Source organism: Nonomuraea turcica (genome assembly GCF_030718205.1).
Taxonomy (GTDB): domain Bacteria; phylum Actinomycetota; class Actinomycetes; order Streptosporangiales; family Streptosporangiaceae; genus Nonomuraea.
The window spans coordinates 340247-396784 of sequence record NZ_JAUZQF010000007.1 but is presented as its reverse complement, the minus strand read 5'-3'; the positions used below and the strand labels follow the sequence as shown (position 1 = coordinate 396784).

Annotated in this window: 55 protein-coding genes and 1 pseudogene (2 of these 56 only partly in view); 29 read left to right on the top strand and 27 right to left on the bottom strand. The window is 71.2% G+C overall.

All coding sequences use genetic code 11. The features are described 5' to 3' along the window. A protein-coding gene (locus tag Q9G87_RS20895) for a carbohydrate ABC transporter permease (RefSeq protein WP_305918087.1) crosses the window boundary here: on the top strand, positions 1 to 127 show its final stretch. Its footprint begins 737 nt before the window's first position; 127 of the gene's 864 nt are visible here — the last part of the coding sequence; its start codon lies off the left edge, out of view; the stop codon is at positions 125 to 127. A gap of 70 nt (positions 128 to 197) precedes the next feature. Beyond that, positions 198 to 1343, top strand: coding sequence for a dihydrodipicolinate synthase family protein (locus tag Q9G87_RS20890; protein ID WP_305918086.1), 1146 nt, complete (start codon positions 198 to 200; stop codon positions 1341 to 1343). Between the two features lie 3 nt (positions 1344 to 1346). On the opposite strand, the gene Q9G87_RS20885 is transcribed toward Q9G87_RS20890, so the two are convergent. Genes Q9G87_RS20885 through Q9G87_RS20875 form a run of 3 tightly spaced genes read right to left on the bottom strand, consistent with a single transcriptional unit; the run spans position 1347 to position 4811 of the window. Further along, positions 1347 to 3299 (bottom strand): Kelch repeat-containing protein, encoded by a 1953-nt coding sequence (locus Q9G87_RS20885; RefSeq protein WP_305918085.1) that lies wholly within the window; start codon positions 3297 to 3299, stop codon positions 1347 to 1349. A gap of 43 nt (positions 3300 to 3342) precedes the next feature. Next, complete coding sequence (locus Q9G87_RS20880; protein ID WP_305918084.1) at positions 3343 to 4071, bottom strand: amidohydrolase family protein; 729 nt, start codon at positions 4069 to 4071, stop codon at positions 3343 to 3345. Further along, a complete protein-coding gene (locus tag Q9G87_RS20875; protein ID WP_305918083.1) occupies positions 4068 to 4811 on the bottom strand; it encodes an amidohydrolase family protein in 744 nt (247 codons plus the stop codon). The genes Q9G87_RS20880 and Q9G87_RS20875 overlap by 4 nt, the downstream gene beginning before the upstream one ends. 79 nt (positions 4812 to 4890) lie before the next feature. Between Q9G87_RS20875 and Q9G87_RS20870 the strand changes: the two genes are divergently transcribed. Genes Q9G87_RS20870 through Q9G87_RS20855 form a run of 4 tightly spaced genes read left to right on the top strand, consistent with a single transcriptional unit; the run spans position 4891 to position 9465 of the window. Beyond that, positions 4891 to 6870: an NHL repeat-containing protein gene (locus Q9G87_RS20870; protein ID WP_305918082.1), complete on the top strand. Its 1980-nt coding sequence runs from the start codon at positions 4891 to 4893 to the stop codon at positions 6868 to 6870. Beyond that, positions 6870 to 7538, top strand: a complete 669-nt coding sequence (locus Q9G87_RS20865; protein WP_305918081.1) for an amidohydrolase family protein — start codon at positions 6870 to 6872, stop codon at positions 7536 to 7538. Before Q9G87_RS20870 ends, Q9G87_RS20865 begins: the two co-directional genes overlap by 1 nt. Beyond that, on the top strand, positions 7535 to 8254 hold the full coding sequence (locus Q9G87_RS20860) for an amidohydrolase family protein (protein ID WP_305918080.1): 720 nt from the start codon (positions 7535 to 7537) through the stop codon (positions 8252 to 8254). The genes Q9G87_RS20865 and Q9G87_RS20860 overlap by 4 nt, the downstream gene beginning before the upstream one ends. Further along, positions 8251 to 9465, top strand: a complete 1215-nt coding sequence (locus Q9G87_RS20855; RefSeq protein WP_305918079.1) for a DegT/DnrJ/EryC1/StrS family aminotransferase — start codon at positions 8251 to 8253, stop codon at positions 9463 to 9465. Before Q9G87_RS20860 ends, Q9G87_RS20855 begins: the two co-directional genes overlap by 4 nt. Before the next feature lie 4 nt (positions 9466 to 9469). Here the strand turns inward: Q9G87_RS20855 and Q9G87_RS20850 are convergent, their stop codons facing one another. Continuing rightward, entirely contained in the window at positions 9470 to 10648 is a 1179-nt protein-coding gene (locus Q9G87_RS20850; RefSeq protein ID WP_305918078.1) for a hypothetical protein, read from the bottom strand. 73 nt (positions 10649 to 10721) lie between these two features. Here Q9G87_RS20850 and Q9G87_RS20845 point away from each other — a divergent pair, with 73 nt between their 5' ends. Continuing rightward, a complete protein-coding gene (locus Q9G87_RS20845; RefSeq protein WP_305918077.1) occupies positions 10722 to 11453 on the top strand; it encodes a hypothetical protein in 732 nt (243 codons plus the stop codon). Next, complete coding sequence (locus Q9G87_RS20840) at positions 11444 to 12037, top strand: hypothetical protein (RefSeq protein ID WP_305918076.1); 594 nt, start codon at positions 11444 to 11446, stop codon at positions 12035 to 12037. The genes Q9G87_RS20845 and Q9G87_RS20840 overlap by 10 nt, the downstream gene beginning before the upstream one ends. Before the next feature lie 20 nt (positions 12038 to 12057). Here the strand turns inward: Q9G87_RS20840 and Q9G87_RS20835 are convergent, their stop codons facing one another. The 3 genes from Q9G87_RS20835 to Q9G87_RS20825 form a co-directional block, all read right to left on the bottom strand. Beyond that, complete coding sequence (locus Q9G87_RS20835) at positions 12058 to 12222, bottom strand: alpha-hydroxy-acid oxidizing protein (RefSeq protein WP_305918075.1); 165 nt, start codon at positions 12220 to 12222, stop codon at positions 12058 to 12060. Beyond that, positions 12186 to 12347, bottom strand: coding sequence for a hypothetical protein (locus Q9G87_RS20830; protein WP_305918074.1), 162 nt, complete (start codon positions 12345 to 12347; stop codon positions 12186 to 12188). Before Q9G87_RS20830 ends, Q9G87_RS20835 begins: the two co-directional genes overlap by 37 nt. Before the next feature lie 103 nt (positions 12348 to 12450). Continuing rightward, a complete protein-coding gene (locus tag Q9G87_RS20825) occupies positions 12451 to 12918 on the bottom strand; it encodes an adenylyltransferase/cytidyltransferase family protein (protein ID WP_305918073.1) in 468 nt (155 codons plus the stop codon). Positions 12919 to 13129: 211 nt separating this feature from the next. Here Q9G87_RS20825 and Q9G87_RS20820 point away from each other — a divergent pair, with 211 nt between their 5' ends. Continuing rightward, entirely contained in the window at positions 13130 to 13579 is a 450-nt protein-coding gene (locus Q9G87_RS20820) for an ATP-binding protein (RefSeq protein ID WP_305918072.1), read from the top strand. Here the strand turns inward: Q9G87_RS20820 and Q9G87_RS20815 are convergent. Next, a complete protein-coding gene (locus Q9G87_RS20815; protein WP_305918071.1) occupies positions 13576 to 14547 on the bottom strand; it encodes a helix-turn-helix transcriptional regulator in 972 nt (323 codons plus the stop codon). The genes Q9G87_RS20820 and Q9G87_RS20815 overlap by 4 nt on opposite strands. A gap of 143 nt (positions 14548 to 14690) precedes the next feature. Between Q9G87_RS20815 and thrS the strand changes: the two genes are divergently transcribed. From thrS to Q9G87_RS20795, 4 genes are all read left to right on the top strand, one after another. Then, positions 14691 to 15926, top strand: coding sequence for a threonine--tRNA ligase (thrS, locus tag Q9G87_RS20810; RefSeq protein WP_305918070.1), 1236 nt, complete (start codon positions 14691 to 14693; stop codon positions 15924 to 15926). 87 nt (positions 15927 to 16013) lie between these two features. Beyond that, positions 16014 to 18002, top strand: a complete 1989-nt coding sequence (locus Q9G87_RS20805) for a TRAP transporter permease (RefSeq protein ID WP_305918069.1) — start codon at positions 16014 to 16016, stop codon at positions 18000 to 18002. Continuing rightward, positions 17999 to 18946: a TAXI family TRAP transporter solute-binding subunit gene (locus Q9G87_RS20800; protein ID WP_305918068.1), complete on the top strand. Its 948-nt coding sequence runs from the start codon at positions 17999 to 18001 to the stop codon at positions 18944 to 18946. Before Q9G87_RS20805 ends, Q9G87_RS20800 begins: the two co-directional genes overlap by 4 nt. A 29-nt stretch (positions 18947 to 18975) precedes the next feature. After that, positions 18976 to 19452: a DUF1850 domain-containing protein gene (locus Q9G87_RS20795; protein WP_305918067.1), complete on the top strand. Its 477-nt coding sequence runs from the start codon at positions 18976 to 18978 to the stop codon at positions 19450 to 19452. On the opposite strand, the gene Q9G87_RS20790 is transcribed toward Q9G87_RS20795, so the two are convergent. After that, positions 19419 to 20387, bottom strand: a complete 969-nt coding sequence (locus Q9G87_RS20790; protein ID WP_305918066.1) for a magnesium transporter CorA family protein — start codon at positions 20385 to 20387, stop codon at positions 19419 to 19421. The two genes, Q9G87_RS20795 and Q9G87_RS20790, sit on opposite strands and share 34 nt — an antisense overlap. Then, positions 20387 to 21094: a DUF72 domain-containing protein gene (locus Q9G87_RS20785; protein WP_305918065.1), complete on the bottom strand. Its 708-nt coding sequence runs from the start codon at positions 21092 to 21094 to the stop codon at positions 20387 to 20389. The genes Q9G87_RS20790 and Q9G87_RS20785 overlap by 1 nt, the downstream gene beginning before the upstream one ends. Before the next feature lie 71 nt (positions 21095 to 21165). Here Q9G87_RS20785 and Q9G87_RS20780 point away from each other — a divergent pair, with 71 nt between their 5' ends. Further along, a complete protein-coding gene (locus tag Q9G87_RS20780) occupies positions 21166 to 22731 on the top strand; it encodes a YibE/F family protein (protein WP_305918064.1) in 1566 nt (521 codons plus the stop codon). Positions 22732 to 22792: 61 nt separating this feature from the next. On the opposite strand, the gene Q9G87_RS20775 is transcribed toward Q9G87_RS20780, so the two are convergent. Continuing rightward, complete coding sequence (locus tag Q9G87_RS20775) at positions 22793 to 23653, bottom strand: NAD(+)/NADH kinase (protein ID WP_305918063.1); 861 nt, start codon at positions 23651 to 23653, stop codon at positions 22793 to 22795. 64 nt (positions 23654 to 23717) lie between these two features. Here Q9G87_RS20775 and Q9G87_RS20770 point away from each other — a divergent pair, with 64 nt between their 5' ends. From Q9G87_RS20770 to Q9G87_RS20760, 3 genes are all read left to right on the top strand, one after another. Beyond that, the gene (locus tag Q9G87_RS20770) at positions 23718 to 24572 is read left to right on the top strand and encodes a DUF72 domain-containing protein (protein WP_305918062.1); all 855 of its coding nucleotides are present in this window, start codon (positions 23718 to 23720) and stop codon (positions 24570 to 24572) included. 20 nt (positions 24573 to 24592) lie between these two features. Continuing rightward, a complete protein-coding gene (locus tag Q9G87_RS20765) occupies positions 24593 to 25180 on the top strand; it encodes a phosphatase PAP2 family protein (protein WP_305918061.1) in 588 nt (195 codons plus the stop codon). 68 nt (positions 25181 to 25248) lie between these two features. Next, the gene (locus Q9G87_RS20760; RefSeq protein WP_305918060.1) at positions 25249 to 25992 is read left to right on the top strand and encodes a DUF427 domain-containing protein; all 744 of its coding nucleotides are present in this window, start codon (positions 25249 to 25251) and stop codon (positions 25990 to 25992) included. On the opposite strand, the gene Q9G87_RS20755 is transcribed toward Q9G87_RS20760, so the two are convergent. From Q9G87_RS20755 to Q9G87_RS20735, 5 genes are all read right to left on the bottom strand, one after another. Then, positions 25989 to 26594: a TIGR03086 family metal-binding protein gene (locus tag Q9G87_RS20755; protein ID WP_305918059.1), complete on the bottom strand. Its 606-nt coding sequence runs from the start codon at positions 26592 to 26594 to the stop codon at positions 25989 to 25991. The genes Q9G87_RS20760 and Q9G87_RS20755 overlap by 4 nt on opposite strands. A gap of 37 nt (positions 26595 to 26631) precedes the next feature. Then, positions 26632 to 27918, bottom strand: coding sequence for a M20/M25/M40 family metallo-hydrolase (locus Q9G87_RS20750; protein WP_305918058.1), 1287 nt, complete (start codon positions 27916 to 27918; stop codon positions 26632 to 26634). Continuing rightward, complete coding sequence (locus tag Q9G87_RS20745; RefSeq protein WP_305918057.1) at positions 27915 to 29774, bottom strand: S9 family peptidase; 1860 nt, start codon at positions 29772 to 29774, stop codon at positions 27915 to 27917. Before Q9G87_RS20745 ends, Q9G87_RS20750 begins: the two co-directional genes overlap by 4 nt. 6 nt (positions 29775 to 29780) lie before the next feature. Further along, positions 29781 to 30827 carry a C39 family peptidase gene (locus Q9G87_RS20740; protein WP_305918056.1) on the bottom strand — a complete coding sequence of 349 codons (1047 nt, stop codon included), beginning with the start codon at positions 30825 to 30827 and terminating at the stop codon, positions 29781 to 29783. Positions 30828 to 30913: 86 nt separating this feature from the next. Continuing rightward, complete coding sequence (locus tag Q9G87_RS20735; RefSeq protein WP_305918055.1) at positions 30914 to 32026, bottom strand: DUF5925 domain-containing protein; 1113 nt, start codon at positions 32024 to 32026, stop codon at positions 30914 to 30916. A 195-nt stretch (positions 32027 to 32221) separates the two neighbouring features. On the opposite strand from Q9G87_RS20735, the gene Q9G87_RS20730 reads away from it, so the two are divergent. The 5 genes from Q9G87_RS20730 to scpA are packed head-to-tail and all read left to right on the top strand — an operon-like array spanning position 32222 to position 39859. Next, a complete protein-coding gene (locus tag Q9G87_RS20730; protein ID WP_305918054.1) occupies positions 32222 to 34087 on the top strand; it encodes a CASTOR/POLLUX-related putative ion channel in 1866 nt (621 codons plus the stop codon). 19 nt (positions 34088 to 34106) lie between these two features. Then, entirely contained in the window at positions 34107 to 35045 is a 939-nt protein-coding gene (mtnA, locus tag Q9G87_RS20725; RefSeq protein WP_305918053.1) for an S-methyl-5-thioribose-1-phosphate isomerase, read from the top strand. A 52-nt stretch (positions 35046 to 35097) separates the two neighbouring features. Next, positions 35098 to 35901 carry a peptidoglycan recognition protein family protein gene (locus Q9G87_RS20720; RefSeq protein WP_305918052.1) on the top strand — a complete coding sequence of 268 codons (804 nt, stop codon included), beginning with the start codon at positions 35098 to 35100 and terminating at the stop codon, positions 35899 to 35901. Between the two features lie 53 nt (positions 35902 to 35954). Further along, complete coding sequence (locus tag Q9G87_RS20715) at positions 35955 to 37709, top strand: methylmalonyl-CoA mutase subunit beta (protein ID WP_305918051.1); 1755 nt, start codon at positions 35955 to 35957, stop codon at positions 37707 to 37709. Beyond that, positions 37706 to 39859, top strand: a complete 2154-nt coding sequence (gene scpA / locus Q9G87_RS20710) for a methylmalonyl-CoA mutase (protein ID WP_305918050.1) — start codon at positions 37706 to 37708, stop codon at positions 39857 to 39859. Before Q9G87_RS20715 ends, scpA begins: the two co-directional genes overlap by 4 nt. Here scpA and Q9G87_RS20705 read toward each other — a convergent pair. Beyond that, the gene (locus Q9G87_RS20705; RefSeq protein ID WP_305918049.1) at positions 39837 to 41648 is read right to left on the bottom strand and encodes a serine/threonine-protein kinase; all 1812 of its coding nucleotides are present in this window, start codon (positions 41646 to 41648) and stop codon (positions 39837 to 39839) included. The two genes, scpA and Q9G87_RS20705, sit on opposite strands and share 23 nt — an antisense overlap. Positions 41649 to 41758: 110 nt before the next feature. Between Q9G87_RS20705 and meaB the strand changes: the two genes are divergently transcribed. Both meaB and Q9G87_RS20695 read left to right on the top strand, forming a co-directional pair. Next, on the top strand, positions 41759 to 42718 hold the full coding sequence (meaB, locus tag Q9G87_RS20700; RefSeq protein ID WP_305918048.1) for a methylmalonyl Co-A mutase-associated GTPase MeaB: 960 nt from the start codon (positions 41759 to 41761) through the stop codon (positions 42716 to 42718). 34 nt (positions 42719 to 42752) lie between these two features. Next, positions 42753 to 43694, top strand: a complete 942-nt coding sequence (locus Q9G87_RS20695; protein ID WP_305918047.1) for an acyltransferase domain-containing protein — start codon at positions 42753 to 42755, stop codon at positions 43692 to 43694. A 32-nt stretch (positions 43695 to 43726) separates the two neighbouring features. Here the strand turns inward: Q9G87_RS20695 and Q9G87_RS20690 are convergent, their stop codons facing one another. Next, positions 43727 to 45484 (bottom strand): AMP-dependent synthetase/ligase, encoded by a 1758-nt coding sequence (locus tag Q9G87_RS20690; protein ID WP_305918046.1) that lies wholly within the window; start codon positions 45482 to 45484, stop codon positions 43727 to 43729. Between the two features lie 50 nt (positions 45485 to 45534). Continuing rightward, complete coding sequence (locus Q9G87_RS20685) at positions 45535 to 45708, bottom strand: hypothetical protein (protein WP_305918045.1); 174 nt, start codon at positions 45706 to 45708, stop codon at positions 45535 to 45537. Between the two features lie 26 nt (positions 45709 to 45734). Here Q9G87_RS20685 and Q9G87_RS20680 point away from each other — a divergent pair, with 26 nt between their 5' ends. The 3 genes from Q9G87_RS20680 to Q9G87_RS20670 all read left to right on the top strand — a co-directional run bounded on the left by Q9G87_RS20680 (position 45735) and on the right by Q9G87_RS20670 (position 49125). Beyond that, on the top strand, positions 45735 to 46256 hold the full coding sequence (locus tag Q9G87_RS20680) for a CGNR zinc finger domain-containing protein (RefSeq protein WP_305918044.1): 522 nt from the start codon (positions 45735 to 45737) through the stop codon (positions 46254 to 46256). A gap of 243 nt (positions 46257 to 46499) precedes the next feature. Next, positions 46500 to 48101, top strand: a complete 1602-nt coding sequence (locus Q9G87_RS20675) for an ABC-F family ATP-binding cassette domain-containing protein (protein ID WP_305918043.1) — start codon at positions 46500 to 46502, stop codon at positions 48099 to 48101. 109 nt (positions 48102 to 48210) lie between these two features. After that, positions 48211 to 49125, top strand: a complete 915-nt coding sequence (locus Q9G87_RS20670) for a hypothetical protein (protein WP_305918042.1) — start codon at positions 48211 to 48213, stop codon at positions 49123 to 49125. A 63-nt stretch (positions 49126 to 49188) separates the two neighbouring features. Here the strand turns inward: Q9G87_RS20670 and Q9G87_RS20665 are convergent, their stop codons facing one another. The 5 genes from Q9G87_RS20665 to Q9G87_RS20645 all read right to left on the bottom strand — a co-directional run bounded on the left by Q9G87_RS20665 (position 49189) and on the right by Q9G87_RS20645 (position 53507). Then, entirely contained in the window at positions 49189 to 49446 is a 258-nt protein-coding gene (locus tag Q9G87_RS20665; protein WP_305918041.1) for a TFIIB-type zinc ribbon-containing protein, read from the bottom strand. Between the two features lie 57 nt (positions 49447 to 49503). Beyond that, positions 49504 to 50358, bottom strand: a complete 855-nt coding sequence (locus Q9G87_RS20660) for a phosphotransferase family protein (protein WP_305918040.1) — start codon at positions 50356 to 50358, stop codon at positions 49504 to 49506. A 1078-nt stretch (positions 50359 to 51436) separates the two neighbouring features. Then, positions 51437 to 51973 (bottom strand): hypothetical protein, encoded by a 537-nt coding sequence (locus Q9G87_RS20655; protein ID WP_305918039.1) that lies wholly within the window; start codon positions 51971 to 51973, stop codon positions 51437 to 51439. Between the two features lie 69 nt (positions 51974 to 52042). After that, on the bottom strand, positions 52043 to 52768 hold the full coding sequence (locus tag Q9G87_RS20650) for a helix-turn-helix transcriptional regulator (protein ID WP_305918038.1): 726 nt from the start codon (positions 52766 to 52768) through the stop codon (positions 52043 to 52045). Positions 52769 to 53132: 364 nt separating this feature from the next. Beyond that, positions 53133 to 53507 carry a hypothetical protein gene (locus Q9G87_RS20645; protein ID WP_305918037.1) on the bottom strand — a complete coding sequence of 125 codons (375 nt, stop codon included), beginning with the start codon at positions 53505 to 53507 and terminating at the stop codon, positions 53133 to 53135. Positions 53508 to 53577: 70 nt separating this feature from the next. On the opposite strand from Q9G87_RS20645, the pseudogene Q9G87_RS60710 reads away from it, so the two are divergent. Next, a pseudogene (locus Q9G87_RS60710) lies at positions 53578 to 54030 on the top strand (GntR family transcriptional regulator); the annotation flags it as partial. 31 nt (positions 54031 to 54061) lie between these two features. Further along, positions 54062 to 54946: a TIGR03619 family F420-dependent LLM class oxidoreductase gene (locus tag Q9G87_RS20640; RefSeq protein WP_305918036.1), complete on the top strand. Its 885-nt coding sequence runs from the start codon at positions 54062 to 54064 to the stop codon at positions 54944 to 54946. On the opposite strand, the gene Q9G87_RS20635 is transcribed toward Q9G87_RS20640, so the two are convergent. The 3 genes from Q9G87_RS20635 to murQ form a co-directional block, all read right to left on the bottom strand. Continuing rightward, positions 54943 to 55323, bottom strand: a complete 381-nt coding sequence (locus Q9G87_RS20635) for a VOC family protein (RefSeq protein ID WP_305918035.1) — start codon at positions 55321 to 55323, stop codon at positions 54943 to 54945. The two genes, Q9G87_RS20640 and Q9G87_RS20635, sit on opposite strands and share 4 nt — an antisense overlap. Before the next feature lie 10 nt (positions 55324 to 55333). Next, positions 55334 to 56398 carry a serine hydrolase domain-containing protein gene (locus Q9G87_RS20630; protein ID WP_305918034.1) on the bottom strand — a complete coding sequence of 355 codons (1065 nt, stop codon included), beginning with the start codon at positions 56396 to 56398 and terminating at the stop codon, positions 55334 to 55336. Positions 56399 to 56528: 130 nt separating this feature from the next. Then, positions 56529 to 56538, bottom strand: partial view of an N-acetylmuramic acid 6-phosphate etherase gene (murQ, locus tag Q9G87_RS20625; protein WP_305918033.1) — the final stretch only. Its footprint extends 890 nt past the window's final position; the window shows 10 of its 900 coding nt (coding positions 891-900); the start codon falls outside the window, past its right edge — the gene reads right to left on this strand; its stop codon occupies positions 56529 to 56531.

Below are 56538 nucleotides of genomic sequence, written 5' to 3'. Positions count from 1 at the left end.
GACGGAGGAGCTGCAGTGGTCCATGCTGATGTCCTCCGCGGCCATCTCGGCGGTGCCGTGCCTGCTGGTGTTCTTCCTGCTGCAGCGCTATCTGGTCAATAGCATCGCGATGACCGGCCTGAAGTGACCGGCTCCCCGTCCCGGAGCCGAACGGCCTACGCTGGTCGCCCGGAACGTCCGGCAAGGGGGAGCTTGTGATGAGTACGCCGATCGACCCGCAGGCCGCGCGGCTCCGTGACCGCCTGCGCGGGGCACTGGTGGCCGCCGCGCTGACGCCGATGACGCAGGCGGGGGAGGTGGACCTCGACCTCGCGGAGGCGTACTTCCAGCGGCTGGTCGCCTCGGGCGCCGACGCCCTGGCCGTCCTCGCCCACACCGGCCGCGGCCCCTTCCTGCCTCCGGATGTCCGCGCCGGCGTCATCGCCCGCGCCCGCCGGACCGGCGCCCCGGTCATCGTCGGCATCGGCGGCACCCCACCACCCGCCGCCCCTCCGCCGGCCGCCGCGGCCGGCAGCGCCGCGCGGCCACCCGCCAGGTCCAGCCGTCCCCCCGGGCTGCCCGCTGGGTGCAGCGGTGTCGCCCGCACGTCCGCCGAATCCGGCGGCGTTGACCAGCCGTCCGGCCCCGACACCGCTGACCGGCGCGATGGCGGGCTGCGGGACAGTGGGGGAGAGGTCGCCACCCCCGTCGGCACGGGCGACGGGCCGACACGGGACACCCGAGCCGAGGCTGAGCCGGGGGCGGTGGCCGACGCGCGGATGGCGGCCGAGCTTGGGGCTGACGGGGTGCTGGTGTTCCCGTCGCCGGGGGATCGGGTGGCGCTGCACGAGGCGGTGTGGGCGGCCGCCGGGCTGCCGATGATCGCATTCGACCTGTACACGCAGCCGTGCCCGCCCGCCACACTCCGCCGCATCCTGCACCTGCCCGGCGTCGCCGGGCTCAAGACGGCGCTGTTGTCGGACGCGATGGGATGCCAGGAGACGATCGCCCTCACCCGGGAGGCCGGCAGGCTGGCGATCACCGGCGAGGACCGCATGTTCGGCCCGTCGCTCCTGTGGGGCGCGGAGGCGGCGCTGGTGGGCATCGCGGCCGCGTCGGTGGAGACGACGGCGGCCGTGATGCGCGCGTTCGAGGGCGACGACCTGCGCGGTTTCGAGAAGGCGTCCGCACGGCTGGACCGCCTGGCCGCGGTCACGTTCACCGGCCCCATGGAGGGGTACGTCCAGCGCATGTTCTGGCTGGCCGCCGCGGAGGGCCTGATCCCCGAGTCCCACGCTCACGACCCGTACGGACCGGCCCTCCCGGACGGGGAGCGCGCCGAGGTCCTGGCGGCCGCCTCCTAGGCGTCAGATGGCGATACGGATGAGGTTGCGCCCCTTGAGGCCGTACAGGGCCTTACGGGACGGGTCGATGTTGATCCGGGAGCCGCCGCCGAACCAGTCGCTCGCCAGCCCTTCCACGAGCTTGCGGGACGTGAAGCCGACCAGGTCGATCTTGTAGACGGCGTCCTCGTCGCTGGTGTACGCGTGGAGCCCGGCCAGCACCAGGTCCCCGCCCCGCTCGCACACCCGCAGCGTGCGGGTGATCGCGCGCCGGCGCAGGTTGTACTCGAACAGGACGCCGCCGTCGGTGATCCCGTACAGGGCGAGCGGCGTGTGCTTCAGGCTCGTGACGGCTTTCGCGCCGGCCACCGGCTCGATCTCCCACTGGACCTTCCGCGTGCGCAGGTCGAAGGCCGCCAGCCTGGCCGTGGTCGTGGCCGGCGGGGCGCCGAGACCCTCCTGCGTGCTGGTGCCGAGGTAGACGGTGCCGAGCAGGGCGGTCAGCGAGAACACGGTCTGACGCTCGACGATCGGCCGGTAGGTGTCGAGCTTGCCGGTCCGCGGGTCGTACACGTCGAGGGCGCCGTTCGGGTGTCCCGGCTCCGGCTGGGTGGACATCACGATCAGCCCGGTCAGCTTGTCGTGCACCAGGTCCTTCGGCCGGTCCTGGTTGTGGCCGGTGCGGAAGAGCAGCTTGGCCTCCGGGTCGCCGGCGCGGTGGGAGTAGAGGGCGGCCTGGGTGTAGATGCCGAGGTACGTGGTGTCGTCGACGGTCATGATGGTCTTGGGCTCGCCGGCGATGGCCAGCCGGGTGACCTGGCGGGTGGCCAGGTCGTGGATGTCGCAGCCGCCCTTCCCGCCGACGTAGACGTGCTCGCCGTCGCAGTGCACCGACATCGGCTCCTCGGGGGCGGATCGGTAGCCCTTCTGCACGTGGCTGACATAGTCGATCGTGCCGGTGGCCGGGTCGTAGACGAAGACGCCGGGGTCCTGCATGCCGTAGATCTTTCCCTTGTGTTCCAGGATCCGGACGGTGGCCGCCTCCGGGAACGGCACGCCGAGCACCTCGTACGCGCCGGTCGCGATCTGGTACCGGTAGAGGGTTCCGGAGGGGCGGCCGGCGAAGTAGACCCAGCCGTCGTGGATCAGCACCGACACGATGTACTTCTCGCCCGGGGCCGTGGCCTTGACCACCTTGTACGCCGCCGGGTTCGCCTTCTCCAGCACGATCAGCTCCGCCAGCGAGTTCATGCCACCCGCCACGTGCGTGTCGCTGATCGACATGCTGGACACCCAGTCGCGGTCGGCCACCTCGGCGGGCAGCAACTCGCGCTTCTCCCCGGTCTGCCGGTCGATCGCGACGAGATGGGCGTTGGAGCCGACGCCGGCGTAGACGTGGGTGGCGTCGGCCTGGATGCTGCGGACATACGCCTCGCCCGGCGCGGGCTGGCCGAGATCGCGGCTGACGCCGGTGGCCGGGTCGTACTCCACCACGCGCCCCGGCTGCGACGTACCCAGGTAGACCTTGCCGTCGGGGGAGGCCGCCATGGTCCAGATGTACGGGTCCGGATATTGGGCGAGCCGGGTGGTGGTGCCCGTGATCGTGTCGATCTTGTAGAGGTCCGACCGGGAGTGGGTGCCGACGTAGACGTCGGTGCCCGTCTTGCACATCGCCCAGATGCCGACACCGGTGGGGATCTCGAAGTGGGCCGTGACCTTGTCCTGGGCCAGGTCCCAGGCGCCCACGACGTTGGGCGCCAGGCCGCGCGAGCCCATGTAGAGCACGTCGCCGACGAACTCGGCGTTGCCCAGGGGGCTGGCGACGCTGGCCGGGCCGAGGTCGGTGATCGTGCCTTCCGGCTCGCGGGCGGCGGCCGGCGCCGGCGTGGCCGGGAGGGCCGACGCGGGGCTGGCCGGGAGGGTGGCCGCGGCGGCGGAGGCGGCTGCGGCTTGGAGGAAACGGCGGCGGGGGATCATTCGCGGTCACTCCTCGTTGAGATTGGCCGCACGGTATAACGGCCTAGGCCGTAATGTCTAGATCGAAAAGCTGGGCGGCGTTCCGCCACGCGACCAGTTCGGCCGTCTCCGGGTCGAGACCCGCCGCCGCCACCGCGCCGAACGCCGAGGCCGGGTCGATGAGGGTCGAGTCGGTGCCGAAGAGCAGCCGTGTGCGGTCCACGGCGGCCGCCACCTGCGCGATGCGGCCGGTGGGGGCGTGGGAGTAGCAGGGCTCCAGGTAGAGGCGGTCGCAGGCGTTCGCGGCCTCGATGGCGTGGGCGTAGCCGTCGGCGCCCATGTGTCCCGCGATGACCCGCAGGCCGGGCGTGTCGAGGCAGGTCTGGGCCAGGTCCAGCACCGTGGCGCCCCAGGTGTGGACCAGCGCGGGCACTCCGGCCTCCGCGACCATGGCCAGCGCCTCCCGCGTCTGCGGCGAGGAGGCGGGCGATCGCGTGTAGTCGGTGTGGATCTTGACGCCGACGAACTTGCCGGTGGGCAGGAATGCGCGCAGGTCCCGCTCGGCGTCGGCCGGTCTGCGGGGATTGATGGTGACATATCCGAGATGGCGGTCCTGGGTATCCAGCCAGGCGGCCAGGGCCCGGTTGCCCGCCGGGGCGTCGTAGATCACCGCTTCGGTGGCCGAGACGATGGACAGGTCGATGCCGAAGCGGTCCATGGCGGTCAGGTTGGCTCCGGCGACGTCCATGGTGAAGAACCACGGGCCCCAGTGGGCGTGCACGTCGATGATCATCCGAGCAGCCTCCTCGCGTTGCCGCCCGCCACGGCGGCGATCTCGTCCGGCTTCAGCCCGCTCGTCGCCAGGCGCAGCAGGGGGACGACGGGCTCGTAGTGAGGGGTGCGGGAGCCGTACAGGAGCCGGTCCGGCGGCACGGTCTCCAGCGCGTCGGGGGAGTTGAGTAGGCGGGTCGAGGTGTGGAACCCGGGCTCGTCGGCGGCGACCACGAGGAAGTCGCCCAGGTGGTAGAAGTGCGTGTCGAGGAAGACGACCGTGGCGTCCAGCCCGGAGAACGGCTGCCAGAAGCGCCGCACATCCCCGCCGGTCAGCACGACGAGCCCGAGCCCGGCCGCCTTCCTGGCGACGTGGCGGACCGAGGGAAAGCCCGCCTCGACGCCCTGCTCGTCGGGGAAGAGCCTGATGGCCTTCACGCCCAGCTCGGCGAGCCTGTCGATCTCCTGTACGGCGCCGATGGGGTCGCGCAGATCCACGGCCCCGACCGGCACGACCTCGCCTCTGGTGTCGTCGCTCGCGGCCAGAGCCAGGACCTCGTCATTGCCCGACCGCATGTCGAACAGCGTGGCCCGCAGGGACGCGACCGCGCCCGCCCGGATGCGGTGTGCGGTCAGGGTGTCCAGCACCGACCGGGGCGTGCCGGGCGGGCCGTCGCGGTCGGGGTAGGCGCCGACCAGGACATCCACGTCGAGGGTCACCCCGAGCTCGCCGACCAGCTTGCTTGCGTCGAACGCCGTCACAACCGCCTCCATTGACTTATCAAGTTCAGCACATTACGGTCTGGGCCAAAATAGGGCAACAAGCTGTGGAGGTGCGGCCGTGCCGCGTAGACCCCTCGCGGTGGCCTTGGCCGCCACCCTGCTCGCATCCATGGTCCCGGCCCAGGCCGCCCGAGCCGAATCGGGGGCCTCGTGTGCTGGGCCCCGGGTGGAGACGTTCGGGCCGGCGTCGGTGACCGGGGCCATCGTGGGCGCCGCCGTCCACGAAGGCAAGGCGTACGTCGTCACGCGCGGCCAGAAGCCGCCCGTGCTGGCCGAGATCGACCTGGCCACCCGGAAGGTGGTCAGGAGCGTGCGCCTGCCCGACGGCCCGGCGACCGGGGAGCCCGAGGGCGGCTGGGCCACGGCCGTGTCGGGCGGCAAGGTCTACGTCGGCACGTACCCCGTCCCCGACCTCTACAGCTTCGACCCGGCCACCGGCGACGTGGCGCACCTGGACTCCTTCGGCAGGAACGGCGGCTACATCTGGGCCCTCGCCGCGGCCCCGGACGGGACACTCTACGCGGGCACCTACCCCGACGGCCGGGTCAAGGAGTACGTCCCCGCCACCGGCGCGGTCCGCGACTTCGGGGTGCTGGCCACCGGCGAGCGCTACGTCAGGGCCGTCGCCGCCGACGCCCAGAACGTCTACGCGGGCCTGCTCGACAAGGGCAAGCTCGTCGCGATCAACCGGGCGACCGGCGCCGTCAAGGAGCTGGCCCAGGGGACGACGGGCATCGGGGTCCTCGCCGAGCACGGCGACCGGGTCTTCGCGGTGAGCGGTCCGAGCCTCATCGACGTACGCAAGGACGGCACCGACGCCCGGCACGTCGCCATCCCGTCGGGCAGCAGCCTCGACGCGCTCACCGTGGCCGCCGACGGCACGGTGTACGGCACCACACGCCCCGACGGCGCCGTCCACCGCTACCGCACCGGCGACGGCGCGCTCACCAAGGTCGCCGACTCGCCGTCGCGGGAGGACGAGACCAGGCGGCTCGCCTTGGCCGGCGACGACACCCTGGTCGGTTTCTCCGGCAGCGGCGGCATGTGGTCGCTGGACCTGCGGACCGGCCGGTCGGAGTTCACCGACCTGATCGAGGCCGGTCTGCCGAGCGGCCCCGAACGCCCGCAGAGCATGCTGCTGGTGCCCGGCCGCGCCGTCTACGTCGGCGGCCACTTCTTCATGGACGTACGCGACCTGCGTACCGGAAAGCAGCGCAGGTTCCGCGTCCCCGGCGAGCCGAAGGACCTCGTGCGGCGCGGCAACAAGATCTACGCCGCCATCTACCCCAGCGGGAAAATCATCTCCATCGACCTCCGCACCGACGAGGTCCGCAGCCTCGGCTCTCTGGGGCACGACCAGCAGCGCCCGTGGGACATCGAGTACGACCCGGTGACCGACAAGCTGCTGGTCGCCTCCGCCCCGCTGGGCGCCAAGCTCGAAGGCGCCCTGTCGATCGTGGACCCCGACACCGGCGAGATCGACGTCTACAAGGGCGTCATCCCCGATCAGAGCCTGATGAGCCTGTCGCTGGACGCCCGCAACGGCGTCGTCTACCTGGGCGGCGACGTGCTCGGCGGCGGCGGGGTTCCGCCGGTGAAGACCTCGGCGTCCGTCGCGGCCTTCGACCTGCGCTCCCGCACCGTGCTGTGGCAGGTGGACCCGGTCCCCGGCTTCCGTACCTTCCAGGACATCAAGGTGCACGGCGGCTTGCTCTACGGCGTGTACAAACGCGACTCCGGCGCCTGGATCGCCCTCGACCTGGCCACCAGAACGGTCAAGCACCAGGGCAAGCTGTCCGGGTACGGCGAGCTGACCACGCACCGCGGCAAGGTGTTCGTCAGCACGTTCTTCGGCGGCGGCAACGCCTACGAGCTGAGCGACCAGGCCACGCACCTGGCCGCGGGCCTGGGCGACGAGTGGTACACCAACCCGCAGCTCCACTTCGAGCCCGGCTCCTGGAAAGCGTGGGCCCTGAGCGGCCGGCACCTGGCCAGGATCGACCTCGACCCGAGCTGCCCACTCCTCACCGTCAGCTGATGCCAGATCTCGTCGTGGACGCCCACCGGCTCATCGGCCCCGTCCCCTTCGACGACCTGCCGGAGGACCAGCGGCCGGAGATGGACCGGCTCGGCATCCACCAGGCCTACGTGACCCACACCCTGGCCCTCTACTCCGACGTCCGCGCCGGGAACGAGGCGCTGCTCGGCCTCGACGACCCCCGGCTCGTCCCGGTCCCTGTGCTGCTGCCCGAATCCTTCGAGCCGGTGCCGGACTGGGACGTGCCCATGGTCAGGCTCTGCCCGGCCCGGCATCGCTTCGAGCTGACCGGGCCGACGGCCCTGCGCTGGCTGGCGGCGCTCGGCGTGACGGCGGCCATCGACTTCGAGGAGACCTCGCCAGGGCACCTGTTCGCCCTCGCCAGGGAGCTGCCCGAGCAGCGCATCCTCCTGCTCAACCCCGGCTACCGGCGGCTGCGCGCGATCGCCGAGCTCATGACCGCGATCCCGAACCTGTGGCTGGAGATCGGCACGGTCAACACCCAGCGCGGCGTCGAGTGGCTGGCCGGCCACTTCGGTGCCGGACGGCTGGTGTTCGGCACCGGCGCCCCCGTCATGGACGACTGCGGCCCCCGCTTCCTCCTCGACCACTTGGACCTGCCGGAGGCCGACGTCGCCGTGATCGCGTCGGGAGGGAGCCTGCTGTGATCCTCGACGCGCACGGCCACCTCGGTCCCTGGCCCGACTTCCTCATCCCCGACGAGTCGGCCGACGGCATGGTCGCCCTGATGGACCGCCTGGGCATCGACGCGATCGGCATCAGCCACCTGCTCGCCGTCGGCCCCGACGCCGAGGCGGGCAACCGGCTGGCGTTCGCCGCGGCCGAGCGGCACCCGGGCCGGTTCGGCGTGTGGCAGGTCTACAACCCCCACCAGCGCAACAGGCTCACCGACCAGGGCGTCTGGGGCGTCAAGATCCATCCGGACGTGCACCAGTGCCCCCTGGACGACCGCCGCTACGACCCCGTCTGGGAGCTGGGCCTCCCCGTGCTCGCCCACGGCCAGACCGACTCGCCGTGGAGCGACCCCGGGCGGTTCGTCACGGTGGCGCGGCGGCACCCCGGCGTACCGCTGCTGCTCGGGCACGCCGGGCTCTGGCCGTACGGCTTCGCCCGCGCCGCCGAGCTGATCCGCGAGCACCCGAACGTCTCCCTCGAGATCTGCGGCTCCAAGATGACCGGGCGATGGATCGCCCGCCTCGCCGGCCTGGTCGGCGCCGACCGTGTCGTCTACGGCTCCGACGCCTGCTTCCTCGACCTGCGGATCGGCTTCGGCCGCGTCGCCCTCGCCCCGCTCGACGACGCCGACCGGGCCCTCATCCAGGGCGGCAACCTCGCCCGCGTGCTGGAAGGACGCCTCACATGAGCCTCGCCGTCAACGGTGGCACGCCCGTGCGCACCGCCCCCTGGCCATCGTGGCCGCCGCCGCTGGACGCGGCCCAGCGCGAGCTCGTCACCGCCGTGCTGGAAAGCGGCCGATGGGGCGCCACACAGGGCGGCTCGGCCTGTGCGGACCTGACCGCCGCGTTCGCACGCCGCTCCGGCGTCCCGTACGGCATCGCCGTCGGCAACGCCACCCTCGGCCTGTTCGCCGCGCTACGCGGCCTGGGCGTCGGGCCCGGTGACGAGGTGATCGTCCCGGCGTACACGTTCGTCGCCACCGCCACGGCCGTCCTGCTCGCCGGCGCCACACCGGTGATCGTCGACGTCGACCCGGTCGATCTGCACCTGTCCGCGTCCGCGACGGAGGCGGCCGTTACCCCGCGCACGACCGCGATCATCTCGGTGCACCTGGCCGGCAGCCCCGCGGACATGGACGCGCTGAACGCGGTCGCCGCACGGCACGGCCTGGCCGTGGTGGAGGATGCGGCCCAAGCGCACGGCGCCACGTACCGAGGCCGCCCCGTCGGCGGGCTCGGTGACGCCGGCGTCTACAGCTTCCAATCCAGCAAGGCGATGACGGCGGGGGAGGGCGGCCTGATCGTCTGCCGCGACCAGGCCGTCCACGCGGCCATCTGGTCGGTCTGCAACGTGGGCCGCACGCTGGACGGCGCCTGGTACGGCCACCCCAGCGTCGGCTGGAACCTGCGCCTGACCGAGATCCAGGCGGCGCTCCTGCTGCCCTGGCTGGACCGCCTCGACGAGGAGATCGACCACAGGAACACGTTCGCCGCGGCCGTCGAACGAGAGCTGGCGGCGATCCCGATGCCCGCGAGCCACGACGGCCCGGCGCTGCCGCGATCGCCGGGCACAACGATGGCGCCGGTGACGCTGGTCCCGCAGCCGCTGGGCACCACCCGCGACTCCCGGCACCTGCTCATGCTGCGCCTCCACGTACCGTTCGACCGGTCGTTCCTGCTGGCGGCGATGGAGGCGGAGGGCGTCCCGCTCGACGGCGGCTACCCGCCGCTCGGCACCTTGCCGGCGCTGACCGAGGCCGGCGCCCGGGCAGAACCCTGCCCGGGCGCCGAGGCCGCGTCCCACGAGGTGCTCTGGGTCCGCCAGCCGATGCTCATGGACGGCCCCGCCGGCGCCGCCCACATCGCCGAGGCACTGGCGAAGGTCCTCGCCGCATGAGGGCTCACTTCTTGCGTTTCCAGAGCTTGCCCGTCTCCAGGTCGAGGTAGTAAACACGCTCGCTCGGCCAGCCGCGCACCAGGAACGGGCCCTGTTTCGACCAGCCGAGGGCGACCTCGAGGGAATCCTCGCCGGGGAAGGTGAGGGCGACGCCGGCCAAGAGCTTGCCGGTCGCTGTGTCATACGTCTTGACACGCTCCTGATCGCCTCGGATGACCACGAGGTATCTTCCATCCGGCCGGAGGTGGTAAGCATCCCTGGTCTTCCTGAGGGGCAGGCTCATGCGGGTCTTGCCCCGGTGGTCGAGCACGAGCGCCTGAAACGCCGTCGTGACCACGATTCCACTCCCGTTGAGATCGTGGACCTGGCGCGCACCGGGGACCGACACCGTGGTCCAGTCCTTGGTGTCGAAGATCTGCGCGCCCTCCTTGGCCAGGGCGACATACCTGTTCTGCGTCGCGAACGTGGGCGTGGGCACGGCGGTGTCGGGCAGGCTGCCGGTCAGGTGGTGGACGCCCTTCGCGTCCTGGTACACCATGCGGCGATCGTGCCTGTCCAGGTAAACGACGGCTTTCTTGTCGGGGCTGCGCACGAAGGGCGCCCGCAGCGGGGCTTTGCCTTCCCTGAGGATGTACGGCGCGGCCTGGGGGAACGGCCGTCCGTTCACCAGCCACGACCGGCAGGGGGCGTCGATCTCGTCGACCCACGGACAGGTGGGCGCCAGGTATTTGTTCACCTTGATGAACGTGGCCATTTCCCGCGGAAACGACGTGGGTCTCGAATATTCCGGCAGTTCACGCTGCGGCGGTTGGCCGGGCGTGAGCAGCGCGCCCGACAACACGATTGCGGTGCCCGCGAGGTAGAGATTCCGTCCCGACCATTGACCGATGGCTCGTTCCGCCTGGGCCACGTCATCTAATGCTTCGGACGCCGGGCCCGGTTTCCGGGCGGCGAGTGATACGGCGACCGCCACGACGACGACGATGACGGCATGGGCCAGACGCGCCGGCGTGGCATCCTGACTCGTCAGCAGAAAGCCGCCCGCCACCACGGCCCCGCCCAAACCGAGCAGCCATACCTGTCGATAGACGTTGTTGACTCTCTCGCGGGCATGGGGCGCGAAAACGGAAACGGCGCACCAGCCCATGACCAGATAAAACAGGTCGTCGCTGTAGCCCGCCACGGGAACGGCGAGGGCAAGGGCGATCAGCCGGCGGCGCCGCAGCCTGGTGAAGTGGCCGACGACCAGGCCGGCGTTGGCCGAAGTGACCGAAAGGCTGGTGAACGCGGCGAACCTGTCGAGCCGTTCCCGTGTGATCGGTGCGGCCGCCACCAGCAGGGTGACGGCGGCCACTGTCCACGAGATCATCGGAGGTATCGTCACGAAGGGCAACCATATATGGTTCTGTTTCGTGAATTCAGAGGACGTATGGCAGCAATTCGATATCGCCACGTGGCGTGCCCCGCATGCGCGATTACGCATGGTGATATCCGGCTGCCTGGTGTTAGCGGTTTTTGCGCAGTTGTTGTGGTGGATCGGGGCGATAACGCCCTATATTCGCTGGCAGCCCAACGATTTCTTTCTGCACGCCGACGTGGACAAGAATGGCGTCCTGTCCACCGTCGTCCATATCGACGTGGACAACGAGGGCGTGACCCCCGTCACCATCGGGGAGATCTCGGCGGAAATGCCGGGTCTCCGCCTGCTGCCCGCTGACCGGACGAGAGACGAACGTTCCGAGGTCACCGTCGGGCCCGGTGGCGTGGAAGTCCTGACGAGGCGCATCGTCATCACCGACTGCGCCGCGGTGCCGTACGAGCCCCAGCCGATCCGCTACACGTACCGGACCTGGATAGGCTCCGGGTCGGCGGAGGTGACGTGGGACTCGTGGCGGATGGACGGCCCCGAGGGAAGTCTCGCGGTCGCGTGGCAGCGAGGCATCGCCTCCAAGGTCTGCAATGAGGCGGTGAGCTCGGATTGGTTCTGACCGGCAGCCCCTACGCCGGCAACGGCACGCCGGGAGGCCCGGAGCGCATGGCGCCCGTCACGAAGATCGTCATCGGTTGCGTGTTCGCTTTCGGCGCCCTCCGCTTCAATGGCTTCGATCTGCTGCTCGACCCCGTCGGATGGGCATTGTGCGTGTCCGGCCTCTCCCAACTGCAGCGATCCGCCGACGACTCCTTCGCCCGAGCCCGGTCCGCCGCCATCGTCATGGTCGTCGCCTCGCTGGTGGCCATGGTCCCGTCCGGCGCGCACCCGTCCGACGCCCCGATGGATTTCTCCGTCAAGCACACGATCGGCACGTTCGGCACGGCCGGCGCCTTGATCACGATCTGGCTGGTCGCCGACGCCGTCATCAGGCGGATCCGCCCCCACGGGGAGACCTCCCGTGCCGCCCTCCTCGACGTGCTGCGCTGGGCCGTAGTCGCCCTGGGAGCGCTCGGCCTGCTCACCGCGTATGGCTATGCCGACCTGGGCTTCGTCACGCCCATCGCCTGGTTCACGGCTCTGGTCGCCCTGATCGTCGTGCTTTACCGCTCGGCCCGTCTGCCATGCCTGTCACCGGCATGAGACCGCGGCGCCCGGCCCGGTCAGAGGCGGCGCAGGAAGCCCCGATCGAGGTCTGTGAGGGCGGCGCAGCCGAGAAGTGTCAGGATGTTCGCCATCTCCCCGCTCAGGAGGTCGAGGACTCTCGTCACGCCGGCTTCGCCGTCGGCGATCAGGCCGTAGATGGCCAGGCGGCCGAGCACGACCACGTCCACTCCTCGCCGGCGCCGCCCTCGAGATAGTCGTGCACGTCACGCGGCAACGACTCCAGGGCCACGGCGTGGATGTCGCCGAGGGTCGCGTCATGTGTCGTCGCTGCCAAGGGATGGGTCACCACGTGTGCTCCTTCACGCATGAGGAAAGGTCTCACCGGCTGAGCGGCGTCCCCATGGTCCCCTGGAAGCTTGTTCTGTTCTGTGGACGAATACGGGTAACGCTCAGCCTTTGCCGGCGGCGTTCACGATGCGGGTCGTGGAGCGGCCCGGGATGGCCTCCATCTCCCAGCACTCGGCCCCCAGGATCGCCGCCGCGGCCGCGCGGGCGCCCGCGTGCGGGTCGCCGGCGGTGTGCGCCAGGGCGGCGGGTCGCATCGGGGCGAGGAGATCGATGTAGTCCTCGGGGCCGTGGGCGTCGGACGGACCGGTCACGATGAAGACGCCGGTGACGAAGCGGAGGGCGGCCAGGACCTCGGCGCGCTCCGCCGACGGGTTGAACGGGCGGCTCGGACCCTTCCAGGCGCGCACCCGCGGGTCGTCCTCGACGCCGACGACCAGCGGCAGGCCGCGGGCCGCCACCGCGCCCAGGTAACGCACGTGTCCCACGTGCAGGATGTCGAAGACTCCGGTCACGACCGCCGCCCCCGGCCGGTCATACGGCTGCACCCAGACGGCCTCCAGGCTGCTCACGCGACCTCCTCCGCTTCCCCACGGGCCTCGACGACGGCTCCCCACGGGCCTAGACGACTCGTCGATCGCAGCGTACTCGGTCGGCGCAGGCGGTCGTGCAGGCGACCTTGGGAAAGGGCATTCCTACCTTTTCGCAATGACCTCCCGGCCGCCACCAGCGCGTCCCATGACGCAGCCTGAGGTTAGGGGCCCGACTAAGGGGGAGGTCGCCGTGGCACCGGACTTGCACCGTGCCAACGGGGGTGATCCGCTCGGCTCGCGCGATCTCACGGTCCGGTTGCCGGGGATGCCGTCCCAGGTGTCCCGGGCCAGGGGGATCGTGACGGCCGCGCTCGGGCGCGATCATCCGCTCTATGACGATGTGGTGCTGCTCACCAGTGAGCTGGCCACGAATGCGATTCTGCACACCAGGTCCGGCGCGGGCGGCTCGTTCACGGTGGCCGTGACCCACTCGGACTCGGCGGTGCGGGTCTGCGTGTCGGACGCGGGCTCGGACGGGCCGCCGTGCGTGTGCCGTACCAGCACGCAGGCCACCAGCGGGCGCGGCCTGCCGCTGATCGAGGCGCTCAGCCACCGCTGGGGGTTCACGCGGGAGGCCGGGTCGACGACGGTGTGGTTCGAACTGCTGCAGGCCAGGATGCCCGCCGGGGTGCCCGCTTAGACGTCCAGGCGGCACAGGCCCTCGGCGAGGGCCTTGGTGGTGAGGCGGGTGCGGCTGTCGCAGCCCAGCTTGGCGAAGATGTGCTCCAGATGGGTGGTGACCGTGCGGACGCTGAGCACGAGCGCGGCGGCGATCTGGGGGTTGGAGTCGCCGGCCGCGACCCGTGTGAGGACGTCCACCTCCCGGCCGGTCAGCTCGTACGGCAACGCGCACATCCGCTCGGCGGCGACCGCGCCCTGCAGCGACCCTTGGAACCCGACCCCCGCCCTGAGCAGCCGCAGCTCGTGCCAGCGCCCGTCGCCGTCCAGCCAGAGGCCGTGCCTGCTCAGCTCGCGCGAGTCGATGAACGCCCTGGCGTACACGGCCATCGCCGGTTCGTCCCATAACGCGGCCGACATCTCCCGCCCGGGGACCTCTCGGCGGGCACCGAGCCGGTCGAAGGCGACCGCGCGGAAGTCGGGCGGCAGTCCCACGGGGTCGATCACGCACCTGGTCAGGTCGGTGACGTGGGCCAGCATGGGGCTCACCGCCGCCACGAGGGCCCCGGTGAGGTAGGGGAAGGCCTGCCTGGAGGCGAGGTGGAGCAGCCCCGTGTAGCGGCCCTCGCGCAGGAACAGCGGCGCGGTCAGGCCGGCCCGCCAGCCGTAAGGGGCCAGGTGGCGGCGGAAATAACGCTCGGTGTCCGGCTCCGGCATGCACACGGGCGCGCGGGTGGCCAGGGCCCTGCGGTACGCCGCCAGCCCGGCGTATTCCTCGGCGGCGTCCCGGTCGATGCGCCGATGACCGTCGGAGACGACGCTGTGGTGCCGCCCGGTGGCGGGGTCGAACGCGACGAACTCATATGCGTCGAGCGGGACGACCCGGCGCAGCGCGGCCATCGCCGCGTGCGCGTCGCCGCCGCCCGCCACCTGGTAGCCGACCTCGGCGAACGCGTGTAACTGGCGGACGTCCAGGGTGATCTCGGCCACGGCGTCCTTTATATCATTTGCCAATCCTTGAGGTCTTCTTGAAACTTTTTTTCACAAGCGTCGGGATGTTACCGTGATGGACATGCAGCGCGCCTTTGTCTTCGCCACGACGACGCCGGACCCCGTCCCGGCGCGCTGACTCCATGCTTCCCGGGCGAACGCCCGGGAGCTGGTCGTTCGCCCTTTCCTTGGAAAGGATCATCATGAACGACCACCGTAAGCTCGGCCGTGAGCTGGGCATCTTCGACACCGACCCGATGATCGGCGCCGGACTGCCCTACTGGCTGCCCGCCGGCGCGGCGATGCGCAAGGCCATCGAGGACTACGTCCACGAGCTGGAGCGCCGCAACGGCTACCTGCACGTCAACTCGCCCGTGCTGGGCAAACGCGAGCTGTATGAGCGCTCCGGCCACTGGGCGCACTACGCCGACGACATGTTCCCGCCCATGAACGTGGGCGGCGAGGAGTTCGTGCTGCGCCCCAGCCTGTGCCCGCACCACGCGCTCATCTACCGCTCGCGGCAGCGAAGTCATCGTGAGCTCCCGCTGCGCCTGGCCGAGCTGGGCGGCCAGTACCGCTCGGAGCTGTCCGGCGTCCTCGGCGGCCTCACCAGGGTCCGGTCCATCCAGCTCAACGACGGCCATGTGTTCTGCCCGCCGGAGCAGGCCGCCGCCGAGGTGTCGGCCGCGCTCGACCTGATCGAGGCCGCGCACGCGCAGCTCGGCATCCGGGCCGCGCGCTACCGGCTGTCGCTGCGCGGCGACGGCGGCAAGTACGTCGACGACCCGGAGATGTGGGCGGCCTCCGAGGCGATCCTGCGCGAGGTGCTCAAGGAACGCGGCCAGGCCTACGACGAGGAGCGCGGCGAGGGCGCCTTCTACGGGCCGAAGATCGACATCCAGATCGCCGACCCGGCCGGACGCGAGAACACCCTGTCGACCGTTCAGGTGGACCAGTACATGCCCGGGCGTTTCGACCTGCGCTACGTCGGCGGCCATCGGCCCGCCATGGTGCACCGCAGCGTCGTCGGCGGCCTCGAACGCCTGGTCGCGCACCTCATCGAGGTGCACGGCGGCGCGTTCCCCGCGTGGCTGGCGCCCGTGCAGGCGGTGGTGCTGCCGCTGTCGGACGCCGAGCTGCCGGCCGCCGAGGACCTGCTGCGGCGCTGCCTGGCCGCGGGGCTGCGGGCCGAGCTCGCGCCCGCCGACCGGGGCAGCCTCGGGGCCAGGATCCGGGCGCACCGGCTGGTGCCGTACCAGCTCGTGGTGGGGCCGCGCGAGGTGGCGAGCGGGCATGCCGCGGTACGGCGGCGCGACGGGAGCCAGGCGGGAGAGGTGCCCCTTGAGCGTTTGGCCGCGGATTCGCGACCGTTCGTCTGACGGGCGGAAATCAATAAGGTAACGGAGTCTTCCCTGATCACGTAAAGGGCTCGTAAAGTCCCTGCAACGCGTGTCGGGGAGGACGTCGTGACCGAGCTGAGCGATCGTGAGGCCGAGCTGGTCTCCGCCCACGAGCAGGAGCGCCCGGCGCGGCACCTGGGCGGGGCGCTCCGCCTCGGCGTGTGGATCGTGGGCGGGTTGTTGTCGGTCTACTCGCTGGTGGTGGTGTTCCGGCCGGTCGAGGCGCTCGAACATCGGATGACGTTCCTGGCGGTGGCCTTGCCGCTGGTGTTCCTGTGTTACCGCTCGGGGCTGTCGTCGTGGGTGGGCAGGTTGCGCCGCGACCCCGCCAAAGTCGCCGCCGACGAGGCCGGCCCACCGGCCGGGGCCACGGAGCGGCCCAGCGTCGCCGACTGGCTGCTGGCCGCCGCCGCGCTGGCGGTCCTGGTCTATCCGCTGGCCGACATCGACGCGTTCCGCGACCGGGGATCGGGCGCGGCGCTGACGGGCCTCGACATCGTGGCGGGGCTGGCGCTGACGGTGCTGCTGCTGGAGGCGGTACGGCGGACCGTCGGCTGGGCCCTGACCATCATCTGCCTCATTTTCCTGATTTATGCCTACTACGGGGCATATCTGCCGATTGACTGGACGATCGGGCATCGCGGTTTCGACCTCGCCCAGATCGTCTCGCAGCTCTACACCGGCACCGAAGGCTTCTTCGGCGTGCCGATGCAGGTGGCCGCCAGTTACATCGTCCTTTTCACGATCTACGGCGCCGTGCTCGACTTCTCGGGGGCGAGCCGCTTCTTCATCGACCTGAGCTTCGCCGCCTTCCGCAACTCCCGCTCCGCCCCAGGCCGCACCGTCACCACGGCCGGCTTCCTGCTCGGCACGGTCTCCGGCTCGGGCGTGGCGACCACGGTCAGCCTCGGCAGCGTGGCCTGGCCGGTGCTGCGCCGGGCCGGCTACCCGAAGGAGCCGGCCGGCGGCATCCTGGCGGCCGGCGGCATCGGCGCCATCCTGTCGCCGCCCACGCTGGGCGCCGCGGCGTTCATCATCGCCGAATACCTCAGGGTCAGCTACCTCGAGGTGCTCCTGTACGCGACGATCCCCACGATCCTGTACTACCTGGGCATCTTCCTGGCCATCGAGGTCGACTCGCGCCGCTTCGGCACCCACGCCGTGCCGGTGGACGCGCCCAAGGCGGGCAAGCTGCTGCTGCGCTTCGGCTACCACTTCAGCTCGCTCATCCTCATCATCGTGCTGATGGCGCTGGACCGCTCGGCGTTCCAGTCCGTGGTGATCGCCACGGCCGTGGCGTTCGCGCTGTCGTTCCTCGACCCCCGGCACCGGATGACGCCCAAGCGCGTCGGACAGGCGCTGGCGAAGGGCACGCTGGAGGTGCTGCCCGTGACGGCCGTGTGCGCGGCGGCGGGCATCATCGTCGGCGTCATCACCCAGACCGGCCTCGGGCTCAACCTCAGCGCGATCATCGTGGACTTCGCCGCCGGCAACCTCATCCTCACCACGGTCATGTCCGGTCTCGCCGTCATGCTGCTGGGCCTGGCCGTGCCGGTGACGGCGAGCTTCATCATCGCGGCCGTGATCATCGGCCCGGCGCTCACCACGCTCGGCGTCTCTCAGGCCGAGGCGTACATGTTCGTCTTCTACTACGCGGTGCTGTCGGAGGTGAGCCCGCCCACCGCGCTGTCGGCGGTCGCGGCGGCCGCGATCACCGGTGGCAACACGTACAAGACGATGATGATGACCTGGCGGTACACGCTGCCCGCGTTCCTGGTGCCGTTCGCGTTCGTGCTGACGCCGAACGGTCAGGCCCTCCTCGGGCAGGGGCCGATCGGGACCGTGCTGCTGATGGCCGCGGTGTCGGCGGTCGCGGTGGCCGCGCTCGCCATGGCCACGGGCGGCCTGACCGGCGTGCCCGAGCGGCTGCTGGCGGCGGTGGCCGCGGTGCTGCTGTTGTTCCTCGAGCCCGTCCCCATCGCCGCGGGCCTGGCCGTGCTGGCCGTGGCCGCAGGCGTGCATCTCGTCAGAAGAAGGAGAAGGGACCCATCGTGAAGCGGACCATTGCGATAGTCGCCGCAGCCGTCCTGACCGTGGCGGGCTGCGGCGGCGGAGGCGCCGGCGGATCGGGCAACCGGCTGTCGATCGCCACCGGCGGCACGACGGGCGTCTACTACGTCTACGGCGGCGGCCTGGCCAAGCAGCTGTCGGCGAGCATCGCCAACACCCAGGCCACGGCGTCGGTCACCTCGGCCTCGGTCGAGAACATCAAGCTGCTGGCCGGCGGCAAGGCCGACATCGGCTTCTCCCAGATCGACACGGCGGCCGACGCGGTCAACGGCAAGGACACCTTCACCGCCAAGCAGCCGATCAAGGCCATCGCCCGCATCTACGACAACTACGCGCACGTCGTGGTCGCCCCCGGCGTCGAGGCGACCACAGTGGCCGACCTCAAGGGCAAGCGCGTCTCGCTCGGCCCGGCCAACTCCGGCACCCAGGTGGTGGCCCGGCGCATGCTGGAGGCGGCCGGCCTGAACCCCGACACCGACGTCACCAAGCAGCAGCTGTCGATCAACGAGTCGGTGCAGGCCGCCAAGGACGGCACGATCGACGCGTTCTTCTGGGTCGGCGGCCTGCCCACCGCGGGCATCACCGACCTGGCCACGAGCAAGCCGGACATGAAGATGCTCGACACGTCCGACGTGCTGACGAAGATGCAGTCGACGTACGGGCAGCAGTACGTCTCCCTCGACGTCGACATGTCCGTCTACAAGCTGGACGGCACGCTGAAGACCGTCGGCATCGGCAACGTGCTGCTGGTGCCCGACAAGATGAGCGAGCAGCTCGCGTACGACATCACCAAGACCCTCTTCGAGAAGAAGACGGAGCTGTCGGCCGTGCACCCGGAGGCCAAGAAGCTCGACCTGAAGCTCGGCCAGGAGGTGGCTCCGGTCGAGCTGCACCCGGGCGCGGCCCGCTACTTCAAGGAAAAGGCCTGATCAGGCTGCTGCTCGCGATCACGGCGGTGATGGCGCTCGGCTCCGGCGGCGGCGCCGGGCGCCTCACCGTGAACGGCCTGCCCGTCTCCGGCGGCTTCCAGATCGGGTACGTGCATTCGATCTACAAGGCGCCGGCGGCGGAGGTGTTCACAGTCGAGGGCCGTCGTTTCACCATGCGGGCGATCGTCTCGGAGAGCGAGAGCGTCCTCGACTACTACGCGCTGGAGGGCGCCCGCAGCCGGACGCGGACGGGCGCCTGGACGGTGCGCCTGGCCGAGCCGGCCACGTATGAGGAGCTGTCGCTGCTGACCACGTCGATCGGCCGCCGCACCCTGCTGGCCGGCGGCCGCTGCCTGCCGCTCTTCCCGGGTGCCGGGGCGGCCGAGGTGCGGCTGGCGGTGGAGCAGACGCTCGAGGTCAGGAGCGAGCCCTGCCGCCCGCCCTACGATGGGGCCATGTTCGGCGGCGCACCTTACAACCAGTCCCTCTTCTTGAACGCCGAATAGAGCGCCACCGACGCCGCGGCCACCAGGACCGTGGACATCCAGAACCCCCAGGCCTCACCGGAGCCCGGATAGGGCACGTTCTGGCCGTAGAAACCGGTGATCATGGTGGGCACCGCGATGATCGCGGCCCAGCTGGTGACCCGCTTCATGATCTCGTTGAGCCGGAAGCCCTGCTGGGCGAGGCGGGTCTCGCGGACGTTCGCGAGCATGTCGCGGATCGACTCCAGCCATTCGGTCACGCGCAGCACGTGGTCGTAGACGTCCTGGTAGTACGGGACCATCACCGGGTCGGCGACGAGCGCCTGGTCGCGGCGGAGCAGGGTGCCGAGCACCTCGCGCATCGGTAAAGTGATCTTGCGGAGCCTGGCGGTGTTCTTGCGCAGCACGTACATCTCCTGCTGCAGCTGCCTGGCGTCGCGCACCTCGTCCTCGAACAGCGACTCCTCCAGCGCCTCGGCCTGCCCGTCGAGGTCCTGGACGAGGTCGAACTGGGCGTCGACGATGTAGTCCAGCAGGCCGTGCAGCAGGAAGCCCACCCCTTGCCCGGCCAGGCGGGCATTGGCGTCCCAGCGCTTGACGACTTCGCGGATGTCGAAGTGGTCGCTCTCGCGGACGGTCACCAGGGCGTTGGCGGTGACGAAGACGTTCACCTCGACGGGGTCCAGCCGGTCGTCGTCGAAGTGCACGTGGTAAGCGGTGATGAACAGGTGGTTGTCGTAAATGTCGACCTTGGGCCGCTGATGGTCGGACAGCACGTCCTCGACCGCCAGCTCGTGCAGCCCCAGCTCCTCCCCGATCATGCCGAGGTCTTCGGGGGCCGGCGAGCACAGGTCGAACCAGACGAGGTTGTCGGGATCCTCTACATAGTCGGAGACCTCCTCGATGGGGAACCCTTCCTTCTCGAGGACGCCATTCCTATACAGACGCGTGTGCACTAGCCGAGTCTGGCAAATCGTCGCGCGTTCCGCACCGCCGCCCCTCCCAGGTCGTTGTTGAAGTACACGTAGACGTCCTCCCAGCCGGCCTCCCGCACCCGTCCGGCCCAGGTCCGCAGCGAGGTTTCGCCGTACTCGACGCCGGCCCGGCCCTGGTGCATGCGCACGTAGCCCCAGCCGGCGGTGCGCCAGAACGGGTTCTGCGGCCTGCCGAGCCGGTCCGCCCAGCACAGGGCGGCGCCGTGGGCGGACAGGACGTCGCGTACCTCGTCGGTCCACCAGGAGTCGTGCCGCGGCTCCACGGCCACCCGTACGTCGCGCGGGAAGCACGCCAGGCACCTGTCGAGCCTGCCGGGCTCGGCCCTGAGCGTCGGCGGCAGTTGCAGCAGGATCGGGCCGAGTTTCTCCTTCAGCGCCGCGGCGGCGCCTATCAGCCGCTGGACCGGCTCCTCCGGATCGTCCAGCCGCTTGATGTGGGTGAGGAACCTGCTGGCCTTGACCGCGATCAGGAACCCGTCCGGCGTGCGCTCCCGCCAGGCGGCGAACGTCTCCGGCCTCGGCAGCCGGTAGAAGGCGTTGTTGCTCTCCACCGTCGGGAACTCCCGCGCGTACGCCTCCAGCCAGAGCCGCTGCGGCACTCCCGCCGGGTACAGCACCCCCCGCCAGTCCTTGTACTGCCACCCCGAGGTGCCGACCAGCCATGCCATGCTTTACGCCTACCCTGACCTCCGCGGTGCAGTACTGTCACTATTCGTCAGCGAGGAGGATCCACACGTCGATGGGCGCCAATCACGCGCACGGCACCGCCGTCCCCAGCTCGCGGCGCACGCTCGTGGCCACCCTGGCCGCGCTGGCGCCGCTGGCGATCATCACGCTGGCGGGCCTGCTGTGGCTCTGGCCCGACGGGCGGCACGACGCGGGCCCGCCCCCGCCGTCCAGCGTCGAGCGGCTGACCGGCACGGTCACCGGCGTCACGCTCAAACCGTGCCCGGCCGTCGCGGAAGGCTCGCCCAAACCTGACCCCGCCACCTGCGGGAACGCCACTGTCAAGGTCGCGGAAGGCCCTGACGTCGGCAAGGACGTCGCGCTCCGCCTGCCCACCGGTCCCGGGGCGCAGCATTTCGCCCCGGACGACGACGTGATCCTGCTGCGCGACGCGGACGGCGCCTACCAGATCTCCGATCATGACCGGGCGTTGCCGCTGTGGTTGCTCGGGGCGGCGTTCGCGCTGGCGGTGATCGCCTTCGGCCGCTGGCGCGGCGTCACCGCGCTCGTGGGGCTGGCGGTCACGTTCGTGTTCCTGCTGACGTTCGTCATCCCCGGCATCCTCGAGGGCAGGCCGCCCATGCTGGTGGCCATCGTCGGGTCGGCGGCGATCATGCTGATCGTGCTCTACCTGACGCACGGCTTCTCGCCCTCCACCTCAGTGGCCGTGCTGGGCACACTCGCCAGCCTGGCGCTGACCGGCGCGTTGTCGTACGGGGCGCTGGGGTTCGCCAAGCTCAACGGCATCACCGACGACAGCTCGCTGATGCTGGGCATGAGCGTGTCGATCGACACGCAGGGGCTGCTGCTGGCCGGGATCATCATCGGCGCGCTGGGGGTGCTCGACGACGTCACGGTCACGCAGGCGGTGACGGTGGCCGAGCTGGCGCAGGCTAACCCCTCCTACGGGTTCACGCGCCTCTACCGGGCGGCCGGCCGCATCGGGCGGGCGCACATCGCGTCGGTGATCAACACGATCATCCTGGCGTACGCGGGGGCGTCGCTGCCGTTGCTGCTGCTGTTCAGCATCGGCTCGCAGCCCTTGGGGGACGTGCTGACGACGCCCGTGATCATGCAGGAGATCGTCCGAAGCGTGATCGGCACGCTCGGCCTCATCTCGGCTGTCCCCATCACCACCGCCCTGGCGGCGCTAACCGCCGCCCGCCACGCCGCGCCCGATTCCCGCGCTGACGGGCGGGAGGAGCCTTCCAGCCGCCGGGAACGCCTCCCCAGCCGACGGGACAGACCTTCCGGCCGCACAGACGAGCCCGAGGACTTCTTCAGCCGCAGGGACGGCGACGCGGACGGCGACTTCTTCAGCCGCCGGGACGACGACGATCGGGACGACTTCTTCTCGGACCCAGACGATCGCCGCGAGAGCGGACCGGAGCGTCCCCGCGACACCCCCGTCCCGGAAGGCGGCTTCTTCACCCCGGCCGGGCTCCGCCCCGGCTCTCCAGAGAGCCCGCCCGGGCATCCCGGCGGTCCCCCCACGCGTCCCGCCGAGCGCGCCCGGCAAGGCGGCGATGTGGCCGACCGGCCGCCGCCCGCACGTCATCGCCGCAGGACCGGGGCCTAGCGAAATCGGCGCCCAGCGAATCGGCACCCGGCCGGGGACATCGCTGCCGGGGCGGGCCTGCCTAGGCGTAGGCTTCCGTGCTGCCGTCCACGCGCAGCTTCCGCCGCGCCCGTTCGTAGAACGTGGTGCCGAGCCGGACGACCTTGGCCGCCCCCGGCCACGCGCTCACCGTGATCTGGTCGCCGGGGCACAGGTGCCTGACCACGGCCCCGTCCACCTCGACCGCCAGCCGCCCGCTGCTGGGCAGCACCTCCAGCGTGACGTCCTCGTCCGCGGGCAGCACCAGGGCCCGGTTGAACGCCGAGTGCGCTGCGGCGGGCACGACCAGGATCGCCTCCACCCGGGGTGACACGATGGGCCCTCCGGCGGAGAAGCTGTAGGCGGTCGAGCCGGTGGAGGTCGCCACGATCACCGCGTCCGCGGCGTACCGCACGAAATCGCTGCCCGCCGGGGTGACGGACACCGCCGCCAGCCCTTCCCCCGGGATCCGCACCAGCGCGATGTCGTTGAACGCGGTCACGTCCACGTCCAAGACCCTGCTCCTGATCGCCATCCGCGACTCTATGGTGTAGCGGTGCCCGTCGATGGCCGACAGCGTGTCCGCCAGCTCGTCCACGTCGATTTCCGCGAGGAACCCGAGGCGCCCCAGGTTGACCCCCAGGATGGGCGTCGGGCGCCCGGCGAGCAGCCGCATGGTGCGCAGCATCGTCCCGTCCCCGCCGAGCCCGACCAGCAGGTCGGCCCGCTCGACGAGAGTGTCGGAGTCCACGGCCACGGCGGTGCAGTCGATCCGGCCCACCTCCTCGGGCAGCCCCAGCACCGTGGCACCCTTGCCCGCCGCCCAGCGCAGGATGGTGTCTATCGCCTTCTTGGAGTCGCGCTGCGGGTGCAGCACCAGCCCGACCGTCCCGACCATGCCCATGAGGCCCACCTTACGGCCACCAGACCGCCTACCCGCGCGACGGACCTCCGATAACGTCACGTTCATGCGGCTTCATGTGGGATGCGCGATGTGGACGCATGCGGCGTGGCAGGGCCGGTTCCTGGCCGGCCCGCTCCCGCCCGGTGAGCGCCTGCGCGCGTACGCGACCTGGTGCAACGCGGTGGAGGGCAACACGACGTTCTACGCGACGCCGACCAGGGCGACCGTGGAGTCATGGGCCGCCCAGACCGGCCCGGACTTCCGCTTCGTCAGCAAACTCCCCAAGCCCATCACCCACGAGCACCGCCTGACCGGCGCCGATGACCAGTTGCGCGCGTTCCTGGAGGCCATGGAGCCGCTCGGGCCGCGTACGCATGCCCTGTGGGTGCAACTGCCGGGCTCGTTCGGCCCCGCGGACCTCGGCACCCTGGCAGCCTTCCTGCGCCGCCTCCCGCGGTCCTACCGGTATGCGGTGGAGGTTCGCCACCGGGCGTTCTTCGAGGACGAGCGCTCGGAAAGGCTCCTGGAGCGCGTCCTGGCCGCCGTCGACGCCGAATGGGTCCCCTTCGACACCACCACGCTCTTCGCCGCCCCGCCGACCAGCGACGCCGAGCGGGACGCGTGGACCAAGAAGCCACGGGTGCCCCGCCGGTCCAGGGCGCTGACGGACCGGCCGATTGTCCGCTTCCTCGGCCGGGACGCCACCGACCGTACGGTGGAGGGCTGGCGGCCCTGGCTGAACACGGTCTGCGCATGGCTGCGGGAAGGCCGCTCCCCGACGGTCTTCATCCACACCCCCGACAACGCCGACGCGCTGACGCTCGCCCGCCGTTTCCACGACGACGTACGCGCCCGCCTGCCGCAGCTCGAACCCCTGCCCGAGCCGATGGACGATGACGAGCCCCTGACTCTTTTCTGATCACGCTAATCTTTCGTGGCATGACTGCCGACCTCGTGGCGAAACGGGTGACCAACCTGCTGGCGCCGCAGGTGCTGGTGATCCTGATGCCGCCCGTCGTCGGGCTGCTCGCGCAAGGGTGGCGTGGCGCGGCGTGGGGGCTGGTGGCATCGGCGTTCTGCGGTGGTGTGCCGGCGACGGTGATCGCGCTCGGGGTGCGGTCCGGGCGGCTGGATTCGCATCACATCGTGGATCGGGCGCGGCGGACCGGTCCATTGCTGGCCGCGGTGGCGGCCGTGCTGGTGGCGCTGGCGTTGCTCGTCGTCATGGGGGCGCCGACGTTGCTGGTGGCGACCGTCACCGCGATGCTGGCGGCGCTCGGAGTGACGGTGCCGATCACGTTGCGGTGGAAGATCTCCTTTCACGCCGCCGTGTCCGCGGGAACGGTGGTGGTGCTCGCCCACGTGCTGCCCGCCCTGCCGACCGCGATCGCCGGGGGCGCCGTCGTAGGGCTGGTGTGCTGGGCCAGAGTGCGGCTCGCGCACCACAGCTGGACGCAGGTCATGGCCGGCGCGGTGGTCGGCACGGCGACGACGTGGGCGACGCTGGCGGCGTTCGGGCTGGGATAGGGCGCGGCCTGGCCTGGGAGCGTTTCCCTGGCTGGAATAGGCGCGTGGCCGGCGGGGTTGCCGCGTTCATGGAAGCTGGGAACCGCGGCCGGGTACGCGTCGAGCGGACGGCCAAGCGCGTGAGGACCTATCTGGGCGGCCGGGTGGTGGCCGACACCACCTCCGCCCTCCTGGTGTGGGAAGTCCCGTACTACCCCACCTACTACTTCCGGCTCGCGGACGTGGACGAGGCCGCGCTCAAGTCGACCGGGACCACCAAACACTCCCCGAGCAGGGGTGAGGCCGTCGTCTACACCGTCACCTCCGGTACGGCGGAGGCCACCGAGGCGGCGCTGGCGTACCCGGACTCGCCGCTGGAGGAGATCCGGGGCCATGTGCGGTTCGAGTGGGACGCCATGGACGCCTGGTTCGAGGAGGACGAGCAGGTCTACTTCCACCCGCGCGACCCGTACACGCGGGTGGACATCCTGCCCAGTTCGCGGCACGTGCGGGTGGAGGTCGACGGTGTCACCGTGGCCGACTCCCGCGGCGCGCGCATCCTCTTCGAGACGGGGCTGCCCGCCCGCTACTACCTGCCGAAGACCGACGTACGGCTCGACCTGCTCGAGCACACCGACACCGTCACCCACTGCCCGTACAAGGGGACGGCCGAGTACTGGTCGGTCAACGGCGCGAAGGACCTGGCCTGGTCGTACCGGACGCCGCTGCCGGAGAGCGAGCGGGTCGCGGGGCTGATCGCGTTCTACAACGAGAAGCTCGACATCTACGTGGACGGCGAGCTCCAGGAGCGGCCGAAGACCAAGTTCTCCTAAGCCGCGCTCCAGTAGGGGTCGCGGCCGAGGTAGCGCAGGAGGTCCGCCACGTCGTCGTCGCCCTGCTCGGGGGCCAGGGCGGCGGCGTACGCGCCCCAGGCACGCAGCGGCTCCACGATCTCCCTGGCGACCTTGAGGAGGGGGCGGGCCAGCTCCGGCGTGAGCGGCGAGGGCCGGCCCGTCGCCAGGGCGATGTCCCAGGCGTGGACGGCGGCGTCCAGAGCGCACGCCGCCGAGCCGGACCACGGAGACATCTTGTGCGGCGGCACCGGCGTGGGCACTTCGGCGGCGTCCCGGTCGACGCCGGCCCACGCCTTGGCGGTGCGCGCCAGGGCGGCCTCCATGAACGCCTGCGGGTCCACGCCCTCCAGCACGCCCGACGGGTCGAACGGATTGAAGTCGGGGCCGGGCTCGCCGGTCAGCGCGGCGGCGAAGCCGATCTGGTCGCCGACGGCGTGCTGGAAGACCTGGGTCACGGTCCAGCCCGCGCAGGGCGTGGGCAGGTCCCAGCCGTCGGCCGGGACGGCGCGGACCGCCGTGCGCAGCGCTTCATGCGCGGCGTCCAGGACGTCCCAACCGCTGGAGATCGTGGTGTCGCTCATCGGAGAGTCCCCTTCTTCGTCGTTGACTCCCACTATATCAGAACGGAATGCTTTGTTCCACACCGGTGAGCAGGCGAGTGAGGACGCGAGTGCCGAACTCCAGGCCTTCCACCGGCACCCGCTCGTCCTTGCCGTGGAACATCCCGAAGTAGTCGAGATCCGGCCGGAGCATGAGCGGCGCGAAACCGTACCCCTTGATGCCGATCCTGGCGAAGGACTTGGCGTCCGTGCCGCCGCTCATCACGTACGGCACCGGCCTGGCCATCGGGTCTTCGGCCGTCAGCGCCCCGGCCAGCTCATCGAAGAACGCCGACGGGTACGGCGCGTCGGGCGCGTCCTCGAGATTGACGAACTCGCGGGTGATCTTGGGCCCGAGCAGCTCGTCGATCGTCGACAGGAACTCCTCCTGCAGCCCGGGCATGAAACGCCCGTCCACGTGCGCCTCCGCCGTCGAGGGCACCACGTTGACCTTGTAGCCGGCCGCCAGCATCGTCGGGTTCGCCGAGTTGCGGATCTGGCTCTTGAACAGGCCGCCGAGTGGGCCGAGCCGGGCGGCCTCCGCGTCCAGCCGGTCCAGGTCGATCGGCTGGCCGGTGATCTCCGACAGGCTCTGGAGCAACGCCGCCACCGACGGCGTGAGGCGGACCGGCCACTGGTAGGAGGCCACGCGCGACAGCGCGTGCACCAGCGTGGCGACCGGGTTGTCCACCGGGGGGCGCGAGCCGTGCCCGGCCACGCCGTGCGCGGTGAGCTTCATCCACGCGGTCCCGCGCTCGCCCACGGCGATCGGGTAGACCCGGTGGGCGCCGGAGGCCACGCTGAATCCGCCGGACTCGCTGATCGCCTCGCTCACACCGTCGAACAGCTCCCGGTGCTCGCTCACCGCGTGCCGCGAGCCGTAGTCGCCGGTGGCCTCCTCGTCGGCCAGGAACGCCACCACCAGGTCCCGCTTGGGCCGCACCCCCCGGGTCGCCAGGTCGACCACGGTCGCGAGCGTCATCGCGCACGAGCCCTTCATGTCGACCGCGCCCCGGCCGTACACGCACTCGTCCACGATCTCCCCGGAGAACGGGTGCATCCGCCACTCGGCCGGGTCGGCGGGCACCACGTCCAGGTGGCCGTGGATGAGCAGCGCGTCGGGGGAGTCGCCGTCGATCCTGGCCACGACCGTGGTCCGCTTCGGCGCCGACTCGAACACGACCGGATCCAGGCCCGCGTCGGCCAGCAGCGTGGCCACGTATTCAGCCGCAGGGCGCTCGCCCGACCCCGGATTGGTGGTGTCGAACCTGATCAGATCCGAGCAGATCTCGGCGACGCTCTTCACGCTCTCCCTTTCAGCTTCAACGGCGGCACCTCGGGCGTCTCCATGCCGAAGATCAGCCCGTAGAAGGCCAGCTCGGCCTCGAGCGCCGCGACGATGGTCTCCTCCCTGCGCCAGCCGTGCTGCTCGCCGGGGAAGGTCAACAGTGCCCACTCTTTGCCATGTTTGTCCAATTCGGCGGTGAACCGCTCGGCCTGCCCGACGTCCACGATCGCGTCCTCCAGGCCGTGCAGCATGAGGCACGGGCCTGACGCGCGGGCGGCGTTCAGCAGCGGCGAGCGCTCGGTGTAGCGCCGGCGCGTCTCGGGCAGCGGGCCCACGAGGCCGTCGAGGTAGCGGGATTCGAAGTCGTGTGTCTCGGCCGCCCAGCTCTCCGGGTCGGTGATCGCGTAATGGGCCACCCCGCCCGCGAACACGTCACTGTGCACGAGCGCCGCCACCGTGGTCCAGCCGCCGGCGCTGCCGCCCCGGATGGCGAGCTTCGCGGCGTCGGCGCGGCCCAGCTCCACCAGGCCGCGGGCCACCTTGGCGCAGTCTCCCACGTCCACCACGCCCCACTGGTGGCGCAGCCGCTCCCGGTAGGCGCGGCCGTAGCCGGTCGAGCCGCCGTAGTTCACCACCGCCACGCCGATGCCGCGGCTGGTGAAGTAGGCGATCTCCAGGTCGAGCACCATCGGCAGGTGCATGGTCGGGCCGCCGTGCACGAAGATCACGTACGGGCCCGGGCCCCGGACCCCGGACGGCGGGTAGAGGTGCGCGTGCACACCCTCGATCGTCATGGCCTCCGGAGTGGGCAGCAGGTCGCGCTCCGGCAGCGGTTTCCTCGCCGACACGACCTCGTGCGCGCCCCCGTTGAGATCGACGAGCGTGACCTCCATGGGCGTGTACGGCGTCGCCCGCACCGCCGCCGCCTTGCCGCCCGCCACCGACACGGTCGCCGACCAGTGGGTGGCCGCCCCGCCGATCTCCCGCAGGTCACCGGTGTCCGGGTCGAGCACGCCGAGGCGGCGGCCGTCGCCCGTGCCGTAGATCACGACCAGCCTGCCGTCCTCCGCGACGGCGAAGTACGTCAGGCCCGGCTTCCACGCCGCGTCGCCGAACTCCTGCTCCATCGGCGTGAGGTTGCGGCCCGGCGAGCCGTCCACGGGGACGAGGTGGATGTTCCACCAGCCGGTGGGGTCGGTCGCCGCGTACAGGGCGCCGTCGTCGCGCCACTCGGCCTGCGTCACCGACTCCCGCGGGCCGCCGGCCACCACGCGGTGCTCGCCTGCCGTGCCGTCCGCGCGGAGCGGGGCCACGCACAGCTCGGTGCCGTCCCAGGGCATGTTCGGGTGATCCCAGCCGATCCAGGCGACATAGTGCCCGCCGGGCGAAATGCGTGGATTAATCAGGAAATGGTGGGCTTTGGCGATCACCCTGACCGGCCCGCCGTCCAGCGGCACCGCCACCAGGTCCCGCACGTCGTCGGTCTCCCGTACGGCCCACACCTCGTCCCTGCCGGGAGGGAGATAGAGGTCCGCGTAACGCGAGGGACCCTCTGGAGTGATCGGCACGGGAGAGGAGTCGCCGTCGAGCCGGTACAGGCGCTGGTCGGCCCAGTTCGTGAAGACCAGCCCGCCGCCCGGCAGCGGCCGCCAGGAGCGGCCCCCGTACTCGGTGACCCGGTTACGCGCGTTCCACCCCTGAGGCAGCACGTCGGTACGGGAGCCGTCCGGCAGCCGGCGCACCACGCACCGCCTGCCGCCCTCGTGCGGACGCGGCTCGTCCCACCAGGCCTCGACCCCCGAAGGCGTGGCCACCGCCTCCACCCACAGAGGCCTGCCGTCGGTCCGGGCCACGTCGATCGGTCGAATGCTCACAACAACTCACCAATTGCCGTCGGTACAGGGAGGAAGGGGATGCCCGGGCGGGTGCAGCACGTACGCGATGCCGCCGCTGCCCGAGCTCCTGAGCCACACGTTCTCGAACGCCGCCCGCGGATAGATCCGCCGGACCTCGTCGTCCCGGGGCGCGGCGGGATCGTTCACGACGACGTCGCCCCCGGCCGTGAAGCCGGCCACGACGAGGATGTGCCCGTTGGTGGAGTAGCAGGAACCGGGTAACTCGTGCGCCTTGAACGACTGCGACGTGATCACCGGGATCCCGGCACGCACGAACAGCTCCAGCTCCGCCGCGGACCGCAGCCGCGTCACGAACCCCGCCAGCCCGTACCGGCCGGCGTACGCCACGTTGAACGGCCAGTTCCCGGTGCCCTGGTAGCTCTCGTCGTACGTGCCCATGGCCGCGTGGTCCACGACCGGAGCCGGGTCGCCCGCCCCCACCCAGTCCAGCTCGCTCGGTTGCGGGCCGCGCCCCCAGAAACCGAGCACCATGGCGACCGAGGCAGGGCCGCACCAGTTCGCGCCGCCGCCGTCGAAGCGTGGATGGTGCCCCGCGTGCGCGTGCTGCGCATGCCGCGGCACCGCCAGCTCCACGGGCTCCGCCGCGACGGGGTCGCTGGGCGTCACGGGCCGCTGGGGCACGGCCGAGGCCATCACGCCCAGCCCGGTGACCAGGGCGCCCGCGCCGTGCCGGGTGATGCGTACCTGGTAGGCCACCACCGGCCGCCTGGCTACGAACGTGTCCACCGCCACGTCCCCGTCCTCGTCGCCCTGCCCGGGCACCGACGTGCGCGGATCGCCGAGTTCGGACCAGCGCCCCATCACGTACCACTTGGTACGGGCCCCTGATGCGGCCCTGGCCCGAAGCGCGACCTCGATCCACGCACCCGGCGGGGTGCGCGCCGTCCACGAGGGCACGAGCTGAGTGGCGGGAAAGCCGATCTCGCGTTCCTCGCTCGTCCACACGTCCTCAGCCGCGGCGGGCACGGCGAAGCGGGCGAAGGAGACACGGGCCAGATCGACGGTGAGCACCAGACCTATTGTGGTTTCGCACTTCGTGTCGCACATCGGATGGTTTACGTACCGGCCGGGACCCGCTCCGCCTGCGGGCCGGTGACTTAGAGGTAGAGGCCCGTGGACTCGTCGCCCGCGACGGGAGTGATCGCGCGGCCGGAGCGGAGAGCGTAGAGCTCCGCGAGCGTCGCCCCCGACGGGCCCACGCCCTCGGACGTGCCGAGCCAGGCGACGGCCTCGTCCCTGCTGAGCGGGCCGACCTCGAGCTGCGCCAGGCAGCGGCCCGGGCGGATGACCGCGGGGTGGAGCCGGGCCAGGTCCTCGTTGGTGGTGATCGCCACCAGCACGTCGCGGCCCTGGCCGAGCAGGCCGTCGGTCAGGTTGAGCAGGCGCGACAGGCCCTGGCCCGCCTGCGCCTTGGCGCCCGCGCTGATCAGCTCGTCGCAGTCCTCCAGGACGAGCAGCCGCCACCGCTGCGTCTCATCGTCGTCGCTGTCGTAGCCGACCGCCACCTCCATGAGGTAGCCGGGCTCGTCGAACAGGCGCTCCGGGTCGAGCACGCAGTCCACCTGACACCATTCGCCCCACTGCTTGGCCAGCGTCCGCAGCAGCGTGGTCTTGCCGGTGCCCGGCTGGCCGTGCAGGAGGATGAGGCGGCCGTTGACGTCCCCGGGAGTGACCGCCATCAGCTTGTCGATGGCCGGGCGCACCTTGCCCGGGTAGTTGGCGCTGATCTCGGACCAGGGCTGTGCGGAGATCGGCTTCTCCGAGCGGGTGCCGCCGTGCGTGCCGCGCCACCAGAAGCCCATCTCGACGTGGTCGGCCTCGGGGACCGCCTCCTCCGCGCCGTCGATGCTCTCCTCGAGCACGGACTTGGCCAGCTCCTCGCTCACCGCCGTCACGCTGACCATCGCGGTGCGGTTGCGGTGGCGGATGACCCGCAAAGTCCAGCCGTCGCCGGAGATCAGCCGGGACTCCGAGCCGTCCTCGACACGCGCCGTGCGCAGCACGCGGCCGCTGGACGGGCTCAGCGGGGCGTCGGGCCGCACGCGCTCCAGATTGGCCAGGCGGGACCAGGGCTGGGCGCCGGTCGCGAACGGCGACAGCGCCAGCGCGTCGATCACGTCGATGGCGGAGTCGGCGTCGTCGATCCAGATGTTCATCGGCAGCTCAGAGGAGTCCGGGCTGGGGAACGGCACCTCCCTAATCACAGACATACCGTCAATGATCTAGGCCTCCACGTCGGATGTCGAAGGGTTTTGGCGGTGGTTCACGCTGAGCGTACCGGTCGGGGATGAGCGGGCGGTGCGCACTATGGCCGATACGTTACCCGTCGCGCTGCGGAAGTGAAGATCGCCCGGTACCGTGGACCGTTGGGTTAAATCACTCCTTTCACGGAGGTAACGGGGAAAGTGTCGAAAATCACGTTCCGTGAGCGGGCGCGGTACTGGTTCGACAACACGATGTCCAAGGGCACCGCCTCGCTCATCGGCTGGCTGGCCCTCGTGTCGGTCGCCCTCATCGCGGTCGTGACCGGGCTCACGCTGTGGCTCGCGCCAGGCGAGCCCGAAGGCGTGGGCCACGCCGGCGAGGTGCTCTGGATCGCCCTCATGCACGCCCTCACGCCGGGCAAGGTGGCCAGCGACAAGGGCTCGATCGCGTACATGGCGGTGATGTTCACCGGCTCGCTCGGCGGCCTTTTCATCGTCAGCATGCTCGTCGGCCTGCTCTCGAACGGGCTCAAGCAGAAGGTGGACCGCCTGCGCAGGGGCCGCTCGCGGATCGTCGAGTCCGGCCACACGGTGGTGCTCGGCTGGTCGGACCAGGTGTTCACGATCGTGGGGGAGCTGGCCAAGGCGCACGCCAGCCAGAAGCACTCCGCCATCGCCGTGCTGGCGGAACGTGACAAACTCGAGATGGAGGAGGCCATCCGCGAGCACGCCGGCGACTTGGGCGGCACCCGCCTGGTGTGCCGCACCGGACGGCCCACCGAGCCGCGCGACCTCGCGCTGATGAACCTGGGCAAGGCCCGCTCCGTCGTCGTGCTCTCGCCCGAGGGCGAGGACCCGGACGCGCACGTGATCAAGATCCTGCTGGCGCTGGCCAAGCGCCAGGGCGCGCATCCGCCGGTGGTCGCCGCTCTCGCCTCCAGCCGCAACATCGCCGCCGCCCGCCTGGCCGGCGGCCGGGACGTGCACCTGGTGGACTCTGACGACACTGCCTCCAGGCTGATCGTGCAGTCCTCACGCCAGTCCGGCATGTCCGTGGTCTGCATGGACCTGCTGAACTTCGACGGCGGCGAGATCTACCTGCGCACCCCGAAGAAGCTCGTCGGCGTCACCTACGGGGAGGCGCTGCACGCCTACCAGACCGCCTCCGTCATCGGCCTGCGCCGGCCGTCCGGCGTGGTGCTGAACCCGCCGTCCGACACCGTGGTCAACGCCGACGACGAGGTCATCGTGATCGCCCACGACGACTCCCACGTCCGCCTGGCCGCCGGCAAGCCGTCCCTGGACGAGGCCGCCATCGTGGAGGCCGGGAGCCCCGCCCCCGAGCCCGAGCGCACGCTCGTGCTCAACTGGAACGGCCGGGCCGAGCAGATCGTCCGCTACCTCGACGGGTACGTCGCACCCGGCTCCGTCCTGGAGATCGCCGCCGACCACCCCAAGGCGGGCACCGGGCTGGCCGGGCTGCGTCACCTCACCGTGAACGTCAAGGACTGCGACACCACCGACAGGTTCGCGCTCGAGTCGCTCGGCGTCGGCCTCTTCCAGCACGTCATCGTGCTGTCCGACGACCGCTTCGACCCGCACCACTCCGACACGCGCACGCTCATGACGCTGCTCCAGCTCCGCGACATGCAGAGCACGCTGGGCGAGCACTACTCGATCGTCAGCGAGATGCACGACGAGAACAACCGCGCCCTGGCCGAGGTCACCGAGGCCGACGACATCGTGATCAGCGACACCGTCATCGGCCTGCTCCTCGCGCAACTGGCCGAGAACAGGCACCTGGCGGACGTCTTCGGCTACCTCTTCGACTCGCGCGGGTCGGAGATCTACCCGCGCCCGGCCGCCGCGTACGTCAAGACCGGGACGAAGGTGACGTTCTCCACAGTCGTGGAGTCCGCCCGGCGCAGGGGCGAGACCGCCATCGGCTACCGCAGCTCCGCGGCCCGCAACACCCCGCCGCACTACGGCATCGTGCTCAACCCGAGCAAGGCGGAGCCCATCGTGCTGGGCGAGCGCGACTCGGTCATCGTCCTGGCCGAGCGCTAGGCGTACTACCGTTTGCCTCGTGAGGACCATTGACTGGGCTGACGGCGCCGTCGAGCTCGTGGACCAGACGCTGCTGCCCGACAAATGCGTGATGCTCCGCATCCACACGGTGGACGAGCTCATCGACGCCATCCAGCGGCTGGCCGTGCGCGGCGCGCCCGCGCTCGGGGTGGCCGGCGCCTTCGGCGTCGTGCTGGCCGGTGGCGACCCGGCCCAGATCGCCAGGCTCCGCGCCGCCCGGCCCACCGCCGTCAATCTCGCCTGGGGCGTCGACCAGGCCGCCGCCCACCTGCCCGAAGGCCGCGAGGCGGTGCTGGCCGCCGCGCTGCGCGTGCGCGACGACGACATCGCCGCCTGCAAGGCCATGGGGGAGCGCGGCGCCGACCTGCTCGAAGGCGACCGGCTGCGGATCATGACCGTGTGCAACACCGGCGGGCTCGCCGCCGTCGAACGCGGCACCGCGCTCGGCGTCGTGCAGACACTGCACGAGCGGGGACGGCTGGCCGAGGTGCTCGCGCTCGAGACCCGTCCCCTGCTGCAGGGGGCCAGGCTCACCACCTGGGAGCTGGCCAGGATGGGGGCGCCGCACCGGCTCATCGCCGACTCGGCGGGACCGTATCTGCTGACCAAGGGCGAGGTGGACGCGGTGCTCATCGGCGCCGACCGCATCGCCGCCAACGGCGACACGGCTAACAAGATCGGCTCGTACGCGCTCGCGCTCGGCGCGGAACGCGCCGGGGTGCCGTTCATCGTGGTCGCGCCCGAGTCCACGATCGACCAGGGCACGCCCTCAGGCGACCACATCACGATCGAGGACAGGGGCGCCGACGAGGTCGTGTCCTTCTGGGGCGTGCGCGTGGCGCCCGAGGGCACACCCGTGCTGAACCCGGCCTTCGACGTGACCCCGCACGACCTGATCACGGCGATCGTGACGGACAAGCGAGTGATCAGGCCTTAGGAACCAAATCTCCGATCTCCCGGACCTGTCCGCTTCGACCGCGTTACGCTCGGTGTCCCCGACGACTCTCCCGGAGTTCACCGTGGCCATTGACCTGGTGTTGCGGCGCGACTGGAACGCTCGCGCGCCGCGTGGCGCCTACACGCAGCTTGACTCGACCAAGGGCGTGAAGGTCCACTACACGGGCGGCCGGGTCAATCCGGGCATCGTGTCCGACCACGACGGATGCGTCTCGCTGGTGCGGTCGATCCAGGCCCATCACATGGACGGCAACGGCTGGATCGATCTGGGCTACTCGTTCGTGGCATGTCCGCACCAGAAGGTGTTCGAGGGCCGCGGGCTGCACCACCTGCCCGCCGCGAACGGCCCGGGACTCAACACCGGCCACTACGCCGTGCTGGGGCTGGTGGGCAACGCGGGGCTGGTGCAGCCGCCCGACGGGGTCCTGCACGCGATCCTCGACGCCGTCCAGTACGTGCGCGATCAAGGCCACGCGGGCAGGGAGGTCAAGGGGCATCGCGACGGCTACGCCACCGACTGCCCCGGCGACCCTCTCTACGCCTGGGTGCGCCGGGGCGCGCCCCGGCCGGGCGGCACCGCGCCGCCCCGGCCCGGCCCGGTGGCACCGCCCTTCCCCGGCCGGCTGCTGAAGTATCCCCCGGTGATGCGTGGGGAGGACGTGCGGACCTGGCAGCGGCAGATGCGCACGCGGGGCTGGGACCTGGACGTGGACGGCGCGTACGGTCCCGGCTCGCGCGACGTGTGCCGCCGGTTCCAGCGCCAGCAGGGGATCGAGGACGACGGGATCGTCGGGCCGCTCACGTGGCGGCTGGCTTGGGAGGCCCCCGCCCGTTGACAGGGGTGACCCGGGGGTACTGGTCACCCGGCGTTGCGCCTACTATCCGAATCATGGAGCTGGCAGCGGGATTCGAGCCCACGACCCGGGACGGCTGGCGGGCGCTCGCGATGCAGGTGCTGCGCAAGTCCGGGATCGAGGCGGGTTCGCCGGAGGAGGCCCTGTCGCACGCCACGTATGACGGGCTGACGGTGGCGCCTCTCTATGACATGGACGACCTGCCCGAGGATCCCGGGCTGCCCGGGGCGGCACCGTACGTGCGCGGGTCGCGGGCCGTCTCCGGCTGGGACGTGCGGCAGCGGCACGCCGTGCCCGACGCCGAGGCGGTGCTGGCCGACCTGGAGAACGGCGTCACCTCGTTGTGGCTGGTCGTCGGGGACGGCGCGATCCCGGTCGGCGCGCTGGAGACGCTGCTCGCCGAGGTCTCCCTCGACCTGGCGCCTGTCGTGCTGGAGGCCGGCGTGCTGGCGCGCGAGGCCGCCGAGGCGCTGTTGCGGCTGGCCGCCGCGCGCGGCACCGCGCTCAGCGGCAACCTGGGGGCCTCGGGCGCCGTGGGAGCGGAGCTGGCGCTGCGGTGTGCCGCCGAGCTCCCTAGCTCGGCCGGGCTGCGGGCCGTCACCGTGGACGCCACGCCCTACCACGACGCGGGCGCCGGCGACGCCGAAGAGCTCGGCTGCTCGATCGCGCGGGGCGTCGCGGAGCTGCGGGCGCTCAGCGGGGCCGGGCTCTCTGTTGAGCAAGCGCTAGGGCAGATCGAGTTCCGGTACGCCGCCACCGCCGACCAGTTCGCCACCGTCGCCAAACTGCGGGCCGCCCGCCGGTTGTGGGCCAGGGTCGCCGAGGCATGCGGCGCCCCCGAGCACGGGGGGCAGCGGCAGCACGCCGTGACCAGCTCGGCCATGATGACCTCCCGCGACCCTTGGGTGAACATGCTGCGCACCACCATCGCCTGCTTCGCCGCCGGCGTGGGCGGCGCGGAGGCGGTGACCGTGCAGCCGTTCGACGCCGCGCTCGGGCTGCCGGACGCGTTCTCGCGCCGCATCGCCCGCAACACGCAGTCGCTGCTGCTGGAGGAGTCGGGGATCGGGCGGGTGATCGACCCGGCCGGAGGCTCCTGGTACGTGGAACGCCGAACGGCCGACCTGGCGGAGCGGGCGTGGGCGTGGTTCCAGGAGATCGAGGCCGCCGGCGGCCTGGACGCGGCCGCGGGACTGGTGTCCGAGCGCATCGCCGCCACGCGCGCCCACCGCGCCGCCGACATCGCCCGCCGCCGCTTCCCGATCACCGGAGTCAGTGAGTTCCCCAACCCGGGCGAGAAGCCCCTCCGCCGCACCCCGGCCCCCGAAGCGGGAAGGCAGGCGGCGGGCGAGGCCGGGTTGCCGAAGGTGCGCTACGCCGAGGAGTTCGAGGCGTTGCGGGACCTCGCCGACGCCCAGCCGGAGCGGCCCAAGGTGTTCCTGGCCACCATCGGCCCCGTCGCCGCCCACACCGCGCGGGCCGCGTTCGCCGCGAACCTGTTCCAGGCGGGCGGCCTGGACACCGAGACCGCGGGGCCCGGTGCCGACCCCGAGCAGATCGCCACCGCCTTCGCCGTCTCCGGCACGACCGTCGCCTGCCTGTGCTCCAGCGACAAGCTCTACGCCCAGCACGCCGCCGCCGTCGCCGTGGCGCTGCGCAAGGCCGGGGCGAGAAAGGTGTGGCTGGCGGGGAAGGGGCACTACGACGGCGTGGACGCCAACCTCTACGCGGGCTGCGATGCGCTGCACGTGCTCCGCACGACCTTCGACGACCTGGAGGTGACACGATGATCCCGGACTTCTCCGGCATCCCGCTCCACCCTCTGCCCGAGCAGGGGGCGGGGGAGCCGAAGCCCGAGGGCGAGGTCTGGGAGACGCCCGAGGGCATCGCCGTCAAGCCGCTCTACACCGCCCGGGACCTCGAGGGACTGGACTTCCTGCGGACCTATCCGGGCGCGCCGCCTTACCTGCGCGGCCCCTACCCCACCATGTACGTCAACCAGCCGTGGACCATCCGCCAGTACGCCGGCTTCTCCACGGCCGAGGACTCCAACGCCTTCTACCGCCGCAACCTCGCGGCCGGCCAGAAGGGCCTGTCGGTGGCCTTCGACCTGGCCACCCACCGCGGCTACGACTCCGACCACCCGCGCGTGGCCGGCGACGTGGGCATGGCCGGGGTGGCGATCGACTCGATCTACGACATGCGGCAGTTGTTCGACGGGATCCCCCTGGACCGGATGTCGGTGTCGATGACCATGAACGGCGCCGTACTGCCGGTGCTGGCGCTGTACATCGTGGCCGCCGAGGAGCAGGGTGTCGCGCCGGAGCAGCTGGCGGGGACCATTCAGAACGACATCCTCAAGGAGTTCATGGTCCGCAACACCTACATCTACCCGCCGGCGCCGTCGATGCGGATCATCTCCGACATCTTCGCCTACACCAGCGAGAAGATGCCGAAGTTCAACTCGATCAGCATCTCCGGCTACCACATCCAGGAGGCCGGGGCGACGTGCGACCTGGAGCTGGCGTACACGCTGGCCGACGGCGTCGAATACCTGCGGGCCGGGGTCGCGGCCGGGATGGACGTCGACAGGTTCGCGCCGCGACTGTCGTTCTTCTGGTGCATCGGCATGAACTTCTTCATGGAGGTCGCCAAGCTGCGGGCCGCCCGGCTGCTGTGGGCGAAGCTCGTCGCCGGTTTCAACGCGAAGAATCCGAAGTCACTGAGCCTGCGTACGCACTCCCAGACCTCCGGATGGTCGCTGACCGCGCAGGACGTGTTCAACAACGTCGTCCGCACCTGCGTCGAGGCCATGGCCGCCACTCAGGGCCACACCCAGTCGCTGCACACCAACGCCCTCGACGAGGCCCTCGCGCTGCCCACCGACTTCTCCGCCCGCATCGCCCGCAACACCCAGCTCCTCCTCCAGCAGGAATCGGGCACCACCCACGTCATCGACCCCTGGGGCGGGTCCTACTACGTCGAACGCCTCACTCACGACCTGGCCGAACGCGCCTGGACCCACATTCAGGAGGTGGAGGCCGCCGGCGGCATGGCCAGGGCCATCGAGGCCGGCCTGCCCAAGCTCCGCATCGAGGAGGCGGCGGCCCGCACCCAGGCCCGCATCGACTCCGGGCGGCAGCCGGTGATCGGCGTGAACACCTATCGTGCCGAGAGCGACGAGGCCATCGAGGTGCTCAAGGTCGACAACAGCGCCGTCCGCGCCCAGCAGCTGGAGAAGCTGGCCAGGCTCCGGGCCGAACGCGACGACGTGGCCGTGCGGCACGCGCTCGACGCGCTCACCAAGGCCGCCGACAACCCGGCGCCGGGACTGGGCAACAACCTGCTCAAGCTGGCCGTGGACGCCGCCCGCGCCAAGGCCACGGTGGGCGAGCTCTCCGACGCGCTCGAGCGGGTGTTCGGCCGGCACGCCGAGCAGGTCCGTACCATCACAGGGGTGTATCGCGACGAGTCGGGCTCCGCCGCCAACATCGAACGCGCCCGCCAGGCCTGCGCCGACTTCGAGCGGGCAGAGGGCCGCCGCCCGCGCATCCTGGTGGCGAAGATGGGCCAGGACGGCCACGACCGCGGCCAGAAGGTGATCGCCACCGCCTTCGCCGACCTGGGCTTCGACGTGGACGTCGGCCCGCTGTTCCAGACGCCCGAGGAGGTCGCCAGGCAGGCCGTCGAGGCCGACGTGCACATCGTCGGCGTCTCGTCGCTGGCCGCCGGGCACCTCACCCTGGTGCCCGCGTTGCGCCAGGCGCTGGCCGACCTCGACGCGGCCGACATCATGATCGTCGTGGGCGGGGTCATCCCGCCGGACGATCACGACGAGCTGCGGGCCGCGGGCGCCGCCGCGATCTTCCCGCCGGGCACCGTGATCGCCGACGCCGCACTGGATCTGCTCGAGGAACTCAGACGTCGTCACACAGCGTGACCGAGATGGACCGCTGAATGAGGATGGGAGAGGTGATCCGCAGCGTGACGCGGTGCGTGCCGCCGGCCGTGCCCGTGAGGTTGCGCGGGGAGGTGAGGTAGCGCTGGCCGTTCTCGGAGATGACCGCGGAGGAGCGGGCGACCGCGGTGCCGTCGATGAGCCAGGCATACCTGAACGTCAGCGGGTCGCCCGTCCGCGCCACCAGCGCCTGCAGCGTCACCTGGCCGCCTGCCCAGCACTCGCCGTCGCGCGTGCCGCCTGCCCGCAGGGAGACGACCCTGAGCCGGCCGGTCACGGCGGCGGGCGTCGTCTCGGTGGTGGGCGTGCCGGGGGTGGGCGTCACGGTGTCAGCCTTCGACGTGGGGGTCGTGGGGGTGAGCCACACGATGGCGGCGGCTAGCGCCAGGACGGACACACCGGACACCAAGGCGATCATCACGGTCTTCACCCGTCGCCGGCCGGACCGTTTCCGCGCCTTGCCGCCGCCGCCCGGCTGGCCCGCGACCAGGATGTCGACGAGCGTGGAATGCTGCACGAGAGCCTCACCCGCCGGCTGCGCCTCGCCCGCCGCCGGCCCGTCCGCGCCCGCATACCGGGTTTCGGCGGTGTCGCCGTTCTCGGCGTATCCGCCGGCGGTGTGCTGCGCGGCGCCGGGGTGCCCGGCGGTGGTGAGGAGCCCGGCGGCGGCCAGTGGCGGGTCCACGGGGGCCGACAGCGGGACCCGGCCCCGGTGCGAGGCGGAGGGCTGGCGCCGGTCCGCGCCGTGGTGTGTCGCGGCGGCCGCGTCGTGCTGCGATGCCCGGCCGGGGTGCGCCGAATCCACCCGCGACGCGGGAGCGGTGCGCGGCCCGGCGTCATGCGCCGCGCCGTGGTGTGCGGGACGTGCCGGGTGCTGACCGGAGGCGTGCACCGCGCTCGGCCGCGCGGCCGGGGGAGAGCGATCGGCCGCAGGAGTCGCGTAGTCGTCGTCGGGGGTGCCGGCCGGGTGGCGGCGCGGCCGGTCCGGTCCTTCGCCGCCGATCAGCCGCAGCAGGACGTCACGCATCGCGGGCCGGCCGGCGGGTTCCTTGGCCAGGCAGGCGGCCACGACGTCACGCAACGGCCGCGGCAGGTCGTCGATCCGCGGCTCGTCACGCAGGATCCGGTTGATGACGGCGGGCAGCGAGTCGTCCCCGAACGGCGGCACCCCCGTGGCCGCGAACACGACGACCGACGCCCACGCGAACACGTCCGCCGGCGCCTGCGCCGCCTTCCCCGCCAGCTGCTCCGGCGCCATGTACGCGGGTGTGCCCACGATGTTGCCGGTCGCGCTCATCCTCGGCCCGAACGCCCCGGCGATGCCGAAGTCGACGACCCGCGCCCCGTCGGACCCGATCAGCACGTTCGCCGGCTTGAAGTCCAGGTGCAGCACGCCGGCCTGGTGGATGGCGTCCAGCGCGGTCGCGGTCGCCACGGTGAGCCGCTGCAGCTCCACTCCGCCGAGCGGCCCCGCCTGCTGCAGCGAGCGCCCCTCCACATACTCGGAGACGACGTACGGCCTCCCACCGGCCGACCCGTCCAGCACCCGCGCGAGGCAGAACGGCTCGACCTTGCGCGCGGCCGCGATCGCCGCGGCGAGGCGGTCGCCCCCGGCCAGCCCTTCACGCAGCACCTTGACGGCGACAGGGGTCCCATTGCGGGACTGGCCGAGGTAGACGACACCGTGGCCGCCCGCGCCGAGCCGCCCGACCAGCCGGTACGGCCCCACAGCCGCCGGGTCGCCGTCGCGCAGGGGTTCGACGTTGGGCATGAGGGGAGTGACTCCTGTGACGGCTGAGAAGAGAACTCCAGCACCATACTGGCAAATGTCAAGACTTGTCAGAAGTTAGCCTGATCAAACAGAAGAAAGGGGCAAGCCGGGTGCACGCGCTGGAGGACTACGCCGGGGGCGTACGGGCGGGCTCACGTACGTGGATCGCCCGCGCGATCACCCTGGTCGAGTCGACCAGGCCCGACCACATGGCCCTGGCCCAGCGCCTGCTCGTCGAGCTCATGCCACGCACCGGCCATGCCTGCCGGGTCGGCGTCTCCGGGGTGCCGGGCGTGGGCAAGTCCACGTTCATCGACGCGCTCGGCACGCTCCTGACCGGGCAGGGGCACAAGGTCGCCGTCCTGGCCGTGGACCCGTCCTCCACCAGGACGGGCGGCAGCATCCTGGGCGACAAGACCCGCATGTCCCGCCTGGCCGCCGACCCGGCCGCCTTCATCCGCCCCTCGCCCACCTCGGGAACCCTCGGCGGCGTCACCAAGGCGACGAGGGAGGCGATGGTCGTCGTCGAGGCGGCCGGGTTCGACGTCGTCCTGGTCGAGACCGTCGGCGTCGGGCAGTCGGAGACCGCGGTGGCCGACATGGTGGACACGTTCCTGCTGCTCACCCTGGCCCGCACCGGCGACCAGCTGCAGGGCATCAAGAAGGGCGTGCTGGAGCTGGCCGACGTGATCGCGGTCAACAAGGCCGACGGCGAGTACCAGCTGCCGGCCAGGAAGGCGGCGCGGGAGCTGGCTGGCGCGCTGCGCATGCTCCGCTCGGACTCCACCCCGCCCCCCGTGCTCACCTGCAGCGGCCTCACCGGCGACGGCCTGGAGCGGCTGTGGCGGCAGATCCTGGCCCACCGGGAGTCGCTCGACCTGGCCGCCAAGCGCCGTGCTCAGCAAGTCGGCTGGACGTGGACCCTCGTCCGCGAGCGGCTGCTGTCCGAGCTGCGCAACGACCCCGAGGTGGCGGCGATCAGAACGGAGGTCGAACGCGAGGTCCTGGCGGGCGAGCTGACCCCGTCGCTCGCGGCCGACCGCCTGCTGTCCGTCTTCAAACGTCCCTGATCGGCTCCCGCCGCGCCCGGCTATGCTGACCCCGATGGACGTCAAGGCGCTCCTGCGCGACCACCCGGACTGGCTCGCGCACCTCGAATCCCTGGGCGGCTTCGACGTCGCCTTCCCCGACGATCTGCCGTCGGAGCTGCTCAGGCTCACCGTCCCGCACGAGGACGTCAACGCCGTCCTCGCGGCCCGCCCCGAGCCGGGCACCCCTCAGTGGTGGCTGGCCGAGCGCTGCGCGCACTCGCTGGTGTCCACGATGGGCAGCCTGGACCACGCGCCGCCGTTCCAGCCGCTGCCCGAGCTCGGCCCCTACTTCTACGTGTACGTCTACCTCGCCGCGCTTCCGCACACCCGGCGCTACCACCGCGAGCTGGGCGTGCCGGAAGAGGTGTCCTGGGCGACGTTCGCCGACCTGGGACGCAACATGGCGGTGCACCGCAAGCGGCACGGCACGGGTGGGCTGCACGCGCCCCAGTGGTTCATGCTGCACGCCAGGGGCCTGCTGTTCGAGCTGGGCCGGCTCCAGTTCAACCGGAGCCGGCTGGGCACGAGGACCGGAGCGGCGGTGCGCGCGGCCGGGCTGCCCGCAGGCCCCGGGGACCCGGCACTGGGCGTGCACATCCCCGACTTCCACGGCCCGTTGACACCCGAGGCGTGCGACGCGTCGTTCGCGCGGGCCAGGAGTTTCTTTCCGCGGCACTTTCCGCAGGAGCGCCAGCACGTCATGGCCTGCGCGTCGTGGCTGCTGGACGACCAGCTCGCCCGCTACCTGCCGGCCGGCTCCAACATCGTGGCCTTCCAGCGGCGCTTCCGCCTCCTGCACCGGCTGGAGGACGCCGAGACGCTGTCGTTCGTGTTCGGCGCCGACGCCGCCGACCCGGCCGCGCTGCCCCGCCGGACGAGTCTGGAGCGGGCGATCGCCGACCACCTGGCGGCCGGCGGCACCTGGCACGGCCGGGTCGGCTGGCTCCCCTTCTGACGCCCTCCGCCGGCCACCAGCTCGTCCGCGCGCTAGCCCTCGTAGAAGGAGTCCAGCGTCTCGCCGTAACGCTCCTCGACCGCCTTGCGCTTGATCTTGAGGCTGGCCGTCAGCTCGCCCGTCTCCACCGCGAAGTCGTCGGCCAGGATCGCGAACTTCTTGACCGTCGCGTAGCTGGCCTCGCCCGCGTTGACCTGGTCGATCGCCTTCTGGACCTCCTCGCGCACGCGCGGGTGCCCGCTCAGCTCGCGCGGGTCCTCCGGCAGGCCCTCGGCCTGCGCCCACGGCCTGGCCACGTCCATGTCCAGCGTGACCAGCGCCGTGACGAAGTTGCGCCGGTCCCCGTGCACGAACACGTGTGACAAGTACGGGCAGGCCGCCTTGATACGCGCCTCGAGGTATGTCGGCGCGACGTACTTGCCGCCCGAGGTCTTGATCAGCTCCTTCTTGCGGTCGGTGATGCGCAGCCGCCCCGCCTCGTCCAGCTCGCCGATGTCGCCCGTGTGCAGCCAGCCGTCCTGCAGCGCCGCGGCCGTCTCCTCCGGCAGGTTGTGGTAGCCGCGCATGATGCCGCGCCCGCGGATGAGGACTTCGCCGTCGCCGGCGACGCGGACCTCGGTGCCCGGCAGCGGCGGGCCGACCGTGCCGAACTTCATCGAATCCGGCAGGTTGAAGAAGTTGCCCGCCGACGACTCGGTCAGGCCGTAGCCCTCGAGGATCGGCAGGCCGGCCCCGTCGAAGAATTCGGCCATCTCCATGGACAGCGGGGCAGCGCCGGAGACGAAGAAACGGATCCGGCCGCCGAACCGGTCGCGGAGTTTGGCGAAGACCAGGCGGTCGGCCAGGGCGTACTCGAGGCGGGTGGTGAGCGGGATGGCCGCGCCCCGCTGGCGGGCCCTGCTGACCCTGATGCCGGTCGCGCGCGCCCAGTTGAAGATCTTCAGCTTCAGGCCGCCCTCGCGCTGGACCGTGGCGGCGACCGTGTTGTGGATCTTCTCGAAGATCCGCGGCGCGGCGCCCATGAACGTCGGCTTGACCACGCCGAGGTTCTCGGCGATCTTGTCGAGGCGGCCGTCGATCGCCGTCGGCACCCCGATGTCGATCATCACGACCTCGAGCAGCTTGCCGAAGGAATGTGACAGTGGCAGCCACAGGAAGTGCAGGTCGGTGGGGGAGATCAGGTCGAGCCGGCGGACCGCGTCGGCGACGTAGAGCCAGTTGTCGTGGGTCAGCTCCACGCCCTTGGGCCGGCCGGTGGTGCCGGAGGTGTAGATGAGCGTGGCCAGGTCGTCCTCGGCGATGGCGTCGACCATCGCGTCGTAGTCGCCCTCCTCGGCAGGCAGCGCGCCGAGCGTGACCACCCAGCCGTCATCGCTCGGCGAGCCGTCGATGACCACCACGTGGGTGACGCCGGGCAGTTCCTTCTGCACGGACCTGATCTTGGCGACCTGGTCGTCGTTCTCGGCGATGACGATCGTGCTGCCGGAGTCCGTGATGACGAAGGCCGACTCGGCGGCCGTGTTGGACGGGTAGATCGTGGTCGTGGCCGCGCCGGTCGCCAGCACGGCGAGGTCGGTGAGGATCCATTCGAGCCGGGTCGAGCACAGGATGGACACCCGCTTGCCCGGCCCTGCCCCCAGCTTCGCGAGGCCCAGCGCCAGCCCGCGTACGCGTTCGCCCACCTCCCGCCATGAGATCGATTCCCAGTCGCCGCCGGAGGGCACTCGATACGCCTCGGCGTCGGGGGTGGCCGCGATCCGGTCGCGGAGCAGGGCGGGGATGCTCGACATGCCTGGCCTCCTGGAGAGTGTTGACCAGACTTTAGGACGACAGGAGCGGATCAGTCGATGGTTGCGGCCCGGCGCGTGCGCGGCGGGACCATGGCGACCGTTCCTGACGTGCGCACCTCCCACGCGCCGCAGCTGCAGCGCAGGTAGGAGACCAGGCCCTCGGAGGTGCGGTGTGATGAGACGACGGTCAGGGCGAGCGGATCGTGCAGGACTCTGGAGTGCATGGCTCCCAGCCTGATGTAATGGCCTTATGCATTTCAACGCTTACGGCGGTAACGGGGCGGCCCTGGCGGCGGCGCTGGTCAACGCGACCGACTTCAGTCCGCGCGCGGTCGAGTCGATGCTGACAGAGCACCGGCTCCTGCGGGGCGCCGTCACGGCCGCGCAGGCCCAGGAGCTGCGGGCGTGGGCGCGCCTGCTCGACCCGGTGTTCGGCGAGGCCGACCAGGACGCGCAGATCAAGCTGATCAACGACCTGCTCGACGTCACCGCGTCGAAGCCGTACGTCAGCGCCCACGACGGACGCGAGCCCCACCTGCACTTCTACTCGCCGGACGCCGACATCGTCTCCAGGGCCAAGGACACGACCGCCGGCGGGCTGGCCATGTGCATGTCGTTCGCCGGCGGCGGCCGCCTGGGGCGGTGCGACCGGGAGGGGTGCGGGATCGTCTACGTCGACACCTCGCGGAACGGGCGGCGCCGGTTCTGCTCGCTGGCCTGCGCGAACAGGGTCAACGTGGCGGCCCACCGGGCGCGCCGGGTTGCCAGCTGATCGGGCCGTCGCCTACGCTGGCTGACGTCTTATCCCCGACCCGTGAGGGCAGTTGATTTGAGGATCTGAGGTCGCGGGCACCGCGCCGTTCCGCCCTGTCGTGGGCATTTGCGCGCACACCTGGACCTCTGGCGACCTCTTCGCCCTCTGTCGTGGACGATACGAGTTCCTTGTGCGTTGCGCGCTTCGCGGTGATTCCCGCCAAGTCACGAAATTTCGGGTTTTGTGATGGGAGCCGCCTTTATGTCTTTTTCTATCGTCGTCGACCACGTCTCCTTCGGCTGGCCGGACGGCACCAACGTCCTTGACGGGCTCGACGCCGCCTTCCCGGCCGGCCGTACCGGGCTCATCGGGGTCAACGGGTCGGGCAAGTCCACCCTGTTGAAGATCATCGCTCGGGAGCTGGTCCCGCAGTCCGGGTCGGTCTCCGTGTCCGGCGTGGTGGGATACCTGCCGCAGAACGTGCCGCTCGCGGCCGCCCGTACCGTCTCCGACCTGCTGGAGATCAGCGGCAAGCGGGCCGCGCTGCACGCCATCGAGAGCGGCGACGTCGCCGAGGAGCACTTCACCGCGATCGGGGACGACTGGGACGTCGAGGAACGCGCCAGGGCCGAGCTCGACCGGCTCGGCCTGGACCACATCGGGCTGGACCGCACGGTCGGCACGCTGTCCGGCGGCGAGACCATCATGGTCGCGCTCGCCGCCCAGCTGCTGAAACGGCCCGACGTCCTGCTGCTCGACGAGCCCACCAACAACCTCGATCTCGACGCGCGCGAGCGGCTCTACGCCGCCGTGTCCGCCTGGGCGGGCGTGCTGGTGGTGGTCAGCCACGACCGCGCGCTGCTCGGGCTCGTCGACCAGGTCGCCGAGCTGCGCGAGGGCGTCGTGCGCATGTACGGCGGCAACCTCGCCGACTACGAGGACCAGGTCGCGGCCGAGCAGGAGGCCGCCCTGCGCACCGTGCGCACCGCCGAAGGGGACGTGCGACGGCAGCAGCGCGAGCTGGTCGAGGCCAGGATCAGAATCGACAGGAATATCCGGGCCGGCAAGAAAGCGGCCGCCAACAACAAGGCGCCGAAGATCGTCGCGAACGGGCTCAAGCGCAAGGCCCAGGTGACCGCGGGCAAGCAGCGCACGCTGCACCTGGAGAAACTGGAGGAGGCCCGTGACCGGCTGAGCGAGGCCGAGCAGTCGGTGCGTGACGACGCGGAGATCCGCATCCAGTTGCCGGGCACCGAGGTGCCGGCCGGCCGTACGGTCCTCACCCTGCCCGTCGGCGATCCCGGGAAGGCCCCGGCAGAGGAGGAGGAGACGCGGGTGACGGTGCTGGAGACGCTGGTCATCCGCGGGCCGGAGCGGATCGCACTGCTCGGGCCGAACGGCTCCGGCAAGACCACGCTGCTCAAGCGGATCGTCGAGCACGGCGCCCACGTGCCGGTCCGCTACCTGCCGCAGCGGCTCGACCTGCTGGACGACGCGCTGAGCGTGATGGACAACGTGCGCGCCGTGGCGCCGTCCACCTCGGTCAACGAGGTGCGCGCCCGCCTGGCACGTTTCCTGTTCAGGGGCGAGCGCGTCAACCAGGCCGTCGGCACGCTCTCGGGCGGCGAACGGTTCCGCGCCACGCTCGCCGCGCTGCTGTCGGCCGAGCCGCCCCCGCAACTGCTCCTGCTGGACGAGCCGACCAACAACCTGGACATGCCGAGCATCCGCCAGCTGGCCCAGGCGCTGTCGGCCTACCGGGGCGCGCTCATCGTGGCCAGCCATGATCTGCCGTTCCTGGAGACGATCGGCATCACCCGCCGCCTGCGGCAGGACCGGGAGGACGGCCTGATGGAATCGTGATTGACGGGCAGGGAGCAACCGGGCGATAGTGTGGCAGGTGGCTGCACCCCGGTTGATCTCGTGCGTTCTCGCTTTAGCGACACTCACGCTCAGCGCGTGTTCCCCCTCCGTGCCGACCCCTGAGGGCGGCGAGCCGAGGGTCAGCGGCGTCGCCGGCGGCACGGGCGGCGCCGGGTCCGACGGCGGCAGCACGCCGAGCAGCAGCCCGAGCCCGGCGGCGCTCACGCCCGAGGCATACAAGGCCGAGCTCGACAGCAGGCACAAGTCCCTGTCCGGCGCGATCAGCGCCCTGGCGGGCGCGCGCGACGTCAAGGCGCTGGACCAGCGGGTGACCAAGGCCGAGGAGGCGCTGAGCGGGGCCGCCGACGCGCTGGGCGCCCTCAACCCGCCCGACACCGTACGCGCCCAGCACGACGCGTACGTGGCGAGCCTGCGGGACTTCGCCACCGAGCTGGGGTCCACGGAGGGCAAGGTCGGCGCCAGGGACCTGTGCACGTCGTCGGCCGTGCTCACCGACCTCGACGACAAACTGGCCGCCCTCGACGAGGCGGGTGAGGCTCTGCAGAGCGCCGGCGACTACCCGGCGGACATCGTGAACGTGAAGGCCGGGCGCAAGCAGACCAGGCGGCTGAGCAACGGCTCGTTCGTCCGCAAGGGCAGCACGCTCAACGGCCGCAGCTCACTGGAGATCGACAACGGCGCCCCGCGCGACGCCGTGGTCACCGTCGTGCGGGGCGGCAGCAAGGCCTTCAGCGTGTACGTGCGCAAGAAGGCGAAGTTCAAGGTCCGGGGCGTGCGGGACGGCAGCTACAAGATCTTCTTCACGCACGGTGTGGACTGGGACGGCAAGAGCAAGGCGTTCACCCGCGAGTGCAGCTTCGAGCGGTTCCAGAAGGCGGTGACGTTCAAGACCACCTTCACCGCCACGCAGATCCGCTGGCACGACTGGCGGGTCACGCTGCACGCCATCTCGGGCGGCAACGCCCGCACGGCGCCCGTGGACCCGGGCGACTTCCCCAGCTGAGGCTCGGCAGGCGTCAGGGCCGCGTACCCGCCCGGTGCCGCGGCCCTCGCCTCGCCGATGAGATCAGGTCGAGAACAGCATGCCCACCCAGCTGCGCTGCCGGTGGTGGCCGTAGTGGTGACCGCCGCCGTGCGGCGCGCCCCAGGCCGGGCCGGGGGCGGCGGGCGGCGGGGGAGCCGCGTGGTACTGCGTCTCCATCCTGGTCAGCGTCTCCAGCTCGCCGTAGTCGAGGAAGATCCCCCGGCAGTTGTCGCACTGCTCGATGTGGACGCCGTTGCGCTCATAGGTCCGCATGTTCCCGCGGCACTTAGGGCACTGCATCTAAGTCGCTCTCCTTGGTTGGGGCTTGCAGGATGAAACCTACCGCGCGCAACCCCGTCACGCTCGGACGATTCTGTTGCACGACTCGACTAACGAGTGTTCGACCTCGTCGAGTTCCCGCCCGTCGCGCTCGGCGTTGACCACGGCCACCGCGGCCAGCTGCACGGTGAGCGCCCTGGCCGGCACGTCGAGCCGCCGCCACGGGTCGTCCCCCCGCCCGAGCGCCGGCCCGCCGGACGCCAGGTACGCGCCGAGGAACCGTTCCCACACCGCCGGATCCAGCAGCCCCGCGGCGTACCAGGCGGCCGGCCTGGCCAGGTCCCACGCCGGGTCGCCGACGCCCAGGTCGTCCACGTCGATGAGCAGCCAGCGGTCGCGGCAGACAAGCTGTCCCAGGTGCCAGTCGCCGTGCGTCAGCAGCCCGGGGGCGGGCGCCGACTCCGGCAGCTCCTTGAACGCCCGCCTGATGAGCTGCTCGACGGGCCCGTCACCGGTCATGCGCCCCACCGCGCGGGCGGCCCGCGCCGGCCCTCCGGCGGCGGGCAGCGCCGGCAGCAGCGTGAGAGGGATGGCGTGCAGGGCGGCCAGCAGCCTGGCCCCTTCCTCCCAGGGCGCCGCATCGGGGTCGTCCTGCGCGACGGGGCTGCCGGCGGGCCAGACCGTCACGGCCCGCCCGCCGGTCGCCAACACCTCGGGGTGCAGCGGGGCCAGCATGACGCCGCTGACCGCGGCCGAGGCGGCGGCCCGCAGCCGGACACGCAGGGCGTCGGCGTCGTCACGGGCGGAATGGGCCTTGACCACGACCTCGCCTCTGCGGAGCACGACGACGTCCGTGCGCGTCGGGTGTAACACGGGCGCTCCCGCGCCGCCGTACCTGGCGGCTATGCCCGCCAGCGCCTCCTCCAGACCCACTCGTACAGACTATTCGGCGGTATGGGCGGTTCATGCCGCCGGACGCGACCGCCGGATCGGGCCAAACCCCCGACCAGACCTGCGGTAACGGCGGCCCGCCCACGTTCGGCGTGGGCCATCGTGTGCCAGTCGATGGCGCTGAGTGCCGCTGGTTGCGGAATGCGCGCGGAATGATCTTGCCGATTTCCCGCCCGCCGCTCGTATGAGCGCGGCGCAGTGATGGCGCCGGCCAACGCGGGCCGCCTACAACAGCCCCAGCACGGCACACCAGCGTGCGCCGCGCCTGTGGGGGCGGGCCCGCACGCACATCTCCACGTTGTACGTCCGGCAGGCACGCACCAGCCATCCAACGACCCGGGCACTCCACGCATCACCTGGCAGGCGGACCACCGCCGTGTCGGAGCTGCCCAACCTCGTTGGCACGCTGCCGCGGCACTTATCGCCACCGCGCGGCATGCGCCGGGCCGGCTCGCAACAGCCATGGCTGCGAACCCTCAAAGGACCCAGAGGTCTTGGAACTGCGCTGCGACGGTACGCCAACCTCATGCGAGTCGCCAACCTCATCTGCTGGAGCGCGGATTGGGAGACGATGTGCTCCCGCCCGAAGATCAACCGGATCGTCGAGGTGACTGGCCTATCCAAGGCGACTGTGAAGCGCTGGGTGCGGTGGCTCAGACAGCGCGGCGTGCAGCGAGGTGTCCGGGTCGGTGCCGGGCACGGCGATTAACTGCCAGTACACCGACAAGCCAATTCCCAACCCCGGGGACCCGGTCGCCCAGCACGGCGAGTTCTCCCAGGGCCGCTACACCGTCACCATCGTCGCGCCCCTTCTAAGCATGAGCCTCGATGATGAGCGTGCCTACGTACCCAGGCTGCGGCGCTGGCTCCACCTGAGCGTGCACGTCTCCGAGCCCCTGCTCAGACAGCATCCATGCCCATACTTTCCGGCTCGTAGACCCACCGGTAGATCCATGTTTGTGGCCCTTTGAAGCCTGCCCCCTACATGCCCTTGATGCCGTAGCTGCCCGGGACGGCCGGCGCGCACGACATCACGAGCTTGCCGCCCGGGGTCAGCCGGTCAGGCCGTCCGAGTCGTCACAGCACGCCAACCGAAGGCGACAGCGCCAGTCAGCAGCACCACCCCGGACAGCACGCCGCTGACGAACGGTACCCAGGCGACGGCGGCCGTCAACGCCAGAACCAGACCGCCGCCACCGAGCAGGGTGAGAACCACGCCCGGTACGGCGATGCCCCAGTCCTTCCAGACCGGCGCCAACGCGATGAAATGCACGCCCACCACCAATGCCACCCACGCCACGTTGGCCTGCTCAGGATGTTCCCAGGCGGCCAGCATCCGAAGCCCGCCGAAGAGCAGGATCGCCTCGGCGGCGACGACGATCAGGTAGCCACGACTGAACATGTTCCGCTGGGGGCGCGCGGCGGAACGCTCCCTCCGGGCGGTTACAAACCACATGCCGATGACGCTCGCGGCCGCCACACAGGCGGCTGCCCGCAGAAGGTTCACGGTCAGGGCGTTCAGCGGGCTCTGCGCGTTGACGACGACGAAGACCGCGCCGAAGATCGCGCCAACCAGTAATCCAGTCATTCGCTGCATGACGTCATCGAACTGCGCCCGAGACGCCGTCCGCATGGGGGCTGGGGCGAGAACGTGGTCGGGTTGGCACTACCTCACTGTGCCGCGCAGGTAGGCCAGCACCGCCAGCACCCGCCGGTTGTCGTCGGGCGTCTCGGGCAGCTTGAGCTTGGCGAACACGCTGGCCACGTGCTTGCCAACGGCTGCCTCCGTGATCGACAGGGCGCGCGCGACGGCGCTGTTGGAGCGCCCATCCGCGATCAGGGCGAGCACCTCGCGCTCGCGGATACTCAGCCTGTGGGTCGGCTCGTCGACCTCCCTGGCCTTGGCCCAGGTTCGCTCGAACAGGTCGATGAGGGCAGTGAGCAGACTCTGCTGCCTGATCACCAGAGTGCCCGGCGCGTAGACGAAGGGGGCCATCCGCAGGAACGCCACCGCGCGATCGAAGATGAGCACCTGCTGAATCGGCTCGTCGACGACCCGGTGCAGGTCACCGGAGGCATGCAACTGCCTGATGCGGGCCGCCTTGCGAGGCTCGTCCAGCACGCTCGCGTGGACGATCGTGCGCATCGTCATGCCACGTTGCAGGGCATCGAGCACCCTGCGCCTGCTCTTTTGCTCCTGGGAGCCCTGCTCCATCGAGCCCAAGGGGTGCATGGCGCGTAGCTCGCCGGCCGCGGGGACGGCCTGCGCGATCTGCTGCCGGGCGAGCGCGTCGTCATCCACCCGCTCGACGTCGACGGGGATTCCTCGCAGTTCGCCCACCACCTCTTCCAGACGATGGACAAGCTGGGCCAACGACACGCTGTCGTTCACACGTCTCCCTCGGGTCCGCAATGGTGAATGGGGCAATGCAATATAGTGCCGTGCTCGCCATCTGACGGCTGATAGGTGAAGCCCCCTTCTCGGGTGTGGGAGTCGGTTCCACATCAGCAGGCATGTGGTGGCGTATGCGACGTCGGACGGCTCGCCGTGACCCATCCGCCCGAGACCGCGCTGGAGATCGGTCCTCAGCTCGCAGACGGTGACGAGATGGCGGTCGGTCGGCCGAGGCGTTGACTCACTCGGCGGTCTTCTGACCCGGACCGAAACCACATCCCTTTGTCAGCAGCCTTGGGTATGTGCGCTGCGGGGTTACGGATTGTCCGGTAGCAGCCCTGGTTTATAGTGCGCCTCCCGGTCAGGTGGAGGCGAGCCGGCGTCCGAGCATCCGAGCGAGGGCGATGCGGGTGAGCCAGCCCAGGCCGGCCGTGAAGAGTGGCGGCCACACGATCGGCCCGAAGGTGTAGCAGACCAGCACCACGAGCGGGATCCACACGCGGTTCACGGCTTGGTAGAGCGCGCCGGGCGGGCGAACCCCGGCGAGCCGCGTCAGATCGGGTAGCACGAAGAACACCAGCGCGGCGGCCGTAGTCGGCAGGCCGTACTTCTGGCTCTCGAAAACGGCGAACCCGGCCAGGAACAGCGCGAGAGCGCCCCAGGCGATCCTCTTTGGCAAGCTGCCCACTCGGGGGCGGCTCGGCGTCGCGGCGTCGCGCGGGGGTTCAGTGGTCACGCGCACAGCGTAGAGGTGACCTTCGGCAGAACGCGAGCGAAGTCTCGTAGATCCGCGAGGAGATCACCAAATGGACGGAGGAGCAGCAGTGAGGGCATACCGAGCCAAGTTGATCGACCTGCTGACCGACCCACATGACGGCTCCGCGGCGTGGTCTTCGTCACCCGCCGTGGTGTCTGTGCTTACCTTCTTCTCTTCGCCCGAAGGCAGTTTGATGAAGGCCTGGGCGGTGACGGGGGTGTTCATGCCGAAGATCATGTCGGTGTACAGGGGGGCCGACCAGGAGTTGGGCATCTTCAGGCGGGAGTTGCGCCAGGAGGGGCTGATCCACTCGCGTGGCCGGTTTGGCCGGTTCGTCGGCCCGGAGGGCACGCCGGTGCGGCGGGAACCGACGAAGGGGGAGACGATCGCCGAGGAGATCGCGTCCCGGATCGAGTCACGTCGCTACCTTCCGGGGGAGAAGCTGCCGGGGGAGAAGGCGCTGGCCGCCGAGTTCGGCGTGCACTGCAAGGTGGTGCGGGCTGCCCTGACTCGCGTCGGCCAGACTAGGGCGCATGAGAATCGGTTTCGCCGTACCGCAGTCAGGGCCCTGGGCCACACCCGAGAACATGCGCCGCATCGCCGTGCGGGCCGAGGAGCTCGGCTATCACGATCTGTGGACGTTCCAGCGGCTGCTGTACCCGGTCGGGCATCCGATGGGCCCGACCTACCGCAGCGTGCACGACCCGATCGCCACGCTGGCGCACCTGTCGGGCGTGACCGGCCGCATCGGGCTGGCCGTGGCGGTAATCAACGCGTACGTGCCGCCGGTGCTGCTGGCCAAGCAGCTGGCCACGCTGCAGACGCTGTCCGGGGGCCGGCTCACGGCGGGGATCGGCCTCGGCTGGTTGCCGGAGGAGTTCGAGGCGTCGGGTGTGGGCATCGAGCGGCGGGGGCGCAGGGGCGAGGAGTTCGTCGAGGTGCTGCGCAAGGCGTGGACGGATGACGTGGTCGAGCATGAGGGCGAGTTCTACCGGGTGCCGCCGGCCCACATCGACCCCAAGCCCGTGCCGGGGCCGCCGCCGATCCTGCTCGGCGGCACCGCCGAGGTCGCGCTGCGGCGCGCCGCGCGGCTGGCCGACGGGTGGGTGAGCTCCAGCAGGGAGGACCTGTCGGCCATCGCCGGGCGGGTGGAGCTGATCACGTCGGCGCTGGCGGAGTCCGGGCGGGACGCGGCCGCGTTCAGGTTCGTGTGCCGCGGCGTCACCCAGGTCAGGGACGAGGCTGGACGCCCGCTGACGGGCCCGTACGACAAGATCAGGCGGGACCTGGACGAGCTGGCCGCCGCCGGCGTGACGGACGTCTTCCACGACCTCAACTTCGACCACGAGATCGTCACCGCCGACCCGAAGGAGGCCATGCGCCGGGCCGAGGAGGCGCTGGAGGCGCTGGCGCCCTAGCCGCCGCCGTACGGGACCGTGATGATCTCCAGGTTGTGGCCGTTGGGGTCGGACCAGTAGAGCCCGCGGCCTCCGTCGTTGGTGTTGATCCGCTCCGGCTCCTGGTGGAACGGGTCCGCCCAGAACGTGAGGCCGCGCTCCTTGATCCGGCCCTGGATCTGGTCGAATTCCTCCTCGCTGACGAGGAACGCGTAGTGCTGCTGGGGCACCGGCCCGTCGACCTGGACCACGTCGAGCGAGACGTCGTTGCCCAGCGTGACCACGCGGAACGGGCCGTAAACCGGTGCCGGCTCGAGGCCGAGCACGTCGACGAGGAAGGCGGCGGTCTCGTCCCTGTCCTTCGCCGGCACGATGGTGTGATTGAGATGGACAGCCATACTTCGAAGGTTATGCCAAGCGCTGCGCCTCGCCCGCGACGGCGTGGCGCAGCTCGCGGATGCCGTCGCGGCCCCGCACCGGGTGGACGGCGTTGGTCAGCAGCACCACGGTGAGCTGGCGGGCGGGGTCGATGAGGAGCGAGGTGCCGGTGAAGCCGGAATGGCCGTACGCGCCGTCGCCCGGCGTGCCTGCGAGAGCCGGGTCGCCGATCCGCACGCCCAGCCCGTGGCGGAAGGCGGCGCCCTCGGCGCCCTGATCGCGCACCATCTCGGCCACGCTCTCCGGCCGCAGCACGGGCCCGCCGCCGAGCCGCAGCGCCTCGCCGAAGGCCAGCAGGTCGTCGGCCGTGGCGAACAGCCCGGCGTGGCCGGCCACGCCGCCCAGCGCGTACGCCGTCTCGTCGTGCACCTCGCCGCGCACACAGCCGGGTCCCGGGCGCTCGGGCTTCCACTCGGTGGCGGCGACGCGCGGCAGCGCGCCCGGCCGGTAGCCCGTGTCGGCAAGGCCGAGCACATCGGTGACGCGGGAGCGCACGAGCACGTCGAGGGGCGCGCCGCCGGTCAGCTCGGCCAGCCGGCCGGCCATGATCATGCCGACGTCGCTGTAGAGGTAGGGCCCGCCGACCGGGTGGGTGATCGGTGTCTCGAGCATCGCGGCCAGGCGTTCGGCCGGGTCCGCGGTGGGCAGCTCCAGGTCGATGCGGCGGGTCGGGGTCAGGCCCGCCGTGTGGGTGAGCAGCCGGCGGAGCGTGATGCGCCGGTCCAGGCCGGGGATCCAGGCGGCGGCCGGCTCGTCCAGGGCGATGCGGCCCTCCTCGGTCAGGGAGAGCAGCACGACCGTGGTGAAGAGCTTGCTGATCGAGGCCAGGTCGAAGATCGAGTCGCGGCGCGCGGGCGGCCGGTCGGCGGCGAGGGTTCCCTCGGCGTCGGCGTAGCGTACGAGCTCGCCGGTCGCCGCCGCGGCGGCCACGGCGCCGTCCACGGCGATCAGCGCGACCGCCGCCGAGCAGACCCGCGGCACCGCGCCCTCCAGGATCGCCCGCAGCCCCGTCATACGACCCGCCCGATCGGACATCCCCGTCCCCCTAAGCCCTAGATCGGACATCCCCGTCCCCCCGAGCCCCTAGATCGGACATCCCCGTCCCCCTAAGCCCCGAGCCCCGTATCCGTCGCCCCGAACCCGTCTCTCCCCCAGGAGAGGCGGTTCAGCCGCTC

Coding starts and splice junctions, on each gene's coding strand:
- Q9G87_RS20890 (WP_305918086.1), top strand. CDS start 198: ATGAGTACGCCGATCGACCCGCAGGCCGCGCGGCTCCGTGACCGCCTG.
- Q9G87_RS20885 (WP_305918085.1), bottom strand. CDS start 3,299: ATGATCCCCCGCCGCCGTTTCCTCCAAGCCGCAGCCGCCTCCGCCGCC.
- Q9G87_RS20880 (WP_305918084.1), bottom strand. CDS start 4,071: ATGATCATCGACGTGCACGCCCACTGGGGCCCGTGGTTCTTCACCATG.
- Q9G87_RS20865 (WP_305918081.1), top strand. CDS start 6,870: ATGCCAGATCTCGTCGTGGACGCCCACCGGCTCATCGGCCCCGTCCCC.
- Q9G87_RS20855 (WP_305918079.1), top strand. CDS start 8,251: ATGAGCCTCGCCGTCAACGGTGGCACGCCCGTGCGCACCGCCCCCTGG.
- thrS (WP_305918070.1), top strand. CDS start 14,691: ATGCTTCCCGGGCGAACGCCCGGGAGCTGGTCGTTCGCCCTTTCCTTG.
- Q9G87_RS20795 (WP_305918067.1), top strand. CDS start 18,976: ATGGCGCTCGGCTCCGGCGGCGGCGCCGGGCGCCTCACCGTGAACGGC.
- Q9G87_RS20785 (WP_305918065.1), bottom strand. CDS start 21,094: ATGGCATGGCTGGTCGGCACCTCGGGGTGGCAGTACAAGGACTGGCGG.
- Q9G87_RS20780 (WP_305918064.1), top strand. CDS start 21,166: ATGGGCGCCAATCACGCGCACGGCACCGCCGTCCCCAGCTCGCGGCGC.
- Q9G87_RS20775 (WP_305918063.1), bottom strand. CDS start 23,653: ATGGGCATGGTCGGGACGGTCGGGCTGGTGCTGCACCCGCAGCGCGAC.
- Q9G87_RS20770 (WP_305918062.1), top strand. CDS start 23,718: ATGCGGCTTCATGTGGGATGCGCGATGTGGACGCATGCGGCGTGGCAG.
- Q9G87_RS20765 (WP_305918061.1), top strand. CDS start 24,593: ATGACTGCCGACCTCGTGGCGAAACGGGTGACCAACCTGCTGGCGCCG.
- Q9G87_RS20760 (WP_305918060.1), top strand. CDS start 25,249: ATGGAAGCTGGGAACCGCGGCCGGGTACGCGTCGAGCGGACGGCCAAG.
- Q9G87_RS20755 (WP_305918059.1), bottom strand. CDS start 26,594: ATGAGCGACACCACGATCTCCAGCGGTTGGGACGTCCTGGACGCCGCG.
- Q9G87_RS20735 (WP_305918055.1), bottom strand. CDS start 32,026: ATGTCTGTGATTAGGGAGGTGCCGTTCCCCAGCCCGGACTCCTCTGAG.
- Q9G87_RS20715 (WP_305918051.1), top strand. CDS start 35,955: ATGGAGCTGGCAGCGGGATTCGAGCCCACGACCCGGGACGGCTGGCGG.
- scpA (WP_305918050.1), top strand. CDS start 37,706: ATGATCCCGGACTTCTCCGGCATCCCGCTCCACCCTCTGCCCGAGCAG.
- Q9G87_RS20705 (WP_305918049.1), bottom strand. CDS start 41,648: ATGCCCAACGTCGAACCCCTGCGCGACGGCGACCCGGCGGCTGTGGGG.
- Q9G87_RS20695 (WP_305918047.1), top strand. CDS start 42,753: ATGGACGTCAAGGCGCTCCTGCGCGACCACCCGGACTGGCTCGCGCAC.
- Q9G87_RS20690 (WP_305918046.1), bottom strand. CDS start 45,484: ATGTCGAGCATCCCCGCCCTGCTCCGCGACCGGATCGCGGCCACCCCC.
- Q9G87_RS20685 (WP_305918045.1), bottom strand. CDS start 45,708: ATGCACTCCAGAGTCCTGCACGATCCGCTCGCCCTGACCGTCGTCTCA.
- Q9G87_RS20680 (WP_305918044.1), top strand. CDS start 45,735: ATGCATTTCAACGCTTACGGCGGTAACGGGGCGGCCCTGGCGGCGGCG.
- Q9G87_RS20675 (WP_305918043.1), top strand. CDS start 46,500: ATGTCTTTTTCTATCGTCGTCGACCACGTCTCCTTCGGCTGGCCGGAC.
- Q9G87_RS20665 (WP_305918041.1), bottom strand. CDS start 49,446: ATGCAGTGCCCTAAGTGCCGCGGGAACATGCGGACCTATGAGCGCAAC.
- Q9G87_RS20655 (WP_305918039.1), bottom strand. CDS start 51,973: ATGCAGCGAATGACTGGATTACTGGTTGGCGCGATCTTCGGCGCGGTC.
- Q9G87_RS20640 (WP_305918036.1), top strand. CDS start 54,062: ATGAGAATCGGTTTCGCCGTACCGCAGTCAGGGCCCTGGGCCACACCC.
- Q9G87_RS20635 (WP_305918035.1), bottom strand. CDS start 55,323: ATGGCTGTCCATCTCAATCACACCATCGTGCCGGCGAAGGACAGGGAC.
- Q9G87_RS20630 (WP_305918034.1), bottom strand. CDS start 56,398: ATGTCCGATCGGGCGGGTCGTATGACGGGGCTGCGGGCGATCCTGGAG.